58 protein-coding genes and 1 other annotated feature (1 of these 59 running past the window's edge) are annotated in these 57,671 nt (G+C 35.3%); of the genes, 55 read left to right on the top strand and 3 right to left on the bottom strand.

Features of this window, described 5'->3' with window-relative positions; all coding sequences use genetic code 11:
- The 12 genes from rpsP to RTW14_RS16740 form a co-directional block, all read left to right on the top strand.
- Positions 1-171, top strand: the 3' portion of a protein-coding gene (gene rpsP, locus RTW14_RS16795) for a 30S ribosomal protein S16 (RefSeq protein ID WP_312653588.1). It extends 72 nt beyond the left edge of the window; the window shows 171 of its 243 coding nt (coding positions 73-243); the start codon falls outside the window, past its left edge; its stop codon occupies positions 169-171.
- Positions 172-188: 17 nt separating this feature from the next.
- The gene (locus RTW14_RS16790) at positions 189-419 is read left to right on the top strand and encodes a KH domain-containing protein (protein WP_312653586.1); all 231 of its coding nucleotides are present in this window, start codon (positions 189-191) and stop codon (positions 417-419) included.
- A gap of 111 nt (positions 420-530) precedes the next feature.
- Positions 531-1,028 carry a ribosome maturation factor RimM gene (gene rimM, locus RTW14_RS16785; RefSeq protein WP_312653584.1) on the top strand — a complete coding sequence of 166 codons (498 nt, stop codon included), beginning with the start codon at positions 531-533 and terminating at the stop codon, positions 1,026-1,028.
- An 11-nt stretch (positions 1,029-1,039) separates the two neighbouring features.
- Complete coding sequence (gene trmD / locus RTW14_RS16780; RefSeq protein ID WP_312653582.1) at positions 1,040-1,789, top strand: tRNA (guanosine(37)-N1)-methyltransferase TrmD; 750 nt, start codon at positions 1,040-1,042, stop codon at positions 1,787-1,789.
- Between the two features lie 19 nt (positions 1,790-1,808).
- Positions 1,809-2,828 carry an HlyD family efflux transporter periplasmic adaptor subunit gene (locus tag RTW14_RS16775; protein ID WP_312653580.1) on the top strand — a complete coding sequence of 340 codons (1,020 nt, stop codon included), beginning with the start codon at positions 1,809-1,811 and terminating at the stop codon, positions 2,826-2,828.
- A gap of 39 nt (positions 2,829-2,867) precedes the next feature.
- Positions 2,868-3,569, top strand: coding sequence for a YggS family pyridoxal phosphate-dependent enzyme (locus tag RTW14_RS16770; RefSeq protein WP_312653578.1), 702 nt, complete (start codon positions 2,868-2,870; stop codon positions 3,567-3,569).
- A 9-nt stretch (positions 3,570-3,578) separates the two neighbouring features.
- Positions 3,579-4,073: a cell division protein SepF gene (locus RTW14_RS16765; RefSeq protein WP_312653576.1), complete on the top strand. Its 495-nt coding sequence runs from the start codon at positions 3,579-3,581 to the stop codon at positions 4,071-4,073.
- Between the two features lie 5 nt (positions 4,074-4,078).
- Complete coding sequence (locus tag RTW14_RS16760) at positions 4,079-4,360, top strand: YggT family protein (RefSeq protein ID WP_312653574.1); 282 nt, start codon at positions 4,079-4,081, stop codon at positions 4,358-4,360.
- A 37-nt stretch (positions 4,361-4,397) separates the two neighbouring features.
- On the top strand, positions 4,398-5,018 hold the full coding sequence (locus RTW14_RS16755; protein ID WP_312653572.1) for a DivIVA domain-containing protein: 621 nt from the start codon (positions 4,398-4,400) through the stop codon (positions 5,016-5,018).
- A 20-nt stretch (positions 5,019-5,038) separates the two neighbouring features.
- A complete protein-coding gene (gene lspA / locus RTW14_RS16750) occupies positions 5,039-5,497 on the top strand; it encodes a signal peptidase II (RefSeq protein ID WP_312653570.1) in 459 nt (152 codons plus the stop codon).
- Between the two features lie 2 nt (positions 5,498-5,499).
- The gene (locus RTW14_RS16745) at positions 5,500-6,429 is read left to right on the top strand and encodes an RluA family pseudouridine synthase (protein ID WP_312653568.1); all 930 of its coding nucleotides are present in this window, start codon (positions 5,500-5,502) and stop codon (positions 6,427-6,429) included.
- A 1-nt stretch (position 6,430) separates the two neighbouring features.
- Positions 6,431-7,084 (top strand): flavin reductase family protein, encoded by a 654-nt coding sequence (locus RTW14_RS16740; RefSeq protein WP_312653566.1) that lies wholly within the window; start codon positions 6,431-6,433, stop codon positions 7,082-7,084.
- A gap of 131 nt (positions 7,085-7,215) precedes the next feature.
- On the opposite strand, the gene RTW14_RS16735 is transcribed toward RTW14_RS16740, so the two are convergent.
- Positions 7,216-7,338, bottom strand: a complete 123-nt coding sequence (locus RTW14_RS16735; protein WP_312653564.1) for a hypothetical protein — start codon at positions 7,336-7,338, stop codon at positions 7,216-7,218.
- A 287-nt stretch (positions 7,339-7,625) separates the two neighbouring features.
- Here RTW14_RS16735 and hydF point away from each other — a divergent pair, with 287 nt between their 5' ends.
- The 3 genes from hydF (at position 7,626) to RTW14_RS16720 (ending at position 10,578) form a co-directional block, all read left to right on the top strand.
- Positions 7,626-8,819: a [FeFe] hydrogenase H-cluster maturation GTPase HydF gene (hydF, locus tag RTW14_RS16730; protein WP_331654498.1), complete on the top strand. Its 1,194-nt coding sequence runs from the start codon at positions 7,626-7,628 to the stop codon at positions 8,817-8,819.
- Between the two features lie 21 nt (positions 8,820-8,840).
- Positions 8,841-9,890: a copper amine oxidase N-terminal domain-containing protein gene (locus tag RTW14_RS16725; RefSeq protein WP_312653562.1), complete on the top strand. Its 1,050-nt coding sequence runs from the start codon at positions 8,841-8,843 to the stop codon at positions 9,888-9,890.
- A 217-nt stretch (positions 9,891-10,107) separates the two neighbouring features.
- Positions 10,108-10,578: a gamma-glutamylcyclotransferase family protein gene (locus RTW14_RS16720; RefSeq protein WP_312653560.1), complete on the top strand. Its 471-nt coding sequence runs from the start codon at positions 10,108-10,110 to the stop codon at positions 10,576-10,578.
- A gap of 75 nt (positions 10,579-10,653) precedes the next feature.
- Here the strand turns inward: RTW14_RS16720 and RTW14_RS16715 are convergent, their stop codons facing one another.
- Complete coding sequence (locus tag RTW14_RS16715) at positions 10,654-12,393, bottom strand: Rqc2 family fibronectin-binding protein (RefSeq protein ID WP_312653558.1); 1,740 nt, start codon at positions 12,391-12,393, stop codon at positions 10,654-10,656.
- A gap of 157 nt (positions 12,394-12,550) precedes the next feature.
- On the opposite strand from RTW14_RS16715, the gene RTW14_RS16710 reads away from it, so the two are divergent.
- The 39 genes from RTW14_RS16710 to RTW14_RS16520 all read left to right on the top strand — a co-directional run bounded on the left by RTW14_RS16710 (position 12,551) and on the right by RTW14_RS16520 (position 56,233).
- The gene (locus RTW14_RS16710) at positions 12,551-13,435 is read left to right on the top strand and encodes a YicC/YloC family endoribonuclease (RefSeq protein ID WP_312653556.1); all 885 of its coding nucleotides are present in this window, start codon (positions 12,551-12,553) and stop codon (positions 13,433-13,435) included.
- A gap of 79 nt (positions 13,436-13,514) precedes the next feature.
- A complete protein-coding gene (gmk, locus tag RTW14_RS16705) occupies positions 13,515-14,123 on the top strand; it encodes a guanylate kinase (protein WP_312653554.1) in 609 nt (202 codons plus the stop codon).
- A complete protein-coding gene (rpoZ, locus tag RTW14_RS16700) occupies positions 14,124-14,318 on the top strand; it encodes a DNA-directed RNA polymerase subunit omega (RefSeq protein ID WP_312653552.1) in 195 nt (64 codons plus the stop codon).
- Positions 14,319-14,502: 184 nt separating this feature from the next.
- Positions 14,503-14,838 carry a LytTR family DNA-binding domain-containing protein gene (locus tag RTW14_RS16695; RefSeq protein WP_312653550.1) on the top strand — a complete coding sequence of 112 codons (336 nt, stop codon included), beginning with the start codon at positions 14,503-14,505 and terminating at the stop codon, positions 14,836-14,838.
- A gap of 276 nt (positions 14,839-15,114) precedes the next feature.
- Positions 15,115-15,882, top strand: coding sequence for a 30S ribosomal protein S2 (rpsB, locus tag RTW14_RS16690; RefSeq protein WP_312653547.1), 768 nt, complete (start codon positions 15,115-15,117; stop codon positions 15,880-15,882).
- Between the two features lie 76 nt (positions 15,883-15,958).
- On the top strand, positions 15,959-16,873 hold the full coding sequence (tsf, locus tag RTW14_RS16685; RefSeq protein WP_312653545.1) for a translation elongation factor Ts: 915 nt from the start codon (positions 15,959-15,961) through the stop codon (positions 16,871-16,873).
- Between the two features lie 164 nt (positions 16,874-17,037).
- Entirely contained in the window at positions 17,038-18,264 is a 1,227-nt protein-coding gene (locus tag RTW14_RS16680; RefSeq protein WP_312653543.1) for an HD-GYP domain-containing protein, read from the top strand.
- Between the two features lie 83 nt (positions 18,265-18,347).
- The gene (pyrH, locus tag RTW14_RS16675) at positions 18,348-19,052 is read left to right on the top strand and encodes a UMP kinase (protein WP_312653541.1); all 705 of its coding nucleotides are present in this window, start codon (positions 18,348-18,350) and stop codon (positions 19,050-19,052) included.
- Between the two features lie 31 nt (positions 19,053-19,083).
- A complete protein-coding gene (frr, locus tag RTW14_RS16670; protein ID WP_312653539.1) occupies positions 19,084-19,641 on the top strand; it encodes a ribosome recycling factor in 558 nt (185 codons plus the stop codon).
- Positions 19,642-19,706: 65 nt separating this feature from the next.
- Positions 19,707-20,429 carry an isoprenyl transferase gene (locus tag RTW14_RS16665; protein ID WP_312653537.1) on the top strand — a complete coding sequence of 241 codons (723 nt, stop codon included), beginning with the start codon at positions 19,707-19,709 and terminating at the stop codon, positions 20,427-20,429.
- Between the two features lie 3 nt (positions 20,430-20,432).
- A complete protein-coding gene (locus RTW14_RS16660) occupies positions 20,433-21,212 on the top strand; it encodes a phosphatidate cytidylyltransferase (protein ID WP_312653535.1) in 780 nt (259 codons plus the stop codon).
- 10 nt (positions 21,213-21,222) lie between these two features.
- The gene (locus RTW14_RS16655; RefSeq protein WP_312653533.1) at positions 21,223-22,365 is read left to right on the top strand and encodes a 1-deoxy-D-xylulose-5-phosphate reductoisomerase; all 1,143 of its coding nucleotides are present in this window, start codon (positions 21,223-21,225) and stop codon (positions 22,363-22,365) included.
- A gap of 11 nt (positions 22,366-22,376) precedes the next feature.
- Positions 22,377-23,381: an RIP metalloprotease RseP gene (gene rseP, locus RTW14_RS16650; protein ID WP_312653531.1), complete on the top strand. Its 1,005-nt coding sequence runs from the start codon at positions 22,377-22,379 to the stop codon at positions 23,379-23,381.
- A 107-nt stretch (positions 23,382-23,488) separates the two neighbouring features.
- The gene (ispG, locus tag RTW14_RS16645) at positions 23,489-24,550 is read left to right on the top strand and encodes a flavodoxin-dependent (E)-4-hydroxy-3-methylbut-2-enyl-diphosphate synthase (protein ID WP_312653529.1); all 1,062 of its coding nucleotides are present in this window, start codon (positions 23,489-23,491) and stop codon (positions 24,548-24,550) included.
- Positions 24,551-24,578: 28 nt separating this feature from the next.
- The gene (locus tag RTW14_RS16640; RefSeq protein WP_312653527.1) at positions 24,579-25,025 is read left to right on the top strand and encodes an acyl-CoA thioesterase; all 447 of its coding nucleotides are present in this window, start codon (positions 24,579-24,581) and stop codon (positions 25,023-25,025) included.
- Positions 25,026-25,305: 280 nt separating this feature from the next.
- Positions 25,306-29,103 carry a PolC-type DNA polymerase III gene (locus RTW14_RS16635; RefSeq protein ID WP_312653525.1) on the top strand — a complete coding sequence of 1,266 codons (3,798 nt, stop codon included), beginning with the start codon at positions 25,306-25,308 and terminating at the stop codon, positions 29,101-29,103.
- Between the two features lie 156 nt (positions 29,104-29,259).
- Positions 29,260-30,579 carry a phenylacetate--CoA ligase family protein gene (locus tag RTW14_RS16630; protein ID WP_312653523.1) on the top strand — a complete coding sequence of 440 codons (1,320 nt, stop codon included), beginning with the start codon at positions 29,260-29,262 and terminating at the stop codon, positions 30,577-30,579.
- A complete protein-coding gene (locus tag RTW14_RS16625) occupies positions 30,580-30,996 on the top strand; it encodes an ACT domain-containing protein (RefSeq protein WP_312653521.1) in 417 nt (138 codons plus the stop codon).
- 63 nt (positions 30,997-31,059) lie between these two features.
- Positions 31,060-31,293, top strand: a binding site (T-box leader).
- 100 nt (positions 31,294-31,393) lie between these two features.
- On the top strand, positions 31,394-32,692 hold the full coding sequence (locus RTW14_RS16620) for a phenylacetate--CoA ligase family protein (RefSeq protein WP_312653519.1): 1,299 nt from the start codon (positions 31,394-31,396) through the stop codon (positions 32,690-32,692).
- 22 nt (positions 32,693-32,714) lie between these two features.
- Entirely contained in the window at positions 32,715-33,101 is a 387-nt protein-coding gene (locus tag RTW14_RS16615; RefSeq protein ID WP_312653517.1) for a hypothetical protein, read from the top strand.
- Between the two features lie 150 nt (positions 33,102-33,251).
- A complete protein-coding gene (rimP, locus tag RTW14_RS16610; RefSeq protein WP_312653515.1) occupies positions 33,252-33,755 on the top strand; it encodes a ribosome maturation factor RimP in 504 nt (167 codons plus the stop codon).
- Positions 33,756-33,774: 19 nt separating this feature from the next.
- Positions 33,775-34,878 carry a transcription termination factor NusA gene (gene nusA, locus RTW14_RS16605; RefSeq protein ID WP_312653513.1) on the top strand — a complete coding sequence of 368 codons (1,104 nt, stop codon included), beginning with the start codon at positions 33,775-33,777 and terminating at the stop codon, positions 34,876-34,878.
- Between the two features lie 17 nt (positions 34,879-34,895).
- Positions 34,896-35,171, top strand: a complete 276-nt coding sequence (gene rnpM, locus RTW14_RS16600; RefSeq protein WP_312653511.1) for an RNase P modulator RnpM — start codon at positions 34,896-34,898, stop codon at positions 35,169-35,171.
- On the top strand, positions 35,155-35,469 hold the full coding sequence (locus RTW14_RS16595; protein WP_312653509.1) for a L7Ae/L30e/S12e/Gadd45 family ribosomal protein: 315 nt from the start codon (positions 35,155-35,157) through the stop codon (positions 35,467-35,469). The genes rnpM and RTW14_RS16595 overlap by 17 nt, the downstream gene beginning before the upstream one ends.
- Positions 35,470-35,483: 14 nt before the next feature.
- A complete protein-coding gene (gene infB, locus RTW14_RS16590) occupies positions 35,484-38,474 on the top strand; it encodes a translation initiation factor IF-2 (RefSeq protein ID WP_312653507.1) in 2,991 nt (996 codons plus the stop codon).
- 15 nt (positions 38,475-38,489) lie between these two features.
- Entirely contained in the window at positions 38,490-38,900 is a 411-nt protein-coding gene (gene rbfA / locus RTW14_RS16585) for a 30S ribosome-binding factor RbfA (RefSeq protein WP_312653505.1), read from the top strand.
- Positions 38,884-39,867: a DHH family phosphoesterase gene (locus RTW14_RS16580; RefSeq protein ID WP_312653503.1), complete on the top strand. Its 984-nt coding sequence runs from the start codon at positions 38,884-38,886 to the stop codon at positions 39,865-39,867. Before rbfA ends, RTW14_RS16580 begins: the two co-directional genes overlap by 17 nt.
- Positions 39,868-39,870: 3 nt before the next feature.
- The gene (truB, locus tag RTW14_RS16575) at positions 39,871-40,914 is read left to right on the top strand and encodes a tRNA pseudouridine(55) synthase TruB (RefSeq protein WP_312653501.1); all 1,044 of its coding nucleotides are present in this window, start codon (positions 39,871-39,873) and stop codon (positions 40,912-40,914) included.
- Positions 40,915-40,917: 3 nt separating this feature from the next.
- Positions 40,918-41,847 (top strand): bifunctional riboflavin kinase/FAD synthetase, encoded by a 930-nt coding sequence (locus tag RTW14_RS16570; RefSeq protein ID WP_312653499.1) that lies wholly within the window; start codon positions 40,918-40,920, stop codon positions 41,845-41,847.
- A 12-nt stretch (positions 41,848-41,859) separates the two neighbouring features.
- Positions 41,860-43,341, top strand: coding sequence for a putative bifunctional diguanylate cyclase/phosphodiesterase (locus RTW14_RS16565; protein ID WP_312653497.1), 1,482 nt, complete (start codon positions 41,860-41,862; stop codon positions 43,339-43,341).
- Between the two features lie 127 nt (positions 43,342-43,468).
- Positions 43,469-43,735 carry a 30S ribosomal protein S15 gene (rpsO, locus tag RTW14_RS16560; protein ID WP_312653494.1) on the top strand — a complete coding sequence of 89 codons (267 nt, stop codon included), beginning with the start codon at positions 43,469-43,471 and terminating at the stop codon, positions 43,733-43,735.
- Positions 43,736-43,844: 109 nt separating this feature from the next.
- On the top strand, positions 43,845-45,953 hold the full coding sequence (locus RTW14_RS16555; protein ID WP_312653492.1) for a polyribonucleotide nucleotidyltransferase: 2,109 nt from the start codon (positions 43,845-43,847) through the stop codon (positions 45,951-45,953).
- Positions 45,954-46,072: 119 nt separating this feature from the next.
- Positions 46,073-47,968, top strand: coding sequence for a histidine kinase (locus tag RTW14_RS16550; protein WP_312653489.1), 1,896 nt, complete (start codon positions 46,073-46,075; stop codon positions 47,966-47,968).
- Positions 47,958-48,596 carry a response regulator transcription factor gene (locus tag RTW14_RS16545; protein ID WP_312653487.1) on the top strand — a complete coding sequence of 213 codons (639 nt, stop codon included), beginning with the start codon at positions 47,958-47,960 and terminating at the stop codon, positions 48,594-48,596. The genes RTW14_RS16550 and RTW14_RS16545 overlap by 11 nt, the downstream gene beginning before the upstream one ends.
- A gap of 116 nt (positions 48,597-48,712) precedes the next feature.
- Positions 48,713-49,927 (top strand): ammonium transporter, encoded by a 1,215-nt coding sequence (locus RTW14_RS16540; protein ID WP_312653484.1) that lies wholly within the window; start codon positions 48,713-48,715, stop codon positions 49,925-49,927.
- Between the two features lie 299 nt (positions 49,928-50,226).
- Complete coding sequence (locus tag RTW14_RS16535; RefSeq protein WP_312653482.1) at positions 50,227-51,387, top strand: tyrosine-type recombinase/integrase; 1,161 nt, start codon at positions 50,227-50,229, stop codon at positions 51,385-51,387.
- A 309-nt stretch (positions 51,388-51,696) separates the two neighbouring features.
- The gene (locus RTW14_RS16530; RefSeq protein WP_312653480.1) at positions 51,697-53,388 is read left to right on the top strand and encodes a methyl-accepting chemotaxis protein; all 1,692 of its coding nucleotides are present in this window, start codon (positions 51,697-51,699) and stop codon (positions 53,386-53,388) included.
- Positions 53,389-53,516: 128 nt separating this feature from the next.
- Entirely contained in the window at positions 53,517-53,864 is a 348-nt protein-coding gene (locus RTW14_RS16525) for a Smr/MutS family protein (protein ID WP_312653478.1), read from the top strand.
- Positions 53,865-54,052: 188 nt separating this feature from the next.
- Positions 54,053-56,233, top strand: a complete 2,181-nt coding sequence (locus RTW14_RS16520) for an LTA synthase family protein (protein WP_312653476.1) — start codon at positions 54,053-54,055, stop codon at positions 56,231-56,233.
- Between the two features lie 67 nt (positions 56,234-56,300).
- Here RTW14_RS16520 and RTW14_RS16515 read toward each other — a convergent pair whose 3' ends face one another.
- Positions 56,301-56,945 carry a thiamine diphosphokinase gene (locus RTW14_RS16515; protein ID WP_312653474.1) on the bottom strand — a complete coding sequence of 215 codons (645 nt, stop codon included), beginning with the start codon at positions 56,943-56,945 and terminating at the stop codon, positions 56,301-56,303.
- Between the two features lie 313 nt (positions 56,946-57,258).
- Here RTW14_RS16515 and RTW14_RS16510 point away from each other — a divergent pair, with 313 nt between their 5' ends.
- Positions 57,259-57,537 (top strand): NifU family protein, encoded by a 279-nt coding sequence (locus RTW14_RS16510; protein ID WP_312653472.1) that lies wholly within the window; start codon positions 57,259-57,261, stop codon positions 57,535-57,537.
- Positions 57,538-57,671: the final 134 nt, after the last annotated feature.

Here is a 57,671-nt window from a genome sequence, read left to right as displayed (position 1 = left end):
AGAGCGCCAAGAGATGGTAAGTTTATTGAAGAAGTTGGAACATACAATCCGCTAACAGATCCTGCTACTATCAACATTGATGGAGAGAAAGTAAAGAAGTGGCTAGGTAACGGAGCACAGCCTACAGAGACTGTAAGAGCTCTTTTCAAAAAATCAGGAATCATTGAATAAGAAAGCGGTGAACTTTAATGGTAAAACTCGTTGAAGCAATTGCGAAGTCACTTGTTGACGACCCAGCTGCCGTTGAGGTTAAAGAGGTTGAAGGCAGGCAGGCTATTGTAATAGAACTAAGAGTTGCACCCAATGATATGGGAAAGGTAATTGGCAAGCAGGGGAGAATCGCGAAGGCTCTTCGTACTGTTGTCAAGGCTGCCGCAACAAAAGCAAATAAGAAGGTAGTTGTAGAAATAGTACAGTAGGAACATTCTGCATATAAGATATAAGAGGGTATTTCAAGGGTTGAAGTCCCCTCTTATTTGAATTTTTACGATACTAAGTATAAAATTGATTGATTTGAGGATATTTCAAATATGGAAAAAATTAAAATTGGACAAATTGTAAATGCGGTTGCCCTCAGGGGAGAGGTTAAAGTTTATAATTATTCGGATTACAAAGAAAGATATGAAGAATTAGATTATATTTATGTAGAAGAAAAGAAAACAAATATTGAAAAAGTCCGATATATGAATGAAATGGTAATTTTAAAGCTTGAGGGCGCAAATGACAGAAATGCCGCGGAAGCTTTAAAAGGTAAGAGCGTTTTTATTGGGGAAGATCAGCTTAGAGTACTTCCTGAAGATACTTACTATGTTAAAGATTTAATTGGTCTTGAAATTAGAGATCAGGAAGATAATAAAATTGGAAAACTTAAAGACGTGATACAAAATAGCGCACAGGATTTGTATGAGATTGAGCTTGAAAGTAAAAATACAACTCTGATTCCAGCAGTGGAGGAGTTTATTTTAGATATAAATGTTGAGGAAAAGTTTATAAGAGTTAAACTTATTGAAGGCATGTTAGATTTGTAGGTAAAAATGTAATGAAGATAAATATACTTACACTTTTTCCGGAAATGTTTGACCCCGTCATAGGTGGTAGTATTTTGGGAAGAGCGAAGAAAAAGGGAATACTGGATGTAAATCTTATAAATATTAGGGATTTCAGTCAGGATAAGCATAAAAAGGCAGATGATTATCCTTTTGGAGGAGGGGCTGGCATGGTAATGCTGGCGGACCCAGTTTTTCGTGCAATGGAATCGATTAAGGCTCAAGGAAAAAAAGCTTTATATATGTCCCCGAGAGGGAACGTAATTAACCATGATAAGATAAAAGAACTTTCTAAAGAGGAAGAAATCGTCATACTATGCGGGCACTATGAAGGCATTGATGAAAGAATATTGGAACATTGGAATATGGAAGAAGTTTCTATAGGAGACTACGTTCTAACAGGAGGCGAACTTCCAGCAATGGTTCTGATTGATTCGGTTGCCAGACTGATTCCAGAAGTCCTGGCCGGAGAAGAATCTGCGCAGGAAGAATCCATTTATTCTGGGCTGCTGGAATATCCTCAATATACAAAACCCAGGGAATATAGGGGAATGATGGTACCAGAAGTACTTTTTAATGGAAACCATAAGCTGATTGCCTTGTGGAAGTTTGAAAAGTCTCTCGAGCTTACAAGAGAACGAAGACCTGACTTATTTCATAGGTATTTACTCCAACATGGAGAATTATCTAAAGAGGAACTCAAAATATTAAAGAAAGTTGAAAGTACAGTCAAAAAGGTGTAAAATAATAAAGGTGAGTATTTTGACAAAAGGAAAAAAAAGAGGCTTACTGCTTTATATTATAGTGCTGATTGTGTTGGGTATAATAACAGAGCTAGTACCTGAAGTTACAGGGGCACTTACGAAAACAGAGATACTTCAATATGAGAATATGCAGATAACGGATGAGGTGACTTGTTACTTCGTTCGAAAAGAGACTGTGCATTTGGCGTCTAATGCTGGTGCTATCAATTACTATATTGAAGATGGTGTTAAAGTAAGAAAAAATACAAAGATTTTAGATATAGCACCTCAATCCGCTGGGAGCGATACCTCTAAATATGCGGATATAGTTACCCGGCTGGGTAGTTCAGATGTAACGCTTACGCAAATGAATAGTGCACAAAACGGAATATTAAGTTATTACGTTGATGGATATGAAGGCTATTTTACTCCTGAAAAAATGGATAGTATAAAGTACAAAGACATTGAAGATACGAAAATCAAGCCTGTAAACTTAACTAGAAAAAACACCTTGGCAGGGGAGCCCTTGTTTAAAATCTGTGAAGGCAATTACTGGTATATGCTTGCTTGGGTTGATCCTGGCAATATATCAAAATATGAGGTGGGAAACTCAGTAAAAGTAGACTTACCTTTGGGACAGATAAAAGCTAACATTGAAAAATTAGTAGATCAGGGAGACCATTGGCTTGTTATAATGAAAACCACCATGTACTATGAAGATTTTGCTAAAATAAGAAGCGCCAATGCAAATATAATAACTCAGGATTATTCAGGAATTAAAGTTAGAAATTCTAGCATGACAACAAAAGACGGCGTTGTAGGTGTATACATAAAATCTAAAAATGGAGATTTTGTTTTTAAACCTGTGAAAATCATAACAAGTGATGGGGACTATTCTCTTGTCTATGTTTCAAGTTTTTATGATAAGGATGGCAAAGAAGTCAAAACTGTAGAAATTTATGATGAAATATTAAAAAATCCGAAGAAGGATTTTAAAAGCTCTGTGGATTCTAAGAATCCTGCAGGAGCTAGTGAATAATGAATTTCATAAGTGAAAAGAAAAAGAGGTGAATTCTTTATGTCAATTAAGGAAAATATCAGAGAAATAAATGAAATAAAAAATGCAGCAGCAATAAAAGCTGGAGGAAAAGGAGAAGATGTACTTCTTGTTGCGGTAACAAAAACAAGAACTCCTGAGGAACTGAATGAAGCTATAGATGTAGGAATCACGGATATTGGAGAAAATAAAGTTCAAGAAATAATGGACAAATTTGATTACGTTAAACCTGTAAGATGGCATTTGATAGGACATCTTCAAACAAATAAGGTCAAATATATTATTGATAAGGTATCAATGATACATTCTGTAGATTCAATTAAACTTGCGGATGAAATAAATAAGAAAGCTGAACAGCACAACTTAACTATGGACATACTTATACAGGTAAATGCTGCACAGGAAGAGAGCAAGTTTGGTATAACAACTGATGAAACCGAGTATATCATCAATTATATTTTGGAAAATTGTCCAAATATAAGGTTAAGAGGCTTGATGAGCATTGCACCATTTGAAGATAATCCTGAAGATGTTAGGATTTTCTTTGCACAGGTAAAAGAGCAGTATGATAAGTTCTCTAAAATACAACATGAACGTTTAGACTTTAAGTATTTATCAATGGGAATGTCACATGATTTTGAAGTTGCTATTGCAGAAGGTTCAAACCTTATCAGAGTAGGAACTGCGATATTTGGGGCAAGAGACTACAATAAAACCGTATAGGAGGTTAATATGGGACTTTTTGGAATGTTTAAAGATTTAGTAGGTATAGAGGATGTAGATGATGATGACATTCAAGAGGAAGAAATTCAGGCTGCTAGTGCAGAGATCGAAAGAAAGTCTGTAGAGACAAGAAATTCATTTACAACTCCAAGACCAGAGATAAGGGAGCCAAAGGTGGTACCAATGCAAAGTAAACCAATGACAGGAAATACCGTTCCATTTAAAATGGTAGTTATAGAACCTAAGGGATTTGATGAATCCCCTAAATTAGTAGACAATTTAAAAGCAAAAAAGCCAATCATTATAAATCTTGAGAAAATAGAGTCAGATACTGCAAGAAAGATTTTTGACTTTTTAAGTGGTGCTACATATGCGTTAAATGGTAATGTCCAGAAGATTGCTAATAATATTTTTGTATTTGCACCTGAAAATGTTGACATTTCTGCGAATGTTGAACATAAGGGCATTGATTTTAGTGGAAATGCAAAAAGCCCTTGGAGGTAGTTAAAATGAAATTTTTATTGATAAATGCAGTAAATTGGTTTAGTGAAATCCTAATATTCTTGCTTTTGGCAAGAGCTGTTTTAAGCTGGTTTGTTAATGGACCATATAATAATGTATATAAAATATATCAAGTAATATGTAATATTACAGAGCCGATTGTTGCACCGTGCAGAAGACTTTCCATGAGATTAAATACAGGAATGCTTGATTTATCAGTATTTTTGGCATTTTTTCTTGTATCTATTGTTAGAAAACTTATAATAACATTGCTTTTAATTATTATGTAAGATAGTTTTAATGTGTAATTTGGGAAGGACTTAAAATATGATTACTCCATTAGATATACAGAATAAAGAATTTTCTAAAGGTGTTAGAGGGTACAAAGAAGAAGATGTAGACAGTTTCCTCGACCTTTTGACAATTGATCTTGAAAAATTAATAGGTGAAAATGCGGCATTAAAGGAAGAAGTAAAGCACTTAAATGGTGATCTGGAGAAATACAAGGGTTCAGAGACCGCTGTAGTTGAGACTTTAGAGGCTGCGAAAGCTCTTATGAGAGATATTGCACTAAGTTCAGAGAAAAGAGCAGAAATATTATTAAAAAATGCTGAACTTGATGCACAGTTAATTACAAGAGAGGCTAAAGAATCAGTAGAAAGACTAACAGAAGAAAGTTCTAATTTGAGGAATAGATTTGTTACTTTTAAGTCAAAATATAAGAATCTTTTGGAATCGGAGCTAGAAAGGTTTGATACTTTAAGCAATGAGATTTTTAATGAATTTGGTGATTTAGGTATTAAAAGCAATTCACAAAAGACAAATAATCAGGAAGTTAAAACTGATGTGGTAAATTGTAAAACTAAGATTATTTCAGATATTGAATCTGGAGTAGATGATTTGAAAAAGACAATGATAAACTTAAGAGTAGGAGATGGGGCACAGTAATTGCCCCATATATATTTTATATGTACTATATTATAATTATTGTAGCGGTAATGCTTGATCAAGTTGTTAAGTATATAATTAGGTCCAATATGGATTTATACCAGAGTATCCCCATTATTGGTGGAATATTCCATATAACTTATATACAAAACACTGGTGCGGCTTTTAGCATGTTTAGCGGGCATACTGGAATTCTTGCATTAATAACAGTTATTATCACCATAGGTATATTAGTGTATTTGTTTAGACTTAGAAAAGATGGGCATTGGGCTTTGATGTTGTCTTTATCCCTGATTGTAGCAGGTGGTTTAGGCAATATTGTAGATCGGCTAAGCTTAAAATATGTAGTGGACTTTTTAGATTTGAGAGTATGGCCTATTTTTAATTTAGCAGATGTTTATGTCTGCTGTGGATGTGGACTTTTAGTTGTATATGTTTTTTTTATAGAATCAAAATTAAATGCACAAAAGGGTATTTAGATATGTGTAATGAGAATACTTTAGAAATAATAATAGATAAAAAGTTAGAAGGGACCAGAATTGATATGGCCCTTTCTTTAGCATATGAGGAGAAATCCAGAAACTTTTTCCAAAAGCTGTTGGAAGCAGGTGCTATAGAGGTAAATGGACAGGTAAGTGATTCTAAAAAATATAAGGTAAAATCTGGAGATGTTCTTCAAGTTTTAATTCCAGAGCCTAAATTACTTACTGTAGAACCTGAAAATGTACCTCTGGAAATTGTTTATGAAGATGAAGATTTACTAGTGGTTAATAAGCAAAAAGGAATGGTGGTACATCCTGCTAATGGAAATGAATCGGGGACTTTGGTAAATGCAATAATGTACCATTGCGGAGATAGTCTTTCTTCAATAAATGGAGTTATCAGACCAGGAATTGTGCATAGGATAGATAAGGATACCAGCGGGCTTCTAATGATTGCAAAAAATGACAAGGCACATAATTGTTTGGCAGAACAACTAGCAGAACATAGTATTACAAGAGCTTATAGGGCAATAGTTTATAATAACTTTACAGAGGATGAAGGGACAGTAAATAAACCTATAGGCAGAGATCCTAAAGACAGAATGAAACAGGCTGTTACTAACATGAACTCTAAGCGTGCAGTGACCCATTATAAGGTGCTGGAACGCTTTGGGAGTTTTACTTTAATTGAGGCAAGGCTAGAAACAGGAAGGACTCATCAGATAAGAGTTCATATGGCGTATATCAAACATCCACTTTTGGGAGATATGGTTTATGGACCTAAGAAAAAAGTTCTTGGTGTAGATACTCAGATGCTTCATGCAAAAATCTTAGGATTTAAACATCCATCTACAGGTGAGTATATGGAATTTGAAAGTCCCTTGCCAGAAGAATTTGAAACAGTCTTAAAAAAGTTAAGGAAGGAATAAAATGGAGAAAGTGTCATTTAAACCAGGTACAATGTTGAACCCAGTACCTGTGGTTATGGTTTCTTGTGGAGGAGAACCCTCTGAATACAATATAATTACCATAGCATGGACCGGTATTATAAATTCTGAGCCGCCAATGACCTATGTGTCTGTGAGAAAATCAAGGCATTCACACAAAATTATAAAAGACAATGGGGAGTTTGTAATAAACTTATGCAATGAGCAACTGGCATTTACAACGGATTACTGTGGTGTTAAATCGGGTAAAGATGTAAACAAATTTAAAGAACAAAAATTAACTCCGGTTGTTGCTGAAGTTGTTAATTGCCCTATGATTGGTGAGGCACCTGTAAATTTAGAGTGTAAGGTAACTCAGGTAATATCACTGCCTAGTCATGATATGTTTATAGCTGAAATTGTTAAGGTTCATGCAGATAAATCCATTATAAATGAAAAAGGCAAAATCCTTTTAGAAGAAGCTAATTTAATTTGCTATAATCATGGAGAATATTTTGGATTAAAACGGAAACCAATAGGTAAGTTTGGATACTCCATAATGAAACAAAAAACCAAAAGAAGAATTAATAGAGAAAAAATGGACGATAGAAAAAAGGCCAGTGATAAAAAAAATAATAAAAAATACCGAGCTAAATAGCTCGGTATTTTTATGTAAATAAAGCATAAATAATTTTCGAATGTTGGGATTAAAAATAGTGGCATAATTAATATAACGTTAAATAACAAATTATTGTATGTATCATTAGTTTAAATAAAGTCTATATATGTTTACATTTTACTGGAACTGATATAACCTATACACTCCTCACAAATGTATCCCCCCATAAAAGCAATATTATTGTAACTTTTCCCACAAACTGTACATTTGCTTCGATTAACATTTTCTTTCATAACCTCTAATCATCCTCTCTTATAAAAATTTCCGTACCCTTAAACTGGATAATTCAATATTGATAATTGCCTTATTTACAATATCAGTGTACTAAATTTGCGTTCAAATAACAAGAAAAAAATAGATAAATGTAATAAATAATACTAAATATGTAATATTTTGGTCACAAGCTTGCAAATTATTATCTAAAGATGGCCTTATTAATTAAATTTTGTCACAACTTGATTTAATATAAGAAATTGTGTATTATTAAATTCTATAGATATTTAATTAATTGGAGGTGAAAATGATGAGTTTAAATGATACGCCAAGGGCAAATCGATTACACATTGGGTTGTTTGGAAAGAGAAATAGTGGTAAATCGTCATTAATTAATGCGTTGACCGGGCAGGAAATAGCCATTGTTTCACCTTACGCAGGAACTACGGCAGATCCAGTTTTTAAATCGATGGAGCTTCATCCTATAGGTCCTGTAGTTTTTATAGATACAGCAGGATTTGATGATGAAGGAGAATTGGGAAAACTTAGAGTTGAGAAAACTAAAGAGGCTGTAAAAAAAACAGATATAGCCATTTTGCTATTTACAGATACAGATTTAGAGAAAGAAAAACTCTGGTATAAGGATTTAAAGAAGCAGAATGTCCCTGTCATAGGGATAATTAATAAATCAGATGTATTGGAAAACATTGAAGAGATAAAAGAAGCGGTACAGAAGAATTTTGATATAATGCCAGAAATTGTTAGTGCAGTCGATAAATATGGAATGGACAGAGTCAGAAATGCTTTAGTTCGGAATATTCCTGAAGATTATGAAATGAAGAGTATTACGGGGGAATTTGCAAAAGAAGGAGATGTTGTTCTGCTGGTAATGCCACAAGATATACAGGCACCGAAAGGTCGTTTGATACTTCCTCAGGTGCAGACAATCAGGGATTTGCTGGATAACAGCTGTATTCCCATTTGCACAACAGCGGATAAGTTAGATTCAGCACTAAACGCATTGAAGAATCCACCGAAATTGATTATTACAGATTCACAATGCTTTGCTATCGTACAAGAGAAAAAACCTGAGGAGAGTTTGCTGACATCATTTTCAGTGCTGTTTGCAGCTTATAAGGGCGATATAGAGGCCTTTCAGGAAGGAGCACAGGCAGTAGATCATCTGAATGGAAATTCTAAGGTTTTAATTGCAGAAGCGTGTACGCATGCTCCTTTAGCAGAAGATATTGGCAGGGTTAAAATACCTAGGATGTTAAAACAGCGTTTTGGTGAGAAACTTTCTGTTGAAGTCGTGGCAGGCATCGATTTTCCAAAGGATTTATCGCAATATGATTTAATAGTACACTGTGGGGCTTGTATGTTCAATCGAAGATATATGATGTCTAGGATTGAAAGTGCCAAAGCACAAGGGGTACCTATTACCAATTATGGTGTGATATTGGCAAAGCTTACAGGGATATTAGATAAAGTAATGATATAATTTTTAGGAGAAAAAGAACTTATGAAACGTAATTTTATATTAATGTTAACTATAGCTTTATTTTGGACCACTGCCTGCATAAATGCATATGCAGGAGCAGCATATGACCAGAGCGCAGCTGAAAACATCGTAGAAAGAATAGATGAATATGTTGAACCATATCTCGGAACAGATACTTTGAATAATTATGATAATGGCAGAGCAATTCAGTGCCATGCTTTTACAAATTATGTATGGCGGAATGTGTTTGGATATGATGTATACAGCAGTAAATGCAGCAGGACTGAAGTCAGCAATGATTATGAAAAACTAGGAGAATACATAAACAATTATGCAAGGCCAGGAGATATGCTTAGAGTAGATGGTAAACATTCTATGATAATAACAAGTTTTGATGAGGATACAGTAACTGGATTTGACTGGTTGTATAACAAGAAAGAACGAAAGTGTACTTATACTTGGGAAGGTGTTAAAGAATGGGGAGACGGTACCCAGAATTACTGGCTGTATCAAATAGATGACAGTGTATATAACTTGTTTAAAGACTCGAATTATAAAGTGGACAAGATTTTTGGACCAGCACCTGGTCAAAAGGCAGGTTCAAGCCAAGATACTGATACAAAAGATGGGGAAGCTGAAGGAGTTGTGCAGCAGCCAAGCCGGGGAGAAACAGTCAGAACTGATTACGGAAAAATTATTATACAAATAAATAATCCTGTAATGACTGCAAACGGCATATATCAAAATATTGATTCCCTAGGGACTGCGCCTGTAATAATTAATGAGAGAGCGGTTCTTCCAATTAGGGCAATTGTTGAAACAATGGGAGGTTCTGTAGGTTGGAACAATGATACAAGGACAGTAAGTCTAAAATATAAAAATACAAATATGGAAATGACAATTGACAGTACTACTATGAAAGTGAATGGAAAAGATGTGAAAATGGACGTTGCTCCAATGATAATTAATGAGAGGACAATGCTTCCAATTCGATACATTACAGAGAATTTAGGGGGTAAGGTTGAATGGTTTGATACCATACAGGCAGTTGCTATTACATATGAAATGTAAATAAAAAGGAAGTTTTATTGAGTGGCTCTGGTTAAGGATGTAACAGAGCCGCTCTTTATTTGTCAAAACAGAACGAAATAACTCGAAAATTGACGAATAAAACAAGTATGACCCTATAAACAAACGTGGTATTATATTATAAACAGAATATTCAGAATAATTAAAAAATATCACTAAGAAAGCGTTGTTGTATAGCAAATGGAAAGGATGTAGTTTTATGGAGAGAAAAAACAAAATTTATGTTGCTTACGGAAGTAATATGAACATTCACCGTATGGCTAAAAGTTGCCCTTTTGCAAAAGTACTAGGAGTTGGAGAATTAGAAAATTATAAACTTACCTTTAGAGGCAGACGCAGAGGTGTCGCCAATATAGAAAAATGTGAAGGTCAGAAGATACCAGTAGTTCTTTGGGAGCTTAATGAAACTTGGGGTAGTGTATTGGAGAAATCTGCAAGTATGTCAAGAAAATATATAAAAATTCAAGTACAAGTCAAGTTTAAGAGCAAAACTATAGATGCAGCGGTTTATGTTATAGCAGATAAGTATTGTGAATTCTCTGCTAAACCGAGATTATCCTACATTGAAACTATGGTACAGGGGTATGAAGAGTATGGAATTATAAAGGATGGGCTTTTTAATGCGGTTCAGGATGTATATAAAGAGCTGGCCATAAAAAGAATTGTATAAAAGGATATATATTTAGCAAAGGAAAGAATGAAAAAATCTTTCCTTTACTTCTGCTTTTATAGAAATAAGTTATTTTTATTTTAAAGGAATAGCAGGGTTCACATAAACCGTTCTGTTGTTAGTGAAAATGACCATACCAGGTTTTGCGCCTGCAGGTTTTTTTACATATTTAACTTGTACATAATCTACTGGAACATTTTCTGAATCCTTGCCTTTGCTATGGTAAGCAGCAATAGCTGCTGCTTCAAAAATACTTGTTTCTGTTATTTCCTTGCCATCTGTAAAAAGGATTACATGAGATCCAGGAATGTCTTTTGTATGAAACCAGACATCTTTAGAAGAAGCCATTTTAAAGGTTAAATGATCATTTTCCTTGTTATTTCTACCGACAAGAAGTCTAAACCCATCAGATGTGGTATATGGATGCGGTGCAGGCTTGGTTTTTGCAGGTTTTCCATATACTTTACGTTTTTTTAAATACCCGGCCTCCACAAGCTCATTTCTGATTTCTTCTATTTCATCAACTGCTTCAGCATTTTCAACAAATACAGCAATCGATTCTAAATAAGTAATATCTTCATTTGTTTCCTCAAGCTGAATGGCTTTTTCTTTAATCGCTGTTTTGGATTTTCCATATTTTTTAAAATAATGTTGTGCATTTTTAGACGGTGCAATTTTTTTATCTAAGGGAATGGTAATTTCATTACCATCATAATAATTCAATACGGTAACTTTGCTATCTCCAGTATTGAACATATGCAGGTTAGCAGTTAACAATTCACCGAATAATCTATATTCCTCAGAATTCTCAGCTTTTAATACATCTTCAGAAAGACGTTGCTTTTTTAAATAAAGCTTATCCAGATTGTTTTTTACAGCCTTCTCTAAATCAGTACTTTTCTGCTTGATTCGATTGGAGGAGGCTCTATGGGAGTAAAAAAATTCAATGGCGCCAGATAGTCCAGCAAACTCTTTAGCCTCATAAATCCCTTCCAAAGACAAAATTGGGATTGCATGAAAATCAATAGGAGCACCGTCGCTGCCAATATAAACTTTGGGGCATAAATCCTCCTGTTCCAAATCACATAAAAGTTTACATAAATTGTTATATACAATCCGTGCTGTTTGTTTAGCTTCTTCCATATTGTAAGGAATCTCTGATGAAATTTCCAAGCCATGTGTAAGCTGTTCTGCCATAATAGGACTGATGCCTTGTATTCCGTTAAGTAATGCTTTTGGAAGTTTGTCTGGTGTACAAGTACAGATTTTTTCTATTTCCTCCAAAGTTATTTTATTAAAAGGAATTTTATCTTGTGTAGGTGGGTATTCATATATTTTACCTGGCAATATTTGTCTGATTCTATTTACATCAATAGATATTCTTTTGATACTATCAATAATCTTATTGCTTTCTAAATCCACTAAGATTATGTTACTGTGTTTACCCATGATTTCTATAATAAGTTTCTTACTTACGCTGAAACCAAGTTCATTAACCGTTTCAAAAGGTATTTCAACTATTCTCTCACATTCCTTCTGCGTAATACCTGTAATGCGTCCACCTTGAATGTGCTTTCGCAAAAGCATGCAGAAGGTCATTGGAGCCGGAGGGTTAGGAACAGACTCTGTAATCAGATTTATTCTAGCATTGCTGCTGTTACAGGAAAGATATAATTTAAAATTTCCTTCTTTAGAGTGTATATGAAAAACTAATTCATCATTTTCCGGCTGGTATACTTTTTCCAGTTTACCCCCAGAAAGTTTTTTATTTAATTCCTGCGTTATCGCATGGACTGCTATGCCGTCAAAAGCCATTATTTGTACCTCATTTTTCAATTTTGTAAATATTGTTTAGCAATAAAGTCTTTTTTATTGTATAATTAATTTAAGTAGACAATTTATAGTATTAGCTAGTTTATTAATATAGTATAAAGTATACATGTGGATAAATCAACTGAGGAGAAAAATACCCATGATTAAAAGTATGACAGGCTTCGGCAGAAGTGAATATAGTGATGGAAAAAGGAACATAATTGTAGAAATAAAATCTGTAAATCATAGATATGGTGATATAAATATAAAGATGCCAAGACGTTATTCCTTTGCAGAGGATAAAGTTAAGAATACAGTAAAAAATATTGCCAGACGTGGAAAAATCGACGTATCCATTATTGTTGAAAATATTACAGAAGATGATACTACTGTAAAGTTGAATAATATGGTTGCTAGACAGTATTATGACAATTTAAAAGCACTACAGTCAGAATTTAATGTAAGCGGTGATATTACCCTGCAGTTTCTGGCAACATTACCAGACGTAATGAAGGCGATTCCTGATGTGGAGGATGAAGAAGAAATTTGCAGAAGTCTCTTAGTTCCAGTAAAGGCGGCAGCGCAGAAGTTAGATGAAATGCGTATTGTTGAAGGAACAAAGCTTGCAGAAGATTTAATCATGAGGGGCGGTCTTATCAGGGATTTGGTGGAGAAAATTGAAGAACGCTCTCCTAAAGTAACAGTAGCATATACAGAGAAACTTAGAGAAAGAATTAAGGAACTAATTGGAAACAATGTAACAATTCCAGAAGACAGAATCTTAGTTGAGGCTGCTATATTTGCAGATAAGTGCAGCATTACAGAGGAACTGGTAAGATTAGACAGCCATACGATTCAGCTATCTACTATTATAACAAAAAGTAATCAGCCAGATGGTAAAAAATTAGATTTCCTTGTACAGGAAATGAATAGAGAAGCCAATACTATTGGTTCTAAGGCTAATGATATTGAAATTACCAACATGATGTTAGAAATAAAGAGTGAAATAGAAAAAATCAGGGAGCAAGTACAAAATATAGAGTAATTATTTAATTATTGTTGAAAATATAGGTTGTATGTGTTACAATATTTATTCTAATATAAATGTTAAGGAAGGAAGCTAAATGGATAAAGGACAATTATTTGTTGTTTCCGGGCCATCTGGAGCAGGAAAAGGAACGATATGTCAGAGACTAGTAGAAGACACAAATATTGAGTTGTCTGTGTCCATGACCACAAGAAATCCAAGATCTTTTGAAGAAAATGGTGTGAATTACTATTTTGTTTCTAAGGAGGAATTTCTTAGGACTATTGATAAAGATGGTCTGCTAGAGTATGCTGAAGTTTACGGCAATTATTATGGCACTCCAAAAGAAATGGTTATGCAGAAACTTAATGAAGGTAAAGATGTTGTGCTTGAGATTGATATTCAGGGAGCAATGAAAGTAAAGCAAGCATATCCAAAAGGAGTATTTATCTTTATTTTACCGCCATCTATGACAGAACTTCGCAAAAGAATTACGGGAAGAGGTTCCGAAACAGAGGACGCTATAAATATGAGATTGGGGGAAACCTTAAAGGAAGTTTCCTACATAGATAAATATGATTATTGTGTTATTAATGGAGAACTTTCAGAAGCAGTAGAAAGACTTAGGGCTATTGTAACGGCTGAACATTCTAGAGTTTCCGAAAGTATATATCATTTGATAAAGAAGTACGAGGAGGAGATATAAATGTTATATCCATCAATTAATGAAATTAGGAAAAAGGCAGACAGCAGATACACACTTGTGATATTAGCAGCGAAGAGGGCCAGAGATATTATTGACGGTAAACCCAAACTTACGGAAGCTTCTACTGAAAAGCCTGTATCAATTGCAGCAAACGAAATTGCAGAAGATTTAATTACTTATACAAGGAACTATTAATTTAAAGCGAGTATTTACTCGCTTTTTTTTTATATAATAGAAAAATCTATCGATATTTTCTATTATATAAAAAAGGAAGTGCAAAGGGCGGAAACCACATTTTTTATGACTATCCCAATTTTATAATCTAAACTTAAAGATGTATTAATTTAATCCACTCTCTACATTATATGGAGGATGGTTTATGAAGGAAAATTGCATTATTATTAAATTCAGGGGGGAAGTTAGAAAGATACTTCCTCAAGAAATTATTTTTGTTGAACAGAATCTGCGTAAAGTTTTATTTCATTTAAATTCTGAGGTTTGCGGCACATATGGAAAAATACAAAATTATGTAGAACATTTACCAGAGGAGTTTTACAAATGTAATAAGAGCTATGTAATTAATCTTGATAAAGTTACTAAAATGGGGGATCAGGTAATATATTTTTCTGATGGAAATGATATAAGGATAGGCAGGCAAAGTTTTCATGGTGCGAAAAAAGCATTTTTAGAGTTCGCACTACAGTCTGAAACGTAAAAATATTAAAAATATATTTTCACTTGGAGAGTGGGTGATAGTTAATAACTGCAACAAAAAACTTTACATTTAGCAAAGTTTTTTGTTGCAAATACTATATTTTTGTAGTATAGTATTTGATGGTTATTTGTGTAAGATAACACTTAGTTGTATATAAAAATAAGCACAAAACCATAACATTTTTATTATTTTGCACACCGGACGACTTGAACACAGGTGCCGTAATGGTTGTTTTCAGGGTAAATCGCGGTGGAAGAAAAACCAGGAGGAAAAACAATGGCAGTAATTTCAATGAAACAATTACTAGAAGCAGGTGTACATTTTGGACACCAGACAAGAAGATGGAACCCTAAGATGGCTCCTTATATTTTCACAGAAAGAAATGGAATCTATATTATTGACCTTCAGAAGACAGTAAGAAAGATTGATGAAGCTTATGAATTTATGAAGGAAGTTGGAGCATCTGGAAAGCCAATTCTTTTCGTAGGAACTAAAAAGCAGGCACAGGCTGCAATTGCTGATGAATCTAAGAGATGCGGTATGTATTTTGTAAACGAAAGATGGCTAGGTGGTATGCTTACAAACAATAAGACTATCGCTGGAAGAATCAAGAGATTATATGAAATTCAGGATATGGAATCTAATGGAACTTTTGAAAAGCTTTCAAAGAAGGAAGTTGGTAAGCTGAAGTTAGAATTAGAAAAGCTTGAAAAGTTCTTAGGTGGTATTAAGGAAATGAAGGGTATGCCAGGTGCATTATTCATCGTTGATCCTAAGAAAGAAAGAATTGCTGTTAAAGAAGCAAGAATTCTTGGAATTCCAATCATCGGTATCGTAGATACTAACTGCGATCCAGATGACGTTGACTATATTATTCCTGCAAATGATGATGCAATCAGAGCTGTAAAGCTAATCGCAGGAAGAATGGCAGACGCTATCATTGAAGCAAATCAGGGCGAAAGCTTTGATGAAGGGGTAGTAGCAGTAGAAGAAGAAGCTGCTCCAACTTCAATTGAAGAAGTAGTTGCTGCTGAAGAAGCATAAGATATTAATTTGAATTGTGAATTGGATTCGTGTAGTTATTCTGCACGAATCTATCAAATTTGAGGAGGAAATACAGATGGCTGTAACAGCACAGATGGTAAAAGAACTGCGTGAAATGACAGGCGCAGGCATGATGGATTGTAAGAAAGTTTTAGTAGAAGCTGATGGAGATATGGACAAGGCAGTAGATCTTTTAAGAGAAAAAGGACTAGCTAAGGCTGCTAAAAAAGCTGGAAGAGTTGCTGCTGAAGGACTTGTAAAGTTTGCTTTCTCTGGTGATGCTAAGAAAGCTGCTATTATTGAAGTAAACTCTGAGACAGATTTCGTTGCTAAGAATGATGAATTTGTAGGGTTTGTAGCAAAATTAGCTGATATGGCTTTAGAAACTGCAGACGATTCACTTGAAAACTTCATGACTCTTCCTTATGAAAACGAAGGTACTGTTCAGGATGCACTTAACAATAAGATTGCTAAAATCGGTGAAAACATGAACGTTAGAAGATTCCACAAGATGGAAGAACCAGGATGTGTTTATGTTGGATACAGCCACGGTGGTGGTAAGATTGGTGTAGTTATTGGTCTTGAAACTGAAGCTACAGCTGAGGAAGTAGCAGTTGTTGGTAAGGATGTAGCTATGCAGGTGGCATCAATGAACCCTCAGTTTATTGATGAATCAGCTATCAGTGAAGAGCACCTTGAACATGAGAAGAAGATTTTAGTTCAGCAGGCTCTTGCTGAAGGTAAGCCAGCAGACATCGTGGAAAAAATGGTAGTTGGAAGACTTAAGAAAGAACTTAAGGAAACTTGCCTAGTTGAACAGAAATTCGTTAAAAATGGAGATCTTTCTGTAAAACAGTACGTTGACGAAGTGGGTAAGACAATTGGTAAGCCAATTAAAGTAGTATCCATGGTAAGATTTGAAGTTGGTGAAGGAATCGAAAAGAAAGAAGAAGATTTCGCAGCTGAAGTAGCAGCACAGCTTGGAAACTAATTAAATACTATATAAATGATTATATTAAGGTTGTTGGGGATATCCTAACAGCCTTTTTTTATAAAAAATTTTAAATTAAGATACAATAAATAAAACTTTGTTTACAAATATATTCCAAGGGTAAATATTAATGGAAGAAGAAATGAAGAAAGGTCGCAAAATAAATGAAGCTGAGTTTTAATGATATGTTATATGCTTTTTCATATGCTTTGGATTGTGTAGAGCACGAGATGATAGGGGTTACTACTCATCATGGGAAACGTGTAGCATATTTATGTATATTAATGGGAAAGTATTTGAATTTACCACAGCCACTGTTAGTAGATTTAGCCGCATGTGCTATATTACATGATAATGCTTTAACAGAGTATATACAGGCAGAATATTTTAAAGGAGTTAATATATATGAAGAAAAACAATATTTTAACGAAGGGACCCATTGTATTTTAGGTGAACAAAATATGGACAAAGTCCCACTCTGTATAGAGGCGAAAAATGCGGTTTTGTATCATCATGAAAATGCGGATGGGAGTGGCCCTTTTGGAAAAACGGCGGAACAGACGCCTTTATTTGCCCAACTTATACATATGGCAGACCAGATAGATGCAAATTGGGATTTAAGCTTTATTAATCAAAGGAAGTATCAAAAATTATTTGACTTCATTGATAAAAATACAGATATACTGTTTTCAAAACAATGTGTGGAGGCCTTTCACGGGGCGATTCATTATGAAGAGTTAGATGAGCTAAAGAGTGATGAAATAGAGCGGCTTTTAGCACAGAGTCTTGACGATACCGAACGGGACTATTCAGAAAAAGAACTTATGGATTTTGCAGGGATGTTTGCAAAAATTATAGATTATAAGTCTGAATTTACGGGACACCATTCTTTGGGAATAGCAGAAAAGGCTGCCTACATGTCAAAGCATTTTGGATTTGATGACATCACAGTTACAAAAATGTTTGTGGCTGGAGCAGTGCATGATATTGGTAAATTAGTAATCGATAAAGATATATTGGAAAAGCCGGACAAGCTTACAGAACAGGAATATAAGTACATTCAAAATCATGCTTATTATACGTATGATATTTTAAGTAAGATTAAGGGATTTGAGGACATAACAAAGTGGGCCTCGCTACATCATGAGAAGCTAAATGGTAAGGGTTATCCCTTTGGAAAGACCGCGGACGGATTGGGATTTAATGAACGTTTAATGGCTTGCTTGGATATTTATCAAGCTTTGACAGAAGAACGACCGTACAAAAAAGGTATGTCACATGATAAGTCCATGGAAATATTAAGAAATCTTGTAGAAGGTGGAAGCTTAGATGACGAAATTGTAGAGGAAATTGGAAAAGTTTATGGTAATTGTTTAATAAAAAATTCGTAAAATAGGTGAACCGTAAAATAGTTTATGGTATAATGTTGAGGATATCGGTAAGGTATCCTCAATTTTTATACAAGGAGAAAAATATGGAGCCTAAATATAAAAGAGTTCTTTTAAAAGTTAGTGGTGAAGCACTTGCAGGACCTGACAAATTTGGTATAAGTGATGAAATGCTTTTGGGTGTTGCAGCACAGGTTAAAGAAATTCACGACTTGGGAGTTCAAGTTGCTATTGTAGTTGGAGGTGGAAATTTCTGGAGAGGTAGAACAGGCCAGAGCATTGACAGAGCTACTGCAGATTACATGGGTATGCTTGCAACTACTATGAATGCAATGGCACTACAAGATGCTTTTGAAAAGCAGGGATTGCCTACAGTTGTACAAACAGCTATTACTATGACACAAATTGCTGAACCGTATAATAGAAAAAAAGCAATTAAAAATTTAGAAGAAAATAATGTTGTTATCTTTGGCACAGGAACAGGAAGTCCTTTCTTTTCAACAGATACTACATCAGCTTTAAGAGCTGCTGAAATAAATGCTGACGTTATTCTTTTAGCTAAAAAGGTTGATGCTGTATATTCTGCAGATCCTGAGAAGGATCCAAATGCAGTCAAGTATGAACAATTAACTCACAAGGAAGTGATTGAAAAACAGCTTGGAGTTATGGATATTACAGCTGCTACACTATGCATGGAAAACAATATTGCAATTCATGTATTTGGAGTGGCAGAAAAGGGAAACATGTTAAAAGCCATAAATGGTGAAAAAATAGGCACGATTGTAAAGTAAAGTTTAAAAGAGTGTAGGAGGAGAATTACTTATGAGTATGAATGTGCAGGAAGCCCTTGAACAGAAAATGTCTAAAACTATTTCAGTTCTAAAGGAAGAATTAAACACAGTTAGAGCAGGAAGAGCTAACCCAGCCTTATTGGACAAGGTTATGGTGGAGTATTACGGAAGCCCAACACCGCTTAAGAATTTAGCAAATATCTCTGCTCCAGAACCAAGAACTTTATTAATTGCACCTTTTGATCCAAAATCAATTTCAGATATTGAAAAAGCTATAAATATTGCAAATCTTGGTATGGCACCATCTAATGATGGAAAGACAGTTAGATTAACTGTACCGCAGCTTACAGAAGAAAGAAGAAAAGAAATTTCTAAATCTGTAAAGAAATATGGAGAAGATGCAAAGGTTGCTTTAAGAAATGAAAGAAGAGATGCTAATGATGAGCTTAAGAAGCAGGAAAAGGCAGGAGAGCTTACAGAAGACGACTTAAAGAAGCAGCTGGACCAGATTCAGAAGAAGATTGACAAGGTAACCAAGGATATCGATGACATAATTGCTGCAAAGGAAAAGGAAATCTTAGAAGTTTAATATGAATTTATGGCGGATATGGCTGATGTCAGCCATATCCGTTTTTAAAGAAAAGGAATAATTGTATGTTGGATATGGATAGAATACCTAAACATGTTGCAATAGTTATGGATGGTAACGGCAGATGGTCCGTAAAAAATAGTGTGCCAAGAATGGCAGGCCACAACGCAGGCATGAGGGCAATGAAAGAGATTGTAAAAAGATCTTCCACTCTTGGAGTTGAATATCTTACAGTTTATGCGTTTTCTACAGAAAATTGGAAACGTTCGGTAGAGGAAGTAAGCGGTATATTTAGGCTTATTGTAATTTATGTAGACAAAGAGCTTAAAGAACTTCATAAAAACAATGTTAAAGTAAAGATATTAGGTGATTATTCAAAATTACCAAAAGAATCTGTAGATAGATTGAATAAAGCTTTAAAAACAACAGAAAACAATACGGGGCTACAATTTAATATCGCATTAAATTATGGCAGCCGAGATGAAATAACAAAGGCGGTAACTTTAATTGGAGAGAAAATAAAGGCAGGTATAATGGAGCCTCAAGATATCACAGAGGATACTATTAGCCACCATTTATATACAGGAGAACTTTTTAACAACATACCGGATCCTGAGCTGGTGATTAGAACCAGTGGAGAAAAGAGGTTATCCAATTATCTGCTTTGGCAGATTGCATATAGTGAATTTGTATATACAGATGTACTCTGGCCAGATTTTTCACCAGAAGTATATGAAAAATGTATAGAAGAATACCAAAGCAGAAGAAGACGCTTTGGCGGGAGGTAGAGTGTGAAAACAAGAGTATTATCAGGATTAATAATGCTGCCGTTTGGTATATTGATATTTTTAGGTGGAAAAGTTCTTATGCTTACCTGTTTTGCTATAGGTATTATGGGTGTCAGGGAATTTTTTAACGGATTTAAAGCAATGGAAATTAGGCCTGCTTACATCGTAGCATACGTTAGCGCGTTAGCGTTATATGGTGTGAATTTATTTACAGCAGAATTTAGGTGGTATATGTTATGGTTCTTTGGGGCAGTTCTTTTAAGTCTTTTATATTTATTTAAGATTGAAGAAAGAAAACTTGAAGATGCAATGGCGACTATTACGGGAATATTCTATGTAGTATTTTTCTCTTTTCATGTTACTTTAGTAGAACAGACTGGCGAATATGGCATTCTCGTATGGCTTATATTTCTAACTGCTTTTGGAACAGATGTAATGGCTTATTTTACAGGATATGCCTTTGGAAAACACAAGCTTTGCCCTACAATTAGTCCTAAGAAGACCATAGAGGGTTCTATAGGGGGGATTTTAGGAAGTGTTATCTTATGTGGATTGTTTGGTTATATATTGATTCCGAGGCTGCTGATACACTGTATCATTATAGGAGTTCTTGGAGGTGTTGTTTCACAGTTTGGTGATTTAACAGCATCTATATTTAAGAGAAAAATGGGTATAAAAGATTATGGCAATTTAATACCAGGGCATGGTGGTATACTTGATCGGTTTGATAGTGTGTTATTTACTGCACCAATGATTTATTATTATATTTCATTAGTTTTATAGAGGATAGATAATGAAGAAAATTGCAATTTTAGGAAGTACTGGATCTATAGGAACTCAGGCATTAGATATCATTGACAGAAACCGTGACCAATTGAAGGTAACGGTGCTTTCGTGCGCGAGGAATATTGAGATGCTTTGTGCTCAGATTGAGAAGTTCAGACCGGAAATGGTTGTAGTAGACAAAGAAGAGGATGCTTTGCAATTAAGCAAAAAATATGGTTATATAGAAGTAATGCATGGTATGAAAGGGCTTATTACGGCCGCTGAGTCACCGTATGATCTTTTGCTTAATTCTCTTGTGGGAATGATGGGTCTGGTGCCTACATATCATGCTGTATGCAAAGGCAGAGATATAGCTTTAGCCAATAAAGAGACACTTGTGGCAGGCGGAGAAATCGTTATGAAACAGGTCGAAAAAAATAATATTAAAATGCTGCCTGTAGATAGTGAACATAGTGCCATTTTTCAGTCCCTTCAGGGAAATAAACAGGAGCAGTTAAAGAAAATTTACTTAACTGCTTCAGGAGGACCTTTTAGAGGTTATACCTTGGAAGAACTTGAAAAGGTTACTTTAGAGCAGGCTTTAAAACATCCAAACTGGAATATGGGAAATAAAATAACCATAGACTCAGCGACCATGATGAACAAAGGTCTTGAAGTTATAGAAGCAAAATGGCTGTTTAATGTTCCTGTAGCTAAAATACAAATTGCAGTACATCCTCAAAGTGTAGTGCATTCTATGGTAGAGTATGTTGACAATTCTATTATAGCCCAGCTGGGAGCTCCAGATATGCGAGTACCTATTAGTTATGCTTTTGGTTATCCAAATAGAATAGAAAATACTTTTGAACCATTGGATTTATTTGGACTGGGTTCACATTTGACTTTTGAAAAACCGGATTTAAAAGTGTTTAAGACCATAGCTTTTGCTTACGAAGTGGCAGAAAAAGGCGGAACGTATCCTGCAGCCATGAATGGGGCAAATGAAGCTCTAGTTCAACTATTTTTAGAAAAGAAGATTAAATTTATAGATATTCAGAATACTATAGAAAGAATACTGAATGCACATATACCAACATATAATTTGGGGTTGGATGATATTTTAGAGGCAGATAAGGCAGCTAGAAGTATGGTATATGAGCTGTTAAAATAGGGGGAATTATTATGACAATTATTTATGCATTAATTATGTTCTGCATATTAGTACTTGTCCATGAAGGTGGACATTTTATCGCAGCAAAATCTGTAGGTGTTAAAGTAAATGAATTTTCAGTGGGGATGGGGCCTGTGCTACTTAAGAAAATGAAAGGCGAAACCCAGTATTCAGTGAGACTTTTTCCCATCGGTGGATTTTGTGCCATGGAGGGAGAAGATGATGAATCCGAGGATGAACGATCTTTTGGCAAAAGGCCTCTTTGGGCAAAAGCCATTATTATAGTGGCAGGTTCTTTTATGAACCTTGTTCTTGCTATTGTTGTCCTTGCAGGAATTGTACTTTATATTGGAGTTCCTACTACTACTATTGACGGATTTAGTGATGTAAGCCCTGCCAAGGAAGCAGGCATTCTTTCTGGAGATAAGATTATTAGTATTCAACAACAGGCAATTAAAGACTGGAATGATATAACTGAAGCTATTTCAGATCAAAAAGGTGAAAAGGTAGAAATTGTTGTTGATAGAGATGGCAAGGATATAAGTTTCACTATGAATTTAGTTGAGGAAGAAGGTACAGGAAGGAAGATTGTAGGTATACTGCCTGAAGTTTCAAGAAATCCATTTACAGCACTAGAGAAAGGTGCAGAATCTACATGGGTTATGACTGTTAAAATGGTTGAGGTAATAGGGCAGCTTGTTACTGGAGAGGTTTCTACGAAGGAACTTACAGGCCCAATAGGCATAACTGTGGCAGTAAGCGATTCTGTCAAATACGGATTTATATATGTAGCAAATCTAGCCGCATTAATAAGTTTGAATCTGGCCATTGTGAATATGCTTCCGTTTCCAGCCCTTGATGGTGGACGTTTGGTATTTTTAATTATTCGTAAGGTTACAGGAAGGACCATTACGGATGAAATAGAAGCCAAAGTACATTTTGTAGGTATCATGCTATTATTTGCTCTTATGATATATGTAACATGGCAGGATATTGGCAGATTTATTTTGAATTAAAAGCAGTAAGACAGAGGCAGAGGAAAATTTTCTCTGCTTTTTAATATAATAGGAAATATCGATAGATTTTCCTAGTGGCGAAGCTACATTTTTTATATGGAGGAGTTATGAGAAAAAGTGTAAGATGTGGTAATATAATAATTGGTGGAGGGGCTCCCATATCTATTCAGTCAATGACCAATGTGGATACGAGGGATGTAAAGAACGTGACAGAGCAGATAAGAGCATTGGAAGAAGCAGGCTGTGAGATTGTCAGGCTGGCAGTTCCTGACATGGAGGCAGCAGAGGCATTTTCACTAATAAAAAAGAATGTAAAAATTCCACTTGTAGCAGATATACATTTTGACTATAGACTTGCTATAGCAGCTATAAAGAATGGAGCGGATAAAGTAAGGATAAATCCAGGAAATATAGGAAGTGTTGACCGCATAAAAGCTGTGGTGGAGGCTGCAAAAGAAAGAAATATACCAATTCGGGTGGGAGTTAATTCTGGATCCCTAGAAAAGGATATTGTGAAAAAAAATGGGGGAGTAACTGCAGAAGGCCTTGCAGAAAGCGCTTTGCACAACGTTAAATTGCTAGAAGATATGGATTTTGATGACATTGTTATTTCACTTAAATCTTCCAATGTAAGACTTAACTATGAAGCGCATAAGCTAATCTTTAAGCAGACGCAGCATCCGCTTCATATAGGGATAACGGAATCTGGAACGGTAAACAGTGGAAAATTAAAATCAGCAATTGGCATTGGTGGACTCTTGCTGGCTGGAATAGGAGATACTATGAGAGTATCTTTAACTGGTGATCCGGTAAAAGAGGTATTTTTTGCAAGAGATATATTAAAGTCTATTGGTATAAGGTCCTCTGGCATAAATCTTATTTCTTGTCCAACTTGTGGTCGAACTAAAGTGGATTTGGAGAGTATTGCGCTGCAGGTTGAAGAAGCGGTTAAGAAAATAGAACCTCTGAGGGAAGCCAAGGGGTTACCACCCATAACGGTAGCTGTTATGGGATGTGTGGTAAATGGACCGGGGGAGGCCAAAGAGGCTGATTTTGGAGTGGCAGGCGGTGATGGAAAAGGGGTTCTGTTTGCAAAAGGTGAAATAGTTAAAACTGTTTCTGAAAGTATGATTGTTGATGAACTGGTGAACTTGATAAGTAATTGTTAATTAGACTAACTTTCGGAGGGAAAGCGTAATGAAAACATATAAAGCAACACATATGGTTAAGATGGAAGATTTGAATCATCACGAAAATTTGTATGCAGGAAGAGGTATAGAGTGGATGGTAGAAGCTGCTTTTATTGCAGCAGCACTTGAACATGGCGAAAGACATGGCCTACTATACAGAAATACCCATCAATTCAGCTTTAGTAAATCGGTAGACCCAGGTGAAATAATAAGCTATTGCAGTACTTTAGTAAGAGTTGGAAGGACGAGTCTTACCATGAGGGTTGCACTCATCTCTGAAGTTACAGATGAAGTAAAAGCAGAAGGCTATGTTACCTTTGTAACAGTAAAACCGCATACTCATGAAAAAGTAGAGCATGGCATAAAACTTGATGTTAGCAATGCTGTGGATGAGCTGGCATGGAGAGAAAAAGCACAGTCTTTTTTCCACAGCCCAGGACAGCCTAGATTTTAAACGTTTGGTTACTTTTCCACACACTTGAAAGAAATTGTATACAATTTTATCCCGGCCCCTATGTGGATAAATCAGAGGCTTGTACAGCTTGGAATTACTGGATTACAAGGGTTATAGGTTTGCTGTAACTGAGTTACCCACAATTTTGGTACGCTTTCGATCTATAACATGAAACAAAACCAGGTGTACAAAGGGCGGGATTCGGTTTATAATATATAAGGTTGCTTTTTAGCACATGATATTATAAAAATAAAATTATGAATGAGGAAAACATTATATAATGATAAATTTGATAGAAGGGATTATAAATTGGACTAAGCTTGGACAACATCCAAGAGACAGTTATAAATTTTCGCTAGGAAGAGCTCAGATGTCACAGGAAAGTGCAACACTTTCATTAGATATCGAGCTCAATTTTGTTATGCCCTTTGAAGATGTAGAGAAAATAAAAGCGGTAGTTATAAATCAGATACAAGGATTAAAAGATGTTAGACTTCATTTTAAGTATAAAAATCTGATTCAAACAACGGATGAAATTATAAAACTCTGTATTGAACATATGATTGATGAGGTTAATGGAGAATATGCAAGGAGTACAAAAACTATTTTTCCAGAAGATTCAGTTGTAAAGGACGGAGTATTGACGGTATATGCATTGGGAGCAGTGGTTGTAAAAGACCTTAATGACAGAGTATCCCAATTGTTCGAACAAATCTTAAAGAGGGACTTCGACATAGAGGTCAAGGTTATTTTTGAGAATCATAAAGATGAGTATCAAAAACTTGCGAAACAGAAAAAAACAATGCAAGAATTAGAAGAAAAACAGGTGCAGGAAGAACAAAAGAAAGCTGCAAGCCTTGCAGCATCAAGACCTGCGGCACCGGCAAATTCAAATAATGGCAGCAGCTTTACTGGAGATAGCAATGCAAATGGCAACAACGGTAATAAATGGCAGAAACGAAGAAAAGAAGAACCAGTTGTAGGAAATAGAATCCTGGGGGATGCAATTAATACTATGCCAGTAAAGCTGTCAAGTGTTTCACAGGATAGCGGTCAAGTAACGGTAGAAGGTATACTTTTTAGAAAAGATAACAGAACAATTAAAAACGAGAAGAAGTTAGTTACTTTACTGATAACAGACCAGTCTACATCACTTTGTGTTAAAGCCTTTACATCTGAAAATAAGTGGAATGAAATTGACGAACACTTAAAGAATGGAGATTTTGTTAAAATCAGAGGTAATGCCGAGTGGGATACATATGAAAACATAGTTGTTGTTATGGCTCGGGATATTGAGAAAGGTCAAATTAAGAAGAGAACAGACACATGTGAAAGAAAGAGAGTTGAACTTCATGCACATTCTAAAATGAGTGCTATGGATGGACTTAATGAAATTAAGGACATGGTCAGAATGCATGAAGGATGGGGGCATAGTGCTATGGCACTTACAGACCATGGTGTAGTGCAAGGATTTCCTGAAGCATCTCATTCTCTAAGTAAGGGTTCAGAGATGAAAATAATATATGGTATGGAGGGATATGTTTTTGACGACAAGGATTGTATAAATCCAGATGGTACGATAGAGTACAAGAAAAAACAAACCAATCATATCATTATTTTAGCCAGTACCCAGGAGGGATTAAAGAACTTATATAAATTAGTATCCATCTCTCACTTGCACTATTTCTACAAAAGACCTAGAATCCCTAAATCAGTTTTAACAGCTCATAGAGAAGGGTTGATTATAGGTGCTGCCTGCGAAGCGGGGGAAGTATTTAGAGCAGTTCTTGAGAAAAAGAGTGAAGAAGAAATAGAATACTTAGTTAATTATTATGATTATCTTGAAATACAGCCTATTATAAATAACCAATTCCTTATTGACAAAGGCGTAGTTAAAGATAAAGAAGGACTTAAAGATTTAAACAGACAGATTATTGCGTTAGGCCAAAAATACAATAAACCTGTAGTAGCAACAACAGATGCCCATTATTCTGAACCAGAGGCAGCGTTGTATAGAAATATACTTATGGCAGGTCAGGGATATAAAGATGGTGGCGGACAAGGTCTGTATTTAAGAACTACACAAGAAATGCTTGAAGAGTTTGAATATCTAGGAAGAGAAATGGCAGAAAAGGTGGTAATTGACAATACAAACATGATTGCAGACAGGATTGATGTTATCAGACCAGTCCCAAAAGAAAAGTATCCACCTAAAATTGAGAATGCTGAAGAAACTTTAAAGACTAAGTGCTATGAACGTGCATGGAGTATTTACGGAAATCCACTGCCAGCAGAGATTCAAGAGAGACTTGATGCTGAACTTGTGCCAATTATTCGTGAAGGTTATGCAGTAATGTATATTGCCGCAGAAATGCTTGTACAGAAGTCTTTAAGTGATGGGTATTTAGTTGGGTCACGAGGATCCGTGGGCTCTTCCTTTGCGGCTACAATGGCGGGTATTACAGAAGTAAATCCGTTGCCGCCACATTACATATGCCCAAATTGTAAATATCTGGAATGGGGTGACAACAAGGAATATGATTGCGGTGTGGACATGGAGGATAAAGACTGCCCTAAGTGTGGTACTCGGTTGAAAAAAGACGGGTTTACCATACCTTTTCAGACTTTCTTGGGATTTGAAGCAGACAAAGAACCGGATATTGACCTTAACTTTGCTGGTGAATATCAGCCTGTTGCCCATAGATATGTTGATGAAATCTTTGGTGCAAAGAATGTATTCAAAGCAGGAACGATTGGTACAGTTGCCACCAAAACAGCATATGGGTTTGTAATGAAGTATTTTGAGGAACGGCAGATTCCTGTCAATAAATACGAAGTAGAACGTCTGGCAGAGTGCTGCACTGGTGTGAGGAGAACTACTGGACAGCATCCCGGCGGGATTATAATTGTTCCAGATGATCATGAAATCTACGAATTCTGCCCTGTTCAGCATCCAGCTAATGATGTGAACTCAGATTTCATCACTACACATTTTGATTATCACTCCATTGATCAAAACCTGTTAAAACTAGATATACTTGGACACGATGTGCCGTCCATGATTAGGCATCTACAGGATATGACTGGTCTGGACCCGTTAACACAAGTGCCACTGTCTGATGCAAGGGTAAATAGTATATTTAATGGAATAGAGGGGCTTGATATCAAGGAACCGGATTATAGATTTGTTCATGGAAGCTATGGAATACCTGAATTTGGAACGAAGTTCACAAGACAGATGCTGGATGATACTCAGCCGACCAGATTTGCAGATTATGTACGAATTTCAGGATTCTCTCATGGCACGGATGTATGGATTAATAATGCCCAGGAATGGATCAAATCGGGGCAGACTACTATTAAAGACGCCATTTCTACCAGAGATGACATAATGAACTATTTAATTTTAAAAGGGCTTCCGAAGAAGAGTGCTTTTACTATAATGGAAAAAGTTAGAAAGGGTAAAGGGGTAACGGACGAAGATGTAGCCTTAATGGAGGAAAATGATGTACCTGAATGGTATATTGAATCCTGCAGGAGAATCAAGTATATGTTCCCAAGAGCCCATGCGGTAGCTTATGTAATGATGTCTTATAGAATTGCGTATTTTAAGGTTTACTATCCGGTAGAATTCTATGCAACATATTTTACGACTAAAGTGAGTGAATTCGATGCGGATACAATTTTAAAGGGGTCAGCAGCCGTTCTAGAAAAAATGGATGGGATTCTGGCTAAAGGTAAAAATGCTACGAAGAAAGAAGAGGATGAAGTGATTGTTCTGGAAGTAGCATATGAAATGTATTCCCGAGGTTATGAATTTATGGAGGCACAGCTGGGTATATCCCATGCAACAAAATTCTACGCAAAAGACGGAAAGGTTTTACTACCATTCGTCGCTTTAGGGGGAGTAGGAGAAAATGCTGCTAAAGCTATCGTAGAAGAATATGAAATACAGCCATTTGAGACCATAGAAGAAATCAGGGAGCGTGCTAAAGCCAATAAAACAGCTATAGAGGCTCTACGTAACCATGGTGTGTTAAAAGGACTTCCTGAATCAGACCAATTGTGTTTGTTTTAATTATGTGATGCAGTAATGTTATGTGAAAATATGATATTACTGCATTTTTGTTGATATTCACAAAGAACGGGTGGAAATTTGTAAGATTATCTGATAAACTTAATGCAATGCACATTTAGAAATGTAGAATAGTAGGAAATGTAGGAGGAAGTAAAAATGTTGCAAACGAAAATTTGGAGTAAAGAAGAGACTTTTGAACGGGAACAGTTTAGAGAAATACAGTTACAAAGATTGAAAGCCACTGTAGAGCGTGTTTATAATAAGGTTCCGCATTATAAGGCTAAATTTGATGAAAGGGGTATTCTTCCAAGTGATATAAAAACTCTTGATGATTTAAAGAAGCTACCTTTTACAGTGAAGGGTGATTTTAGAGATACATATCCTTGCGGACTATTTTCAGTACCCAGGAATGAATTGGTCAGATTCCATGCATCTTCAGGAACTACAGGAAAACCAACTGTAGTAGGATATACAAGAAATGATTTAGCCATGTGGAGAGAGATGGTGGCAAGAATTGTTTCTATGGCAGGCGTTACCGCAGGAGATACAGCTCAGATATCTTTTGGCTATGGATTGTTTACAGGGGCATTAGGCCTGAACCAGGGGCTTGAAGAAGTTGGAGCAGCAGTTATCCCTATGTCCAGTGGAAATACTAAAAAACAGATTATGATGATGCAGGATATGGAAACTACAGCACTGATTAGTACACCTTCTTATGCACTTCATATGGCAGAAATAGCAAAAGAAATGGGGATTGACCCTGCAAAGGATCTGCATTTAAAATGGGGATTATTTGGTGGAGAAGGTTCCACTGAAGCCATGAGAAAAGAGCTGAATGATACATGGGGGCTATTTGCTACTGAAAACTATGGTATGAGTGAACTGATTGGTCCTGGAGTTGCAGGAGAATGTCAGGCACTTAGTGGAATGCATATTAACGAGGATCACTTTATGCCAGAGATTATTAATCCTGAAACTGGAGAAGTGTTAGGCGAAGGTGAAGTGGGAGAACTGGTTATTACAACAATAAGTAAAGAAGGTCTGCCTATTATACGGTATAGAACAAAGGATATAACTTCTCTCAGTTATGAAAAGTGCCAGTGTGGAAGAACTACGGTGAGAATGTCAAAAATTCAGGGAAGATCTGATGATATGCTTATACTTGGGGGAGTAAATGTATTTCCATCACAGATAGAAGAAGTGCTGATCAGTACACAGGGAATTGGCCCGCATTATCAAATCAAAGTATTTAAAAAAGGTTATCTTGATAGAATTGAAGTTATTGTTGAATTGTCAGATGCTGATTTCTTGGATTCCTTTGGAAAATTAGAAAGCTTGAATAAAGTAATTAAAAACAGATTAAAAACAGTTCTTGGACTGGATGCTAAAGTAACACTTGTACAGCCTAGAACACTTGAGAGATTTGAAGGAAAAGCTAAAAGAGTTATTGATTTGAGAAAAGAGGGGATAAAGTAAATGGCTATTAAACAATTATCTATTTTAATTCCTAATGAAAAAGGAGCCTTAGCGGAAATAACGGAGACATTTTGTGAAGCAGAAATTGATGTAAGAGCTATATCGGTTTCTGATACTACAGAATATGGCATTTTGAGAACGGTGGTTGACAATCCTGAAAAAGCAGTTAAATATTTGGCAGAAAAAGGTATTGTAGCTAAAAAAAGTAATATATTAACCATAAACCCCGAAGATAAAAGAGGTAGCCTGACTGCTGTTTTTAAACTGCTTGGTGAAAATGATATAAATATCGATTACATTTATTCTTTTGTTGTCAGAAAAAATGAAGACCAATACTTTGTTCTTAAGGTAGATGATATAGCTAAAGCTGAAAATTTACTAGAGGAAAAGGGCGTAGAGGTAATTAAAAGTATTTAACAATAAAATTGTTGACAAATACAAAAAAATAAGTTAAAATTAGTGAAATTAAATAAAAAATATACAAATGCGATGATAGGGTAAAGTAAATTATTGTATTCACCTCCAGAGAGTCGGTGTAGCTGGAAGCCGATGGTGAGACTGTAATTGAAGTTCCCCCTTGAGCTGGCATGCTGAACAAGCTGATTTATCAGACAGTAGGTGTGCACGGGATCTCCCGTAACAGAGATAAGGATGTTTGTCCTGAGTGGCCTTAGCAGGCAATAAGAGTGGTACCGCGGACTTTCCGTCTCTTAGGAGAAGGAAAGTCTTTTTTGTTGTTTTGATTAACAAATAACAGAGGTGCTGACTTTAAAGATAAAAGTAAGATACTAGAATGAAAAGGAGAATTAGAAAAATGATTTGGAATGAAACTGCTGAATGCATGGATGTCGAACAAAGACGTGAGGTACAGAGTCGAAGATTAAGAGATACTGTTGCAAGAGTTTATCAAAATGTTGAATTTTATAGAAAAAAGATGCAGGAACTTGGAGTAGAACCTGGAGATATAAAAACGATTGATGATATAGTAAAACTGCCTTTCACAACAAAAAAAGATTTAAGAAATAATTACCCCTTTGGACTTTGTGCTGCACCTGAAAGTCAATTTGTCAGGCTTCATGCATCTTCAGGAACTACAGGAAAACCTACAGCTGTACCGTATACAAGAAAAGATTTAGACAATTTCTCAGAATGCGTAGCAAGGTCTATCTGCTGTGCAGGTGGAACCAATAAAGACGTAATACAGATTGCATATGGGTATGGGTTGTTTACTGGCGGCCTTGGACTTCATGATGGAGCAACAAAACTTGGGGCAGGTGTTATTCCTATTTCTGGAGGAAACACTAGAAATCAACTTACACTTATGAAAGATTTTAAATCTACTATACTTGCATGTACACCTTCCTATGCCATGTTTTTAGCGGAGTCGCTAGAAGAAGCAGGGATTAAACCTGAGGAGCTTTCTCTTAGAATAGGTATTTTTGGTGCGGAACCATGGAGCAATGAAATGAGAAAGAAAATCGAAGAGGGGCTTGGACTAACGGCATATGATATATATGGACTTAGTGAAATTATGGGACCAGGTGTAGCCATGAGTTGTGATGAGCAGAATGGGCTGCATGTTGCAGAAGATCATTTCTATCCGGAAATATTAAATCCAGATACACTTGAAACGGTAGCAGATGGGACTGTAGGAGAACTTGTTTTTACCCATTTAACAAAGGAAGCTATGCCTCTATTAAGATATAGAACACGTGATTTAAGCAGTATTACTCATGAAGTTTGTGCATGTGGCAGGACAAATGCGAGGATGGGAAAAATATTAGGCAGAAGTGATGATATGCTTATAATCAGGGGAGTAAATGTGTTTCCTTCACAAGTTGAAAGTGTACTTCTTGAAGTACCAGAAGTTTCAGCAAATTATGTAATTATAGTTGACCGCCAGGGAACTATGGATACAATAGAAGTAAAGGTTGAGCTTGACGAAAAGTATATTCCTGACGAAATGGGTGAACTTGAAAGAATTACAAATTCTATTAAGCATAAATTAAATAGCGTACTTCGTATAGGTGTAAAGGTAACTCTTGCTGAGCATAAAACCATTGAAAGAAGTGAAGGAAAGGCCAAGAGAGTAATTGACAGACGTCATATTTAAAAGTGGAGGGCAGTATAGGCATATGAAAATTATAAAACAGGTGACAGTATTTTTGCAGAATGAAGCGGGAAGATTAGAAGAAATGACAGAAATCCTAGGCAAAAATAACATAAACATTTCAGCCATAAGCATAGCTGAAGCGACAGAGTTTGGTATTGCAAGAATGATAGTTGATGATTATCACAAGGCAGTTGATGTACTTAAAGAACGAGATTTCTCTGTAAATTTAGTGGAGGTATTATGTGTTGAAACACCAGATACGCCAGGTGCTTTATATGAAGCACTAAGAAAACTTGCTGCTGCAGGTATAAATGTTTCTTATATGTATGGATATTCGAATCATGGAGTTGCACCTATGATAATGAAGGTAAGTGATTCTCAAAGAGCATTATCTGTTTTGAATATGTAAGGATATTGGACATTATGTTAATAAAAGGCTTGCGTTTGCAAGCCTTTTATGTTATTCTTAAAGAAGTTGTTAATTTTAGACTTATTTTTAGAAGAGTGGGCATTGTCCACTCTTCTACTTTTGTAGTGATACAATTTAAAAAGTAATATTATGAAAGAATATGAAAGGAACGAGATGGCTAAGGTAAAAATAAAAGACTTAGTTGAGGAAATTTTAAATCCATTTTTAAATGAAAACAGTCTGGAACTTTATAATGTAGAATTTGTAAAGGAAGCAAAAGAGTGGTTTTTAAGAGTTTATATTGATAAGGTAGAAGGATCTGAGGAAGAATACATTAGTACAGACGATTGTGAAATGGTAAGCAGATTTTTAAGTGAAAAACTTGATGAATCTGACCCTATAGAACAAAATTACTATCTTGAAATTTCATCACCGGGCATGGATAGGGTATTACTTAAGGAAAAAGACTTTATCCGATATGCAGGGAAACAGGTGGAAGTTAACTTATATCAGGCAATTGACGGGAGAAAGATGCTTACAGGAGAACTTGTGGGCATTATAGATGAAAATCTTGTGATAATTGATGAAAAAATAAATCGTAAAGAAATACCTATGAGCAAAGTAGCTAAAACAAAGTTGGCAGTGATTTTTTAAAAGGAGGTTTTGCAGGAAAATGAACAGAGAATTTATAAAAGCCATTGAAGAGCTTGAAAAGGAAAAGCAAATTTCAAAAGATATCCTTATTGAAGCTATCGAATCTGCATTAGTATCTGCATATAAAAAGAACTATGGAACATCTCAGAATGTAAGAGTAAACATTGATAGAGAAACAGGTGACATAGACGTTTTTATGAAGAAGGACGTTGTAGATGAAGTTTGGGAAGATTTAATAGAGATTTCTTTAGAAGATGCTCTTGAAATAGATCCAAGATATAAAATAGGAGATGCAATTGAATATCAGGTTACACCAAAGGACTTTGGAAGAATTGCAGCACAGACGGCTAAGCAGGTGGTTGTTCAAAGAATCAGAGAAGCTGAACGTGGAATGATTTTTGATGATTATATTAATAGACAGGGTGAAATTATTACAGGACAGATTCATAGAATAAGTAATGATACCATTTTTATTAATATGGGTAAGACTGAAGGAATTCTTGCAGCAACAGAACAAGTACCAGGTGAAACTTATGAAATCAATGGAAGAGTTAAAGTTTTCATTATGGATGTTAAAAAGACTACTAAGGGACCTCAGGTTTATCTTTCAAGATCACATCCGGGACTGGTAAAGAGATTATTTGAATTGGAAGTACCAGAAATACAAGATGGAGTTGTTGAAATAAAAAGTATTTCAAGAGAAGCAGGATCTAGAACTAAAATGGCTGTGTATGCGTTAGATGATAATGTTGATCCAGTAGGAGCATGTGTAGGCCCAAGAGGAAGCCGTGTTCAAGTCATAGTGGATGAATTATTTGGAGAAAAAATTGACATTATAAATTGGAGTGAAGATCCTGAAAAATTAATCAGTAGTGCTTTAAGTCCAGCAAAGGTAGAAAGAGTTATTGTTGATGAAGAGGGAAAGACTGCAGTTGCTATCGTACCAGATTATCAATTATCCCTTGCAATTGGCAAAGAAGGACAGAATGTTAGACTTGCAGCGAAACTTTGTGGCTGGAAGATAGATATTAAGAGCCATTCTCAGTATTTTTCAGATGATGTTGAAATTGTCGAATATGATGAGCCTGAAGTAATGCAGGACGAATACGAGGATGAAGAATAAAGAGTGGGGTGAATGCCTTGAAAACTAAAAAAATACCTATGAGACGATGTGTTGGATGTATGGAGTCTAAGCCAAAGGGGCAGTTGCTTAGAATTGCTGGTTTTGAGGGAGAAGTTTCCATTGATTTGACAGGAAAAGCAAAAGGGAGAGGCGTTTATTTATGCCCAGATACTCAGTGCTTTGAAAAAGCACAAAAGAGAAGAGCAATCGGTAGAAACCTGGAAATGGAACTAAATGCTGAACAACTAGAGAAGTTGTTTGAGGAATTGAAAAAATATGAGAAAAAAGATTGATAGTTATTTAGGGTTTGCTAAGCGCTCAAGAAATTTAATTATGGGTTATAATACATGCCTTTTGTCTATGAGTAAAAAAAAGTTAAAACTTTTAATTCTGGCAAGTGATGTTTCTGAGAATACTATGAAAAAGCTTGTCAATGCAGCAATTGAATGGAAAGTTGTATATCGTATATATGGCACTTGTGATGAATTATCACAGGCTTGTGGAACTACAGGAAGGGGAGTTTTTGGCATAACTGATCAAAATTTTGCAAACGTAATTTTAAAGGAGATTGATGAAGATCAGTCTATATAGAAGGAGGTGTTCTAATGACAATAAAAATCCACGAACTAGCGAAAGAATTGAACATGAACAGTAAGGAATTACTGGAAAGAATCAATGCAATGGGGATTGAAGCAAAAAGTCATATGAGCGGACTATCTGATATTGATGCAATTTCAGTAAAAAATACAATAAATAGGGGTAAGACAAGTGCTGAAACAAAGATTGTTAAAGCGGCTCCTAAAAAGATAGAAAAAGAAGAAGTAGAGGAAGAGCCAAGAGTAGTAGTTAAGGCAGCAGCAAAACTTACAGTAAGCCCTGCAGCTAAAAATACCAAGGCACAACCAGCTAAGAGTCAGGAAAAAAATATTGCAGTACAAAAGCCACCTGTAGGTAAGCCAGTTCCAAAGGATACGGAAGCAGCTAGATCCAAACCACCTATAGGCAAGCCAGTGGTTCCTAAAGAATTTGAGGATAAGGAAGCAAAACATCCAGCAGAACCAATTAAGGCTCCAGAGGTGAAACATAATGAGGTAAAAGTAGAAAAAATGCAGGAAACAATCAAAGTAGAACCAGTACAGGAAGGTCCTCAAAGACTAAAGATTATTAAGAAATTCGATCCTGAAGCTGACAGAATTGAAAAAGAAAAAGCTGAGGAAAAAAGAAAAGCTGAAGCTGAAAGAAGAGAACAGGCAAGAGCCGAAGGAAATAGACAGAGCGGACAGAGAAATGATTATCAGAGAAGAGACAATAGAAATGATAATCAGGGACAAAGAAGAGATAATAGAAATGATAATGGACGAGGAAATTATCAGAGAAATAATGATGGCAGACCAGCGGGTGACAGACCAGCAAGGCCAGCAGGCGACAGACCAGCAAGACCAGCGGGTGACAGACCAGCAAGACCAGCGGGTGACAGACCAGCAAGACCAGCAGGCGACAGACCAGCAAGACCAGCAGGTGACAGACCATATTATAACAAAGATAAGGACAATGACTCAAGAGATAACAGAGGCGGAGATAGAAAGCCATTCCAGAAAAACGACAGACCACATGATAAAAGCGGGGATATTCCAGCACCTATCGTTTCAAAGCCTACAATAAAGAGAGAAGACAAAGAAAAAGACAAAGAAAGAGATAAGTTTGCAAAGCTAGAAAAAGGTGGCAAACCAAAACCAGCTGCAAAACCAACAAGGTCTCTTGAAAAAGCACCTAAACCTAAGAAACATCAGCAGAAGCCAAGGATAGTTGAGGAACCAGAAGTAAGTATGGAAGAACTTCCAGTTGGAACAAAAGTTATAAATGTGCCAATTACTGTAGCGGGATTCTGTGAGCAGCTTGAAATATCAACTTCAATCGTAATCATGAAGCTTATGAAACTGGGCATCATGGCAAATATAAATCAAAATGTTGACGAAGACACGGTTATGGTATTGGCTGAGGAGCTTGGCATAAATGTAGTAATTGGTAAGGTTGAAGAAGAAGTGGTTGAAGAAGGTCTTGAGACATTTGAGGATAAGGCGGAAGATTTAAAACCAAGACCACCGATTGTCACTGTTATGGGCCACGTTGACCATGGTAAGACATCACTTCTTGATGCAATTAGAAAAACTAATGTTACAGCATCTGAATCAGGTGGTATTACTCAGCATATTGGTGCATCCGAAGTTATGATTAATGGTCAGAAAATTGTATTTCTTGATACACCAGGGCATGAAGCATTTACGGCTATGAGAGCCAGAGGTGCGCATGGTGCAGATATAGCAATCCTAGTAGTTGCTGCTGATGATAGTGTTAAACCACAAACAGTTGAATCCATCAGCCATGCAAAGGCAGCAGGAGTTCCTATTATTGTTGCAATTAATAAGATTGATAAGCCAGGTGCAAACCCAGACAAAGTTATGCAGGATTTGACAGAATATGGAATACTTGTAGAAACTTGGGGTGGAGATACTATTGCAGTTCCTGTTTCAGCTAAATCGGGAGATGGAATTGTGAACTTACTTGAGATGGTATTACTTCAGGCTGAAGTTATGGAACTTAAGGCAAATCCAAATAGACTTGCTATGGGTTCTGTTATTGAAGCAAGACTTGATAAAGCCAAAGGCCCAGTTGCAACACTACTTGTTACAAATGGAACGCTACAATCAGGGATGAGTGTAGTTGCTGGTACTTCCAGTGGTAGAATCAGACTGATGACTAACTATAAGGGTGACACTATAAGGAAAGCTGGTCCAGCTACTGCAGTTGAAATTTTAGGGCTGACTGATGTTCCTGAAGCGGGCGACGTATTTAATGCAGTAAAAGAAGATAAAGATGCTAGAGAAATTGCAGAAACAAGGAAATCTAAGCTTAGAGAAGAAGTACTTGCTAGAAATGCCAGTACAACACTTGAACAATTATTCTCACAGATTCAGGAAGGTGAAACGAAAGAACTTAACCTAATTATCAAGGGTGACGTTCAGGGTTCTGTTGGAGCGTTAGAATCTTCACTTGAAAAGCTTAAAAATGAAAATGTAAGAGTTAGAATTATACACTCTGGAGTAGGTACTATAACGGAATCAGATGTTATGCTAGCGGGTACTTCAGGAGCGGTAATTATTGGATTTAATGTAAGACCAAGTACCGCTGTTTCTACTATGGCAGATAGAGAAGGCATTGAAATTAGAACCTATAGAGTAATTTATAATGTTATAGACGATGTTGAAGCTGCTATGAAGGGTATGCTTGACCCTGAATTTAAAGAAGAAGTTTTGGGTAAAGTAGAAGTAAGAACTACGTTTAAAGTACCTGGAGTAGGTACGATTGCCGGAGCTTATGTACTTGAAGGTAAAGTTATTAGAAATGCTGAGATACGTTTAGTTCGTGATGGTATTGTTTATCACGAAGGCAAGATTTCATCTCTTAAGAGATTTAAGGATGATGCAAAAGAAGTACAACATGGCTTTGAATGTGGTATTGGCTTTGAAAACTACAATGACCTTAAGGAAGGTGACATTATTGAATGCTTCCATATGGTAGAGGTAGAAAGAAAATAGGAAGGTAATTGATAGATGGGCAAAGGGTATAGACAAGGCCGTCTCGGTGAAGAAATCAAGAAACTAATTGGAGAATTGCTTCTTAGAGAAATTAAAGACCCAAGATTATCAGGATTAGTTAGCATATCTGCTGTGGAGGTTACCTCTGACGGCAGTTATGCTACTGTATATGTTACGGTACTTGGCAGCAGCAATGATGAAGAAACAGCTCAGAAAGAGAAGGAAGATGTCCTTGCTGCTTTTAAAAGTGCAAAAGGCTTGATAAAAAGGGAAATTGGTAGAAGTATAAAATTGAGGCATGTTCCAGATCTGATTTTTAAGATGGACACATCATTGGAATACGGAAGACATATTTCAAAAATAATTGGAAGTTTAGGAATAGAAAACTATAAAAGTGAAGAAGAACCGGATGGAGAAGATGAATAAAAACAAGAATACATTAAAAGAGATAGCAGAGATTTTAATGGCTTCAAAGAGTGTGTTGCTGTTCACCCATATAAATATGGACGGCGACACTCTAGGCTCTTCTGTAGCACTCTGTATAGCGCTCAGAAAACTTGGCAAACAGGCGCATATTCTTATTGAAGATGATATTGCTGCCTTTTTGCAATTTTTGGACAAGGATTATTGTACCTATGACAATCATGTAATTGAAAATCCTGATATTTGTTTATGTATTGATTGTGGTGATGCAGACCGGTTTAAGGAAAGAAAACAGAAATTCTTTGAAGGTAAGCAAAAGGGATGCATAGATCATCATGTTACAACAGAACCTTTTGCTGATTTTAATTATATTGATCCGACGGCGTCTGCTACAGGCGAAATCGTATATGAATTACTTAAAGAAATGCCGATACAAATTGATAAAGAAATTGGATCGGCTATTTTTGCTGCAATTACTACAGATACAGGAAATTTCCAGTATTCTAATACAACTAAAAAAACACACTTAATTGCAGCAGAATTATGTGATTATGGTGTTGATTACAATGAAATAAGTGTTGAATTATATCAAAATAATAGATTAGAAAAACTCTTGTTACAAACAAAGGCTTTGCAGGAATTAATTGTATTTGCAAAAGGGCAGGCTGCTATCTGTGGAGTTACACAGAAAATGTTTGAAGAAACTCAGGGTAAAATGGAAGAAACTGAGGGAATGATAGAGACTTTACGAAATATTTCAGGGATTGAAGTTTCTATATTTGTTAAAGAAATTGAACCAAATAAGTGTAAGGTCAGCATGCGTTCAAAGAAGTTTGTAAATGTTGCTGAGATGAGCCAGAAACTTAATGGAGGCGGACATGCAAGAGCGGCTGGATGCACTATATATCAAAGTTTTGAAGAGACTAAGAAAACAATGATTAAGTTAGTTGAAGAGTATCTGAAAGGTTAGCTGATGATTAAGCAGGGAATTATTAATATTAACAAGCCAAAGGGCTTTACTTCCCATGATTGTGTTAATGTTATAAGAAGTTTGACGGGAATAAAGCGAATTGGACATACAGGGACTCTTGACCCCATGGCAGAGGGTGTTTTACCAGTTTGCATAGGTAGTGCTGCTAGGATTACTGAATATCTGGATTTGGATTTTAAAAAATATACATGTGAAATTTTATTAGGGCTGGAAACAGACACCCTTGATATATGGGGAAAGACGGTTAAAGAAGATATTAAAAAGACAGAGCAGCTTATAGAAAATGGAAAGATTTCAGAGAGTGTTATAAAATCTGTTTTAGCAAGATTTACTGGTACAATTACACAGATTCCTCCTAAATATTCAGCACTTAAGGTAAATGGGCGTAAACTCTATGAATATGCCAGGGCTGGAGAAATAGTTGAAATTGCTTCAAGACAGGTGTATATTAAAGATATAAAATTGCTACAGATTTCTTTGAATGAAAGAAAGTTTAGTTTTGAGGTGACCTGTTCTAAAGGAACCTATATAAGGTCTATGTGCAGAGATATAGGTGAGGTTTTGGAATGTGGGGCATCCATGAGTGTGCTTACGAGAACTGCAAGCGGAGAGTTTGCTATAGAAAATTCTGTAAGTATGGAAGAATTGAAAGCTTTAAGACAAGGTGAAGATATAAGGAGCCTTGAGACAGGAAGAATAGTAAAATATGCAAGAGCATTACCAAACGAAATTAATAATCACATTACAGATGTAGATTTCCCTTTAGTTAATTTTGGGAAGATAATTTTGAATGAAGATAGAGTTAAGTGGTTTTGTGATGGTGGATATGTTAGCGATAAACAGGTCCTGATAGAGAAAGATCCCAAATTTAAGAATGAACAGCCACACATTAAGATTAGAGATGAATTTAGGTATGCATACAATGCTTATATGCGCAGAGATGAGCAGGACATATTTCTTGGAGTGGCTTTTTTTAACGAAGAGACTAAGGAATTTAAAGCAGACAAAGTTTTTGGCAGAGGGTAGAAAATGATAATTTTTAATAGTTTAGACGAGATTAAGAACGTAGAAAATACTGTTGTTGCTTTGGGAAATTTTGATGGAGTTCATAAGGGGCATCAAGCACTTATTACAAGAACTGTAAAGACGGCTGAGGCAGCAAATTTAAGAAGTGCAGTCTTTACTTTTTCAAATCATCCTAAGAATGTTAATTCGGGGGAACTGATAGTCAAAAATATATTATATTTTGATGAAAAAGCAAAGATAATTGAAAATCTGGGTGTAGACTATTTATTTAATATTCCTTTTGATGAATATATACGTTTAATGAAACCCATTGATTTTATAGACAACATTTTGATTGGAAAATTTAAAATGAAGCAGGCCTACTGTGGTTTTAATTATAAGTTTGGTTACAAAGCGGAAGGTACACCAGAGATTTTAATGCATGAGGGAATCAAAAAAGGATTTGGTATTCATGTATTAGAGCCTTTTCAGATAGATGGAAATTTGGTAAGCAGTACGTTTATAAGAAGTCTAATAGCAGAGGGAAAAGTAGATCAGTGCATGAAGTATATGGGAAGAAATTATTCAATAGGTGGTGAAGTTGTTATAGGAAATAAAATTGGTAGAACAATTGGATTTCCAACATCAAACCTCATAATAGATGAAAATATGGTTACTCCGCCTAATGGGGTATATGTTACTTCTTGTACATATAACGGTGTAAGATATCCAAGTGTAACCAATGTAGGTGTGAAACCAACAATTGGGGATTATAAAAAGAATGTGGAAACACATATTTTTAATTTTAATAAAGAGCTTTATGGTAAAACTATCAGAGTTGAATTTTTAGAAAAAACAAGAGATGAAAGAAAGTTCAAAAATGTAGCGGAATTATCTAAGCAGATTACAAGCGATTGTATTATGGCAAAGGATTATCATAGAAGAACTAAGTAGTGGTGAAGACATATGATAAAAAGTGGGATTAAAGGTACAATAGCTTTTGGGGTTATAGTGATATTATTTATCACTATTTTGCCATGCTTTGAACCTTCATTTTTTTCGAAGCTTATAAAAGACAATGCTTGGATGATGCTGGGCATACTAACTATCTTTTTTGCCATAGCACTAATTGTGATTGTAGCAAGTAATAGACGCCTTAAAGCAGTTTTATATATAGATAGCAGTACTGGAAAGGCTTCTTTAGCTAAGTTTAAGATTGATGCCAGAGCATTGCTTGATACCGCAAAACCTGAGGAATATATGCTTGTGAGCATTGATGTTAATAATTTTAAGTATATTAATGATATATATGGCTATGATGCAGGAAATGAAGTGTTAAAAGTTCTTGCGGGGCATATAGAATTGATACTGCCTGATGAAGTCATGCTGACTGCTAGAAGATCGGCTGATAATTTTGTTTTTATTAGCAAGACCAGCAATAAAGAAAAAATATTTGAGTCTTTGTCAGATGATCGGCCCTTAAAGAAAGATGTACAAGATATATTGGGACCAGATTATAATTTAACCTTAAGTACAGGGGTTTATGTCATTCAACAACCATTAAAAGGCATATCTGTAATGTTGGATTATGCCAATATCGCAAAGAAAACTATAAAAGGCAGAGTTGGAAATCCTATCGCTGAATATACAACTGAGATGGACAAGCATATGGAGCTTAAAAAGAAAATTACTGTTGGCATGGAAGCAGGATTGCAGCATGGAGAATTTATAACCTGTATGCAGCCAAAATTTTCTTTACAAGATGAGGTACTTATAGGTGCTGAAGTTTTAGTAAGATGGAAGCATCCTGATATGGGTATGCTATCTCCACTATTGTTTATTTCATTATTTGAAGAAAATGGTTTTATTGAAAAGCTGGATATGTATATATTTGAAGCCACCTGTAAAATGATGCAGAAATGGGAAAAATCACGAGTGGTAAGAATTCCTAGAATATCTGTTAATATTTCGAGAGTTACTTTAGGTAAGGATAATTTAGTCAAAGAACTTAAAGAAATTACTGAAAAATATCAGGTAGAAACAAATTGTCTGGAAATTGAAATAACAGAAGGAACTTTGGAACGCGGTACTGAAAGAATTATACATATTATTAATGAACTAAAATCTGTGGGATTTTATGTATCAATAGATGATTTTGGCAGCGGATATTCTTCATTGAGCATTTTGAAAGATATGCCAGCAGATATAATTAAAATAGATAAAGAATTTTTATCAGAGACTTTTGATAGTCAGAAGGGTAAAAAAATTATAAATAGCATTATAAGAATGTCTAAAGAGTTAAATCTTGAGACTGTTGCAGAGGGAATTGAAACAAAAGAACAGGCAGAGACATTGAAAAACATGGGATGCGATGTTGCCCAAGGCTTTTACTTTGCTAGACCTATGAAGCCTGAAGACTTTGAAGATATACTTATTAAGGGAATTTAAAAACCACTAGACAAATAACATACAGTTATGTTATGATTAGTTGTCAATGTATATATGCCTTTGGCCTAGTTTCTCGAAACTCCGACGAAAACTCAGCAAAGGTGAATGAAGAAAAGGAGAATTTAAAATGATTGATCAGACTAAAAAAGCGGAAATTATTAAAGATTATCAGTTAAAAGAAGGAGATACTGGATCCCCTGAAGTTCAGGTTGCAGTTCTTACTTTTAGAATTAACGATTTAAATGAACATTTAAAGATTCATAAGAAGGACCATCACTCAAGAAGAGGTCTTTTAAAGATGGTTGGACAGAGAAGAAATCTTCTTAATTACCTAAAGAATAAGGATATTGAAAGATATAGAAATCTTATTGCACGTTTAGGATTAAGAAAGTAATTAAGGAATACAAGCGGGGCATAAAAGCTCCGCTTTTATTTATATAATGCATAATAAGGTGCAGATTGGCAAAAATAGAGCAAAGGTTAACAGGAGGTAGTTGTTAATAATGGCAAGATTTGAAGATTATAGAACGTTTAGAACTGCAATTGGTGGAAGATTGTTGCAGGTAGAAATCGGTAAGGTATGTGAGCAGGCAAATGGACAGGCTATGGTAAAGTATGGAGACACAGTAGTAAATGTTACTGCGACTGCTTCAAAGGAACCAAGGCAAGATATTGACTTTTTTCCACTTAGTGTAGATTATGAAGAAAAAATGTATGCGGCAGGAAAGATTCCTGGCGGTTTTATTAAAAGAGAAGGACGACCAAGTGAAAAGGCAATCTTAAGTTCAAGACTTATAGACAGACCTATTAGACCACTTTTTCCAAAGGGGTATTATAATGATGTAGTAGTTATTGCTACTGTTATGTGTGTTGATCCTGACTGTTCACCTGAAATCGTAGGGATGTTAGGGTCATCAATTGCGCTTTCCGTTTCAGACATTCCTTGGGAAGGTCCTACAGCATCAGTTTTAATCGGTATGATTGATGGTGAATTTATTGTAAATCCTACACTTGAACAGAGAGAAAAATCAGAAATGCATTTAGTTGTTTCTGGTACAAAGGATGCAATTATGATGGTTGAAGCTGGAGCTAAGGAAGTTCCAGAAGAAACCATGTTAGATGCTATCATGTTTGCTCATGAAGAAATTAAAAAATTGGTTGAATTTATTGAGGAAATTATTGCAGAGGTAGGTAAGCCTAAGAAGCAGACTGAACTTTATAAGGTTTCAGAAGAAATTAATCAGGCTGTAAGAGCATTTGCAGTAGATAAAATGAAAGCTGCAATTAAGACGGTAGACAAGCTTGAAAGACTTGATAAAATGGATGCGGTTGAAGTTGAAACAAAGGAACACTTTGCAGAGATTTATCCTGAAAATGGTAAAGACATTTCAGCTGTTCTTTACAACATTACAAAGGAAACTGTACGTGCAATGATTTTAGATGAAGGTATCAGACCGGATAATAGAAAGACTACAGAAATAAGACCTATTTGGTGCGAAACTGGTATTTTACCAAGAACACATGGTACAGGCTTATTTAAAAGAGGACAAACTCAGGTACTTTCAGTTTGTACTTTAGCTCCTGCATCAGAGTCACAGACAATTGACGGCATTACAGAAGATACAGAAAAGAGATATATGCATCACTATAACTTCCCATCATATTCAGTAGGGGAAGCAAGAACTTCAAGAGGTCCAGGAAGAAGAGAAATTGGACATGGGGCTTTAGCAGAAAGAGCTTTAATCCCAGTTCTTCCAAGTGTAGAGGAATTCCCTTATGCGATTAGAGTGGTATCAGAAGTTCTATCTTCAAACGGTTCTACTTCTATGGGATCAACTTGTGGTTCATGCCTTGCTTTGATGGATGCAGGTGTTCCTCTTAAGAGACCTGTTTCAGGCATTGCAATGGGACTTATTGAAAGAGTTGAAGAAGATGGAAGCAGCAAGATTGCTATTCTTTCTGATATTCAGGGTATGGAAGACTTCCTTGGTGACATGGACTTTAAGGTAACTGGTACTGAAGTAGGAGTTACCGCTATTCAGATGGACATTAAGGTTCACGGACTTTCAAGACAAATTTTACAAGATGCTTTAAAGCAGGCTCATGACGGAAGAATGCACATCATGAAGGAAATGCTTGATGAAATTCCTGCACCAAGAACAGAGATGTCAGCTTATGCTCCAAGAGCAATTACTTTAAATATTGATCCAGATAAGACTAGAATTGTAATTGGACCTGGTGGAAAGATGATCAACAAGATTATTGATGAAACAGGTGTTAAGATTGATATTTCAGATGATAAGCCTGGATTAATTAGCATTTACAGTCCAAATATGGAAGGGGCAGAAGCTGCTAAGAAGCAGATTGAACTTCTTACTAAGGATGTAGAAGCTGGAGAAACTTATGAAGGTAAGGTTACTAGAATTATGAATTTTGGTGCATTTATTGAGATTTTACCAGGTAAGGAAGGGCTTCTTCATATTTCTAAAATGGCAAAAGAGAGAGTTGAGAAGGTTGAGGATGTTATGAATATCGGTGATGTTGTAACGGTAAAGGTTACTGAAATTGATAGCCAGAATAGAATTAATCTTTCTAGAAAAGAACTTTTGTAAGAACATTTAAATTTATTTAAAGATAAAGGCAGAGAGTCTGAGGATTCTCTGCCTTTTTGACATAAATTTTTCTTTGCAGTATAATTATTCTTATATTTTTATGAAAAAGAGGTAAAAGCATGGAACTAAGTCTCGACATAATTTGGATAGTAATTTGTGGCTGTTTTGTATTTTTTATGCAAGCAGGATTAACATGCTTAGAAGTAGGGTTTATTCAGAGTAAAAATATTATATTTGTTTCAATTGAGAATCTGCTGACATTTATGGTTACTACTATTTGTTTTTGTTTAGTAGGTTTTCCACTTATGTTTGGCAAAACTTTTCATGGGATAATTGGTATAAGCCTTTGGGGACTTAAAGGTATTACTTCCCAAAATGATTTAGGCTTTGCTTTTGTTTTTATAGAGTTAATGTTTGCAGCTGTTGCAGTAACAATTTTCGCAGGAGCAATGTCTGAAAGAACAAAGATTGTACCATTACAAATTGCTGCTTTTGTAAGTAGTATATTAATATATCCTATTTTTGGACATTGGGTATGGGGGGGCAATTTCTTAAATCAAAGTCCGTGGCTGCAGAAGCTTGGGTTTATAGATTGCGCTGGAGCTTCTGTAGTACATGTCACAGCAGGTTTTATAGCTCTGGCAGGGATAACTGTGGTAGGAGGCCGTAAAAAGGCTACTTCAGGAAGATCTAATATTCCTATTGCAACTTTAGGCGTATTTATACTATGGTTTGGATGGATGGGGTTTAATGGTGGAAGCACATTCAGATTTTCAGAAGAAGTCGGAATAGCGGTTTTAAATACAAATTTGTCCGCAGCAGCAGGCATGGCAGGGGCACTCATTTTAAACTTTTTAATGAAAAAAAATGGAGGATATCTGGTCTCATTGTTTAATGGAGTACTTGGTGGGCTAGTGGCAATTACTGCAGGAGCTTTTTACTGTACGCCAGTAGCAGCAATTGAAATAGGATTTATAACCGGAATAATAGTAGATTCCTCAAGATATTTGCTTGAAAGATGGAAGCTGGATGATGCTGTAAATGCCATTCCGGCTCATTTGGTGGGAGGAATTGCAGGTTGTTTACTATTACCATTTTTTATTGAAGAGCAGTATTTAAATTTGCCTGACAGAATTTCTCAATTTGGGGTTCAGGTTATTGGAATTCTGGCAAATTTTATATGGGTTTTCGGGCTTTCCTATATCTTGTTTATTATAATAGATAAAACCATTGGACTCCGAGTTACTACAGAGGAAGAGGAAAAAGGATTAAATATTGTTGAATTTGAAGATTACTATTCATGGGAAAAGTATATTGAAATATCAGGATTTGAGGCTGAAATCAAAGAAAAGAATAGTTTACTGAGAAAGCAGGCAAGGCTTCTTGTAGTTACAGAAGAGCAGGAAAGAGAAAAGCTGGCGAGAGACTTACACGATGGGGTAGGACAAAGCTTAGCAGCTTTAAAACTTATGCTAGGGCTTGCAAAAAAGCAAGTAGAAGATAAAAAGGATGAAAGACTTTCTACCAATATGGAGAAAGCTTTACATCTTGCAGAAACATCGTTAATGGAAATGCGTGAGGTGTTAAATAATTTAAGTCCTAAAATTCTTGAGAAGAAAGGCTTAACGGGAGCTATTAAAGCATTAACCCAAAAAGTAAATGAATTAGAGAAAATTTCTTGTAAACTGACAATTAAAGACGAGTTACCGTCAGTTGATGATACAATAGCGTTGAATATATACAGGGTTCTACAAGAAGCACTAACAAATGTAATAAAGCACGCAAAAGCCCAAAATGTATTTATTACAATTTCATATGATGAGGTGAAAAAGGTATATGTGTTTAAAGTTGCTGATGATGGCATAGGGTTTCACATAAATAAAAATGAATTGGGATTGGGTATTTTATCTATGGGTGATAGAGTAAAAATGCTGGGAGGTAATTTTCAAGTAACAAGCAGACTTGAGGGTGGAACAACAGTGATTATGGAGGTACCTGTTAACGATGGGAAATAAAATAAAAATATTTTTGGCAGATGATCATAAAATGCTGAGAGAATCTTTAGATATACTTTTGTCACAAGAAACAGATATAGAAGTGGTTGGACAGGCAGATGATGGAATCGAAGTAGAACAACTTTGTATGCAGAAAAATCCAGATGTTCTGTTATTAGATATATCAATGCCCAGAAAAAGTGGATTGGATGTATGTAAAAATCTGAACTATTCATTTCCAGATTTAAAAATTATTTTTCTAACCATGCATAAGAATGAGGAAATGCTTGCGGAAGCATTTAATAGTGGTGCAAAGGGATATGTACTTAAGGAAAATGCTTTTGAAGAGCTGATTACTGCTGTACGAAAGGTTATGGAGGGGGAAATATATGTATCATCTGTGCTTGCTCCTATCATGCTGAATGGATTTCTACAAAATGAAAAATCAAATAAAGAATTATCAGGTCGTGAACGTGAAGTACTTAAACTCATTGCAGAAGGTTTTAGTAATAAAGAGATAGCTGATTTCCTTATGATTTCAATTAAGACGGTAGAAACTCATAGGGCAAACATTATGAGAAAACATAACTTTAAAAATATCACAGAGTTAGTTTTATATGCAGCACGAAATCATATAATTGAACTTTAAGGTTTTTCCCTAATAAATTTAAGGGTTTTACAGTATTTAAACAGCAGACTAATTTTTATACACTTTACTTATTGGATTTATTATTTTATTTGTATTAGTGAAGGGAAGTGTAAAAATTGATTAACTCAGGAGATACAGCATTTATAATCTTATGTGCTGCTTTGGTATGTTTGATGACCCCTGGACTGGCGTTTTTTTATGGAGGTCTGGTATCAAGGAAAAATGTTTTAACTATCATGATGCAGAGTTTTGTATCTATGGGAGTAGTTACTATTATTTGGTTTGTATTTGGATTTTCATTAGCATTCGGACCAGATGTTCATGGAATCATTGGCGGGTTTAAATATATTTGCCTCCAAGGCGTGGGGATGAATCCAAATCCGGATTATGGTCCAACCATTCCGTTCTTGACTTTCTTTAGTTATCAGCAAATGTTTGCTATCATTACTCCAGCTCTTATAACCGGAGCTTTTGCAGATCGAGTGAATTTTAAAAGTTACTTAGTTTTTTTAGTGGCCTGGAGTATTTTAATTTATATCCCATTAGCACACTGGGTATGGGGCGGTGGGTTCTTACAGCAGATGGGTGTAGTTGACTTTGCAGGCGGTATTACCGTACATGCAAGTGCTGGGCTTGCTGCTTTAGCCTCAGTCTTCTTTGTGGGGAAAAGAAAACTTATCAGCAAAAATGATCAGGAACCTCACAATATTACACATGTTGCATTAGGGACAGCCCTTTTATGGTTTGGATGGTTTGGATTTAATGCAGGTGGTGGACTTGCTGCTGATGGTCTGGCATCAACTGCATTTATCAATACAGATATAAGTGCTTCAGTTGCGATGGTTACTTGGCTTGTTATTTCATGGATTAAAGAAAAGAATCCAAGTTTTGTAGGGATTTTGACTGGTGCAGTAGCAGGTCTTGCAACCATTACTCCTGCAGCTGGATTTATAAAACCATGGGCAGCAGCAATATTGGGGCTCGTGGCAGGTGTAGTATGCTATTATGCAGTACAGTTCAGAAAAAAAGTAGAATGGGATGATGCCTTAGACGTATGGGGTGTACATGGAGTTGGTGGAATAATGGGAAGCATTCTGGTTGGTGTATTTGCAGTGGATTCTGTAGATGGGGTTAATGGTTTGCTATATGGAGATATTCATCAATTCGGAATACAGTTATTTGCAACAATTTTTGCTTCTGTCTATGCGTTTGTTGTAACTTATCTGATATTAAAAGTTGTAAACTTCTTTATGCCTGTTCGTGTTAGTGAAGAAGAAGAAGAAAAAGGACTTGATATTTGTATTCATAAAGAAGAAGCATATCATATTTAACATTGCTAAAAAAGAATAAAGAACATAATAAAACAGACTGCGTTGTAGTCTGTTTTTATTTTTATAATATAAAAGTCCTTTAAAAGGGTCGCAGTTTAGTTGAAACTACGCCTTTTTTTATTATATATTGAGACCATATTAATTGTCAAATTAAAAAAATTAATGACGAAAAAGAAAAATTTGGTATATTTGTATAGTGATATAATAAAAATATGGGTATTTATCCCATATGTTTTGTTATATTATGATTTATTAGCCGTCAACTTTAACGTCACATTTTGAAAGGAGTATCAATTATCATGGCACGAAGAGGAGAAAATGTTTATAAACGCAAAGATGGACGATGGGAAGGACGTATATTAAAACCGGATGGAAAATATCATTACATCTATGCCAAAACCTATAAGGAAGTAAAGGAGAAAAAGAGTAAGTATCAGGAAAAAGAAAATTCCTGTACGATGGAAACGAACCATTTGATTAAGAATTCATCTAGCTTGTTTGAATCCTGGCTGAAGAGTGGAATTGCTGACAGAGTAAAGCCGTCTACTTATGAAAACTACTATTGCTGTATGCAAAAATATGTGATTCCCTTTTTTCAGCAGTCCGGCAATGAACAGATTACAGATATTTCGATTTCACAATTTGTAAAATCTATAAAAGAAAATAATTGTTTTTCTGAATCTTATAAACGAAAAATTCTTTCTATATTTAAAATGGTTTTGGGGGAAGTTTTGAAAGATTCAATGGAACATTCTTTGATAATCGGAAATATTAAGCTGCCTAAGAGTGAAAGTGAAGCTGTACAGATTTTTACTATTATGGAGCAGCGTATGGTTGAAAATACTGCTCTTTATTGGAGCGATAAGCGAGCATTGGGAATATTATTATGCTTTTATACCGGAATAAGACTAGGTGAGCTTTGCGGATTAAAGTGGAGTGACATTGACTTGGAAGCAGGAACTATGTCTATTATGAGAACTGTATCACGCATAAAAAATTTCCAACACAGTCAAAGTAAAACTACGCTGTTTGTTGGCAAACCAAAAAGCCGCAAATCAATGCGGAAAATTCCGTTACCTGAGTTCTTAATTAACTTAGCACAGCAAAATAAACACCACTCGTTAAATGAAAATAGTTATGTTTTTTCTGGAGCTAATGTACCAATGGATCCTCGAACTTATCAAAAAATATATAAACGAATATTGGTGAAGGCCGGTGTAAAAGATCGTAAATTTCATGCAATTCGACACACTTTTGCCACGAGAGCTTTGGAGTTAGGCATTGATATTAAAACCCTAAGTGAGATACTGGGACATTCTAATGTTTCTATTACACTAAACATTTATGCTCATTCTCTTATGGAACAGAAAAAATTAGCTATAGACAGGCTAAATACTATGCACATCAATCATATGAAGATTGATTCATTAACCGTCAATTATTCCGTCAAATCTATTTAAAAGATGCAAATATCAGTAGTTATGCACAATGTGTCGTAGTTTCAACTAAACTGCGAATTAACTTTGTAATATCTTGAGTATTAGCTTCCCAAACAAGATTGTTTTTTATACATAATTTATGATTTATACCAATTTGTGAAACGAATTGGTATAAGATCAGATTCTAAAAATCAAACATTCTAATTTCCAACTTTTTATATAATAAGCCATCAAATTTCACTTAGAAAAATATTAAAGTATCAGGGATGTTGTTACAGCAAAGTTGTGATTTATGCCGCTAACAGTTTTTATAAGAAAGGATATAGAAGGATGAAGAAATGGTTTGAAAACATTAAAATCGCACAAAAATTAAGAACAGGATTTTTATTTATTGCTTTTTTAGGTGTTTTAGTTGGCGCAATTGGTATTATTAACATTATGAACATGGTAAATCATCAGCAGAGTACCTATAATCAATGCACTTTAGGAATACAATATTCTATAAATGCAGAAGCTAATTTTCTAAAGGTAAGAACAGCAATTAGGGATTTATATATTAATTATGATACGGATAAAGAAAAATACTGCAAAGAAATTTTAAAGCAGTTAGAAATAGCTGATACAAATATGCAGAATTATAGTAAAACAATATCGGATAACCAGGATCAAGAAAATTTTAATCATGCAAATACTGCATATGAAAGCTATAAAGAAGCAGTTAACCAAGTATTAGAAGCTGCAAATGCAGGAAAAACGCAGAAAGATATACTGTCATTGATTAAGGGATCTGTAGAAGAGTCTCAAAAGGCGGATGAAGCCTTTGAGATGATTACAAAATATAATGATTCTTTGGCGTTAGAGAAACTTATGAAGGATAAATATTCGGCATGGGCTACAATCTTTATAATGTCAGGTACAGTAGTCATCGCATTTATTATAGCTTTGCTTCTAGGAAGATACATCTCTGGAACAATTAGTATACCTATGCAGAAATTTGCTGCATTTGCTGAGATTCTTGCAGAAGGAGACATCAATGTTGATAAAGTGATTGATGAAAAGGATAAGCTTCTACATTTAAGAAGAGATGAAGTAGGCATATTAGCGGGTTCCTTTGACAGGGTAATTGCAAGCACGATTCAGCAGGCACAAATAACTAAAGCAATCTCAGAAGGAGATTTAACTGTAGTTGTACCGATTAAATCGGATAACGACGTACTTGGTAAAGCGTTGTTTACTTTGGTGGAAAGATTTAATAATCTTGTGACTTCTATTGTTTCATCAGCAAATCAGGTGGACTCAGGGGCAGGGCTCGTATCAGGTTCCAGTGTTTCTCTTTCACAGGGCGCAACTGAACAAGCCAGTTCTGTGGAGGAATTGACTGCATCTTTAGAAGAAATCACATCTCAGACAATGCAAAATGCTAAAAATGCACAAACTACTGATGAACTTGCCAAAACCATTAAAGAAGATGCAGAATTAGGCAACAAACAAATGGCAGGGATGCTTCATGCTATGGATGAGATTAACAATTCTTCAGATAATATTGGTAAAATTATTAAGGTGATTGAAGATATTGCTTTCCAGACAAATATTCTAGCGCTCAATGCAGCGGTCGAAGCTGCCAGAGCTGGACAACATGGCATGGGGTTCGCTGTTGTGGCAGATGAAGTAAGAAATCTTGCTGGACAATCCGCCAAAGCAGCAAAAGAAACTGCAGAACTAATTCAAAATTCCATTAAAAAAGTTGAAGATGGGACTCTGACTGCCAATGAAACGGCTGGCGCATTAAATAAAATTGTAGTAGGAATTACAAAAGTGTCAGAACTGATTGATAACATTGCCTTAGCTTCAAATGAGCAGGCGGCGGCATTGGAACAGATTAATCAGGGAATCATGCAGGTTTCACAAGTGGTCCAGAGCACTGCGGCTGCTTCAGAAGAAAGTGCAGCAGCAAGTGAAGAACTTTCCGGGCAGGCAGACCTGTTAAAAGAAAGTGTCAGTGTGTTTAAATTAAATAAATAGCAGCAATGGACTAACCGTGAGGTTTAGGTATTAAGATTTTTACATCTATTTTGCTTTGCGTTTTCTATTATGGTATAATAAATAGACTAATAAATACAAAAATATAAAGCATAAAGGACAGGTGAAAATTGGGAGCTGTTAAAGTTAAGGAAATTAATTTAGAGAGAGGGAAGCCGACAGTAGATGTAGCTTTGCGAAAACTTGTAGATGAACTGACTACCGCTAAAAGGATGGGATTCAGAGCATTAATAGTTGTCCATGGCTATGGATCTTCAGGTGTAGGAGGAGCTATTAAAGCAGCGCTGAAAGGCAAACTGAAAGAGGGAAGTCTCCGAGGAATAATCAGAGCTTTTGTGGGTGGAGAAGAATGGATAAACTGCAAGAGCAGTTTTATAGAGGTATGTCCTCAACTGAAAGATTTCAATAATTATGTAGAAGGCAATAGGGGATTGACTGTTATCCTTTTAAAGTCTTAATAACAGGACAAAAGAGGTTGTCTCAAAATATAGATTTATAGGCATAAGGAAAAATCAAGATGCCATTAAATTATTTTGAGAAAGCCTCTTTTTATGTGAAGGTTTTATGAAAAAAATGTAGAGTTGTTGAATGCTAACTAAATTTATGGTATAGTAATCAAGTTAAATTAATGAACTTGGAGATAAAAATGGATAAGATGAATCAATATATTGAAAAAATAAAACAGTTTGTGATGGAATTTAAGAATAAATATGGAGTTATAGGATGTGCAGCGGTGTTTTTAGTAGCTGTAAAATTTATTATCTTTTATAATTTAATGTCAGTAAAATCAAATTTTATACTTATATGTATTATTTCCTGGGCAATAACATATTTCTTGTTTAATTCATTCAAAAATAAATACATTCCTTCAGTTATTTATTTAGTATTAGCTATTCTAATGTTTGCTGATGTAACTTATTGCAGCTTCTTTAATAAATATCTTTCAGTGGCATTAATGGGATCAGCAGGTATGCTGGGAGATGTTACAGCTAGTATAAAGCAGATTATGAGGCCTATTAATTTCTTTATGCTTATAGATGCTGTAGTAATACTAATAACAATCCTGTTATTAGATACAAACCAACGTGGAATATCATGGCATAAAATAGTAAAACGAAAGAAGATAGACCAGGCGTTTGAAGAAATAGAAAATGAAGATGAAAATAAACCAGCAAGAGATATTTTGGCAGAATTGGATGCTATGGCGTTAGAACAATCTCAAGAAGAGAGCACAGGAGAATTGCAAGAAAATAAAGAGTTTATGGACACAGTAGATATTATAGAACAAAAATTTGAAGACCAGCGTATTGAAGATAAACTATATCAGGGAAGAGTCAGTAGAAAAAGGACAGAAAGAAAAAGAAAAAGGGAAAAGCTTAAGCGTTTGAGATCCCATAGGACTCAAGTGATTCCTATATGCATAATAGCCGTACTGATAGCAACAAGTTCTTTTTCACCTTTTATTCAATCCATTGCTAGACAGGAGTTTTTTACATATCACGTAGGAGATTTGGTTACAGAAGCATTTGGCTTATCTGGACAGAAACATATTATGGAATTTGCAGATAACTATAAAACTGAGAAAAATGGCCCACTATTTGGTGTAGCTAAGGGAAAAAACTTAGTGGTAATACAAATAGAATCTTATCAAAACTTTCTTATAGGGATGAAATATAATGGACAAGAGGTGACTCCGTTTTTAAATAGTTTGGTTAAGGATAAGTCTGTTTATTTTGACAATTATTATCAGCAGGTAGGAACCGGAAATACTTCTGATGCTGAGTTTGCAACAAATAATTCTATTATGGGGTCAATAGAGGCATTTACATATCAGCTTTATGAAAAGAACTACTTTAGGGGCTTGCCAGTACTGTTAAAAGAGCAGGGGTATGAAACTGCAGTTCTTCACGCTCATGAAAATAGAGATTTCTGGAATAGAGATGACATTTACCCTCAGTTGGGTTTTGATCATTATTATGGTGGATTGATAGGTGATACTGCTCGTCCAGGTGGTAACTTTAAAATGACAGAATGGATGGGCTGGGGGTTAACAGATTCAGAGTTTTATCCTCAGGCTATGCAATATATTAAAAAACTGCAGGAACCATTCTACAGTTTTGTTATAACTCTTTCGAACCATCATCCTTATGAAATGCTGGACAAGTACCAATTTATAGATCTTGCACCAGAGGATAAGGGTACTTTAGTAGGGAATTATCTTAATAGTGCGGCTTATACCGACTATGCACTTTCTATTTTATTTGATGAATTTAAAAAAGCAGGACTATATGAAGATACTGTCTTTGCTCTTTATGGAGACCACATGGGCCTTCCAGCATCAGATGAAACCAATAAAGTCATGGGAAAGCTTCTAGGACACGATTATGACTGGGATGATCGAATGAATATTCCTTTAATTATACATGTTCCTAGTGCAGATGAAAACATTACTACGACTATACACAATACCGGAGGGCAGATTGATTTTCTTCCAACCATATCTTATGTTTTAGGATTAGATAGTTTAGATACGATTTATTTAGGCCATAATTTGTTTACTTACGATAAAGGAGTGGTTGCAGAACATGCGTACATGCCTTATGGATCTTTCTTTACGAATGGGTATGGCTTTGAAATGTCACGAGATGGAGTATTTAAAGACGGCAGAGCATGGGATTTAAATACAAGAAAAGAGGTTGATGTGGATCAATTTTATGATTATTATATGAGGTCCAGGGGAATATCAGATACATCTGTTTACATTTTGCAAAACGATATCCTTAGAAAAGTATATCAAGATGGAAAGAGTAAAGAAGAGGTTTTCTAGCGATCTATAGTATAAAGATAAATAGCAAAACGTAGGGATTGATAAAATTATAACAAGGAATTGTGTTTTAATCTTTAGCGCGGATGATAAGAAGTTGCCCTTTCTCTACAGAGACTTCACACTCTGAGGTTAAAAATTCATTGCTGATGCCTAGAGGAAAAGAATTGCGAAGAAGAGCATTTGTAAGTTCCCATTTGAGATTTTTTGTAGTTACATTCATGCAATTTTCAGAGTAACTTAGTAAAGAAATTTTTTCACCTGGAGTGCCGGATATTATAATTGAATCGTCCATTATAAGCATGACGTGATTTTGACAATCACTCATGCTTATTTTTTTTCCTTTTAGGTGGTTTGCATTCCAAAACTCAATTGCCCAGGACATGCTTTGAAGGTTGGATATAGTATGGTCTAATCTGCCACCCATGCCTCCCACAAGACATATATCATTGAAACCTTTTTCCACAGCATATTTAACGCATAACATGGTATCCGTATCATCTTTTTCTACGGGATAGGTTATGGTTTGGATTTCCTGAGGCAGAGGACCTTTAAAGGAATCAAAGTCACCAAGAAGCAGATTAGGAGTTATTTTTTCTTGTGTTGCAAATTTATAGCCTCCATCGGCACAAATGATATAATCGTTTTGAGTTATATTTATGTTGTCTTTGATACTGCCATTAATAAACGCTGTAATTATAAAACACTTATTCATTTATTTACCTCTTTTTATTTAATATTATACATAATAAAATAATTGTAGAAATTTGTCGTAAACAACCAAATTTTCAGATAACTATATGGCTGATTTTCAAAAACAAGTATAACATATTGGAGAATTGTATGATACAGCTATTTCTTTGCGGTTACTTTTTGATCAGTAATATGTTTGACCAAAAATACATTTTATAAACAGAATATATAAGATAATTTGCTTGAAAATAAACGATTTACAAGATATACTATAGCTAATATTGAGAAAAAATTAACATGCAATAACATGCAATTAAAGTAAGAGGTGTAATATTGTGGAGAAAAAAATTAGGGAAGTACTAGAAGAAAAAGTTAATCCTGTGTTAGCAGAACATTATGGAGGAGCAGTTCTCTCAAAATATGAAGATCACATCGTTTGGGTTAAATTAACAGGTTCATGCTGCTCTTGTCCATCTGCACAAATGACCATAGAAGATGTTGTAAAACGAATTGTTATGGAAGAATGTGATGATGTTAGAGACGTTAAACTGGACACAGCTGTAAGTGATGACATATTAGATATGGCTAGAAAAATTTTAAACAAAGAGCTTTAATTTTCTAAGTGATTAAGATTTATTTATAGAGTCTTGATTATATATCATTTATATCATTATTTTAAAGAGGGAGTGATTATTTTATGTTAATGACAGGAGCTCAGTATATTGAGAGTTTAAGAAAGTTAAATACC

The sequence above is a fragment of the Aminipila sp. genome (assembly GCF_032051575.1).
Taxonomy (GTDB): Bacteria; Bacillota; Clostridia; order Peptostreptococcales; family Anaerovoracaceae; genus Aminipila.
The sequence above is the reverse complement of the archived record's forward strand: the minus strand, read 5'-3'. Positions and strand labels throughout refer to the sequence as shown.

Coding starts and splice junctions, on each gene's coding strand:
- nusA (WP_312653513.1), top strand. CDS start 33,775: ATGAACAGAGAATTTATAAAAGCCATTGAAGAGCTTGAAAAGGAAAAG.
- truB (WP_312653501.1), top strand. CDS start 39,871: ATGATTAAGCAGGGAATTATTAATATTAACAAGCCAAAGGGCTTTACT.
- RTW14_RS16655 (WP_312653533.1), top strand. CDS start 21,223: ATGAAGAAAATTGCAATTTTAGGAAGTACTGGATCTATAGGAACTCAG.
- RTW14_RS16515 (WP_312653474.1), bottom strand. CDS start 56,945: ATGAATAAGTGTTTTATAATTACAGCGTTTATTAATGGCAGTATCAAA.
- RTW14_RS16580 (WP_312653503.1), top strand. CDS start 38,884: ATGGAGAAGATGAATAAAAACAAGAATACATTAAAAGAGATAGCAGAG.
- RTW14_RS16695 (WP_312653550.1), top strand. CDS start 14,503: ATGAAGGAAAATTGCATTATTATTAAATTCAGGGGGGAAGTTAGAAAG.
- RTW14_RS16595 (WP_312653509.1), top strand. CDS start 35,155: ATGAGAAAAAAGATTGATAGTTATTTAGGGTTTGCTAAGCGCTCAAGA.
- rimP (WP_312653515.1), top strand. CDS start 33,252: ATGAAAGAATATGAAAGGAACGAGATGGCTAAGGTAAAAATAAAAGAC.
- rimM (WP_312653584.1), top strand. CDS start 531: ATGGAAAAAATTAAAATTGGACAAATTGTAAATGCGGTTGCCCTCAGG.
- RTW14_RS16755 (WP_312653572.1), top strand. CDS start 4,398: ATGATTACTCCATTAGATATACAGAATAAAGAATTTTCTAAAGGTGTT.
- RTW14_RS16625 (WP_312653521.1), top strand. CDS start 30,580: ATGGCTATTAAACAATTATCTATTTTAATTCCTAATGAAAAAGGAGCC.
- RTW14_RS16535 (WP_312653482.1), top strand. CDS start 50,227: ATGGCACGAAGAGGAGAAAATGTTTATAAACGCAAAGATGGACGATGG.
- infB (WP_312653507.1), top strand. CDS start 35,484: ATGACAATAAAAATCCACGAACTAGCGAAAGAATTGAACATGAACAGT.
- trmD (WP_312653582.1), top strand. CDS start 1,040: ATGAAGATAAATATACTTACACTTTTTCCGGAAATGTTTGACCCCGTC.
- RTW14_RS16640 (WP_312653527.1), top strand. CDS start 24,579: ATGAAAACATATAAAGCAACACATATGGTTAAGATGGAAGATTTGAAT.
- RTW14_RS16680 (WP_312653543.1), top strand. CDS start 17,038: ATGAAGCTGAGTTTTAATGATATGTTATATGCTTTTTCATATGCTTTG.
- RTW14_RS16790 (WP_312653586.1), top strand. CDS start 189: ATGGTAAAACTCGTTGAAGCAATTGCGAAGTCACTTGTTGACGACCCA.
- RTW14_RS16725 (WP_312653562.1), top strand. CDS start 8,841: ATGAAACGTAATTTTATATTAATGTTAACTATAGCTTTATTTTGGACC.
- RTW14_RS16760 (WP_312653574.1), top strand. CDS start 4,079: ATGAAATTTTTATTGATAAATGCAGTAAATTGGTTTAGTGAAATCCTA.
- RTW14_RS16720 (WP_312653560.1), top strand. CDS start 10,108: ATGGAGAGAAAAAACAAAATTTATGTTGCTTACGGAAGTAATATGAAC.
- RTW14_RS16555 (WP_312653492.1), top strand. CDS start 43,845: ATGGCAAGATTTGAAGATTATAGAACGTTTAGAACTGCAATTGGTGGA.
- rbfA (WP_312653505.1), top strand. CDS start 38,490: ATGGGCAAAGGGTATAGACAAGGCCGTCTCGGTGAAGAAATCAAGAAA.
- RTW14_RS16735 (WP_312653564.1), bottom strand. CDS start 7,338: ATGAAAGAAAATGTTAATCGAAGCAAATGTACAGTTTGTGGGAAAAGT.
- rseP (WP_312653531.1), top strand. CDS start 22,377: ATGACAATTATTTATGCATTAATTATGTTCTGCATATTAGTACTTGTC.
- RTW14_RS16770 (WP_312653578.1), top strand. CDS start 2,868: ATGTCAATTAAGGAAAATATCAGAGAAATAAATGAAATAAAAAATGCA.
- lspA (WP_312653570.1), top strand. CDS start 5,039: ATGTACTATATTATAATTATTGTAGCGGTAATGCTTGATCAAGTTGTT.
- RTW14_RS16665 (WP_312653537.1), top strand. CDS start 19,707: ATGTTGGATATGGATAGAATACCTAAACATGTTGCAATAGTTATGGAT.
- RTW14_RS16745 (WP_312653568.1), top strand. CDS start 5,500: ATGTGTAATGAGAATACTTTAGAAATAATAATAGATAAAAAGTTAGAA.
- RTW14_RS16550 (WP_312653489.1), top strand. CDS start 46,073: ATGGAACTAAGTCTCGACATAATTTGGATAGTAATTTGTGGCTGTTTT.
- RTW14_RS16715 (WP_312653558.1), bottom strand. CDS start 12,393: ATGGCTTTTGACGGCATAGCAGTCCATGCGATAACGCAGGAATTAAAT.
- RTW14_RS16620 (WP_312653519.1), top strand. CDS start 31,394: ATGATTTGGAATGAAACTGCTGAATGCATGGATGTCGAACAAAGACGT.
- RTW14_RS16615 (WP_312653517.1), top strand. CDS start 32,715: ATGAAAATTATAAAACAGGTGACAGTATTTTTGCAGAATGAAGCGGGA.
- RTW14_RS16565 (WP_312653497.1), top strand. CDS start 41,860: ATGATAAAAAGTGGGATTAAAGGTACAATAGCTTTTGGGGTTATAGTG.
- rpsB (WP_312653547.1), top strand. CDS start 15,115: ATGGCAGTAATTTCAATGAAACAATTACTAGAAGCAGGTGTACATTTT.
- RTW14_RS16635 (WP_312653525.1), top strand. CDS start 25,306: ATGATAAATTTGATAGAAGGGATTATAAATTGGACTAAGCTTGGACAA.
- gmk (WP_312653554.1), top strand. CDS start 13,515: ATGGATAAAGGACAATTATTTGTTGTTTCCGGGCCATCTGGAGCAGGA.
- hydF (WP_331654498.1), top strand. CDS start 7,626: ATGATGAGTTTAAATGATACGCCAAGGGCAAATCGATTACACATTGGG.
- RTW14_RS16740 (WP_312653566.1), top strand. CDS start 6,431: ATGGAGAAAGTGTCATTTAAACCAGGTACAATGTTGAACCCAGTACCT.
- pyrH (WP_312653541.1), top strand. CDS start 18,348: ATGGAGCCTAAATATAAAAGAGTTCTTTTAAAAGTTAGTGGTGAAGCA.
- rpsO (WP_312653494.1), top strand. CDS start 43,469: ATGATTGATCAGACTAAAAAAGCGGAAATTATTAAAGATTATCAGTTA.
- RTW14_RS16765 (WP_312653576.1), top strand. CDS start 3,579: ATGGGACTTTTTGGAATGTTTAAAGATTTAGTAGGTATAGAGGATGTA.
- frr (WP_312653539.1), top strand. CDS start 19,084: ATGAGTATGAATGTGCAGGAAGCCCTTGAACAGAAAATGTCTAAAACT.
- RTW14_RS16520 (WP_312653476.1), top strand. CDS start 54,053: ATGGATAAGATGAATCAATATATTGAAAAAATAAAACAGTTTGTGATG.
- tsf (WP_312653545.1), top strand. CDS start 15,959: ATGGCTGTAACAGCACAGATGGTAAAAGAACTGCGTGAAATGACAGGC.
- RTW14_RS16530 (WP_312653480.1), top strand. CDS start 51,697: ATGAAGAAATGGTTTGAAAACATTAAAATCGCACAAAAATTAAGAACA.
- RTW14_RS16570 (WP_312653499.1), top strand. CDS start 40,918: ATGATAATTTTTAATAGTTTAGACGAGATTAAGAACGTAGAAAATACT.
- RTW14_RS16710 (WP_312653556.1), top strand. CDS start 12,551: ATGATTAAAAGTATGACAGGCTTCGGCAGAAGTGAATATAGTGATGGA.
- RTW14_RS16630 (WP_312653523.1), top strand. CDS start 29,260: ATGTTGCAAACGAAAATTTGGAGTAAAGAAGAGACTTTTGAACGGGAA.
- ispG (WP_312653529.1), top strand. CDS start 23,489: ATGAGAAAAAGTGTAAGATGTGGTAATATAATAATTGGTGGAGGGGCT.
- RTW14_RS16545 (WP_312653487.1), top strand. CDS start 47,958: ATGGGAAATAAAATAAAAATATTTTTGGCAGATGATCATAAAATGCTG.
- rpoZ (WP_312653552.1), top strand. CDS start 14,124: ATGTTATATCCATCAATTAATGAAATTAGGAAAAAGGCAGACAGCAGA.